Origin of the sequence: Acinetobacter sp. UC24323 (assembly GCF_024151445.1) — a bacterium.
GTDB classification, from domain to species: domain Bacteria; phylum Pseudomonadota; class Gammaproteobacteria; order Pseudomonadales; family Moraxellaceae; genus Acinetobacter; species Acinetobacter baumannii.
The window spans coordinates 1-57,671 of record NZ_JAHIBY010000015.1 but is presented as its reverse complement, the minus strand read 5'-3'; the positions used below and the strand labels follow the sequence as shown (position 1 = coordinate 57,671).

General features: G+C 37.8%; 54 protein-coding genes and 1 pseudogene (1 of these 55 running past the window's edge). 40 read left to right on the top strand and 15 right to left on the bottom strand.

What is annotated here, in order from left to right; all coding sequences use genetic code 11:
- A protein-coding gene (locus KNQ97_RS17220) for an HAD family hydrolase (protein ID WP_253612513.1) crosses the window boundary here: on the bottom strand, positions 1-31 show its beginning. It extends 671 nt beyond the left edge of the window; 31 of the gene's 702 nt are visible here — the first part of the coding sequence; the start codon lies at positions 29-31; its stop codon lies off the left edge, out of view.
- Complete coding sequence (gene ubiG, locus KNQ97_RS17215) at positions 28-741, bottom strand: bifunctional 2-polyprenyl-6-hydroxyphenol methylase/3-demethylubiquinol 3-O-methyltransferase UbiG (protein WP_253612512.1); 714 nt, start codon at positions 739-741, stop codon at positions 28-30. Before ubiG ends, KNQ97_RS17220 begins: the two co-directional genes overlap by 4 nt.
- Positions 742-920: 179 nt before the next feature.
- On the opposite strand from ubiG, the gene KNQ97_RS17210 reads away from it, so the two are divergent.
- A complete protein-coding gene (locus KNQ97_RS17210; RefSeq protein ID WP_000737567.1) occupies positions 921-1,538 on the top strand; it encodes a thiol:disulfide interchange protein DsbA/DsbL in 618 nt (205 codons plus the stop codon).
- Positions 1,539-1,615: 77 nt separating this feature from the next.
- Here the strand turns inward: KNQ97_RS17210 and KNQ97_RS17205 are convergent, their stop codons facing one another.
- Positions 1,616-2,263: a TetR/AcrR family transcriptional regulator gene (locus tag KNQ97_RS17205; protein ID WP_001047027.1), complete on the bottom strand. Its 648-nt coding sequence runs from the start codon at positions 2,261-2,263 to the stop codon at positions 1,616-1,618.
- A gap of 136 nt (positions 2,264-2,399) precedes the next feature.
- Positions 2,400-3,038, bottom strand: a complete 639-nt coding sequence (locus tag KNQ97_RS17200; RefSeq protein WP_000027529.1) for a TetR family transcriptional regulator — start codon at positions 3,036-3,038, stop codon at positions 2,400-2,402.
- Positions 3,039-3,211: 173 nt separating this feature from the next.
- Between KNQ97_RS17200 and KNQ97_RS17195 the strand changes: the two genes are divergently transcribed.
- From KNQ97_RS17195 to KNQ97_RS17175, 6 genes are all read left to right on the top strand, one after another.
- On the top strand, positions 3,212-4,237 hold the full coding sequence (locus KNQ97_RS17195; RefSeq protein ID WP_031963958.1) for a ferredoxin reductase: 1,026 nt from the start codon (positions 3,212-3,214) through the stop codon (positions 4,235-4,237).
- Between the two features lie 30 nt (positions 4,238-4,267).
- Positions 4,268-5,410, top strand: a complete 1,143-nt coding sequence (locus KNQ97_RS17190) for an acyl-CoA desaturase (RefSeq protein WP_119027209.1) — start codon at positions 4,268-4,270, stop codon at positions 5,408-5,410.
- Between the two features lie 158 nt (positions 5,411-5,568).
- The gene (gene rph / locus KNQ97_RS17185) at positions 5,569-6,285 is read left to right on the top strand and encodes a ribonuclease PH (protein WP_001217232.1); all 717 of its coding nucleotides are present in this window, start codon (positions 5,569-5,571) and stop codon (positions 6,283-6,285) included.
- Between the two features lie 133 nt (positions 6,286-6,418).
- Entirely contained in the window at positions 6,419-6,553 is a 135-nt protein-coding gene (locus KNQ97_RS19235) for a hypothetical protein (protein ID WP_254974790.1), read from the top strand.
- A 21-nt stretch (positions 6,554-6,574) separates the two neighbouring features.
- Positions 6,575-8,743: a phosphocholine-specific phospholipase C gene (locus tag KNQ97_RS17180; RefSeq protein WP_253612511.1), complete on the top strand. Its 2,169-nt coding sequence runs from the start codon at positions 6,575-6,577 to the stop codon at positions 8,741-8,743.
- 377 nt (positions 8,744-9,120) lie between these two features.
- A complete protein-coding gene (locus tag KNQ97_RS17175; protein WP_000938939.1) occupies positions 9,121-9,288 on the top strand; it encodes a hypothetical protein in 168 nt (55 codons plus the stop codon).
- Here the strand turns inward: KNQ97_RS17175 and nadC are convergent.
- Positions 9,285-10,130: a carboxylating nicotinate-nucleotide diphosphorylase gene (gene nadC / locus KNQ97_RS17170; protein WP_000026927.1), complete on the bottom strand. Its 846-nt coding sequence runs from the start codon at positions 10,128-10,130 to the stop codon at positions 9,285-9,287. The genes KNQ97_RS17175 and nadC overlap by 4 nt on opposite strands.
- 171 nt (positions 10,131-10,301) lie before the next feature.
- On the opposite strand from nadC, the gene ampD reads away from it, so the two are divergent.
- Both ampD and murJ read left to right on the top strand, forming a co-directional pair.
- Positions 10,302-10,871: a 1,6-anhydro-N-acetylmuramyl-L-alanine amidase AmpD gene (ampD, locus tag KNQ97_RS17165; protein WP_000810005.1), complete on the top strand. Its 570-nt coding sequence runs from the start codon at positions 10,302-10,304 to the stop codon at positions 10,869-10,871.
- Between the two features lie 72 nt (positions 10,872-10,943).
- The gene (murJ, locus tag KNQ97_RS17160) at positions 10,944-12,494 is read left to right on the top strand and encodes a murein biosynthesis integral membrane protein MurJ (RefSeq protein WP_169538965.1); all 1,551 of its coding nucleotides are present in this window, start codon (positions 10,944-10,946) and stop codon (positions 12,492-12,494) included.
- A gap of 44 nt (positions 12,495-12,538) precedes the next feature.
- On the opposite strand, the gene KNQ97_RS17155 is transcribed toward murJ, so the two are convergent.
- From KNQ97_RS17155 to KNQ97_RS17135, 5 genes are all read right to left on the bottom strand, one after another.
- The gene (locus KNQ97_RS17155; protein WP_000724218.1) at positions 12,539-13,234 is read right to left on the bottom strand and encodes an FKBP-type peptidyl-prolyl cis-trans isomerase; all 696 of its coding nucleotides are present in this window, start codon (positions 13,232-13,234) and stop codon (positions 12,539-12,541) included.
- A 49-nt stretch (positions 13,235-13,283) separates the two neighbouring features.
- A complete protein-coding gene (locus KNQ97_RS17150) occupies positions 13,284-14,006 on the bottom strand; it encodes an FKBP-type peptidyl-prolyl cis-trans isomerase (RefSeq protein ID WP_000030394.1) in 723 nt (240 codons plus the stop codon).
- A 191-nt stretch (positions 14,007-14,197) separates the two neighbouring features.
- Entirely contained in the window at positions 14,198-16,393 is a 2,196-nt protein-coding gene (locus tag KNQ97_RS17145) for a polysaccharide biosynthesis tyrosine autokinase (protein WP_253612510.1), read from the bottom strand.
- 21 nt (positions 16,394-16,414) lie between these two features.
- Positions 16,415-16,843 (bottom strand): low molecular weight protein-tyrosine-phosphatase, encoded by a 429-nt coding sequence (locus tag KNQ97_RS17140; RefSeq protein WP_002123349.1) that lies wholly within the window; start codon positions 16,841-16,843, stop codon positions 16,415-16,417.
- Between the two features lies 1 nt (position 16,844).
- Positions 16,845-17,987 carry a polysaccharide biosynthesis/export family protein gene (locus tag KNQ97_RS17135; RefSeq protein WP_216117734.1) on the bottom strand — a complete coding sequence of 381 codons (1,143 nt, stop codon included), beginning with the start codon at positions 17,985-17,987 and terminating at the stop codon, positions 16,845-16,847.
- 162 nt (positions 17,988-18,149) lie between these two features.
- Here KNQ97_RS17135 and tviB point away from each other — a divergent pair, with 162 nt between their 5' ends.
- From tviB to KNQ97_RS17045, 18 genes are all read left to right on the top strand, one after another.
- On the top strand, positions 18,150-19,427 hold the full coding sequence (gene tviB, locus KNQ97_RS17130) for a Vi polysaccharide biosynthesis UDP-N-acetylglucosamine C-6 dehydrogenase TviB (RefSeq protein ID WP_032061779.1): 1,278 nt from the start codon (positions 18,150-18,152) through the stop codon (positions 19,425-19,427).
- Positions 19,428-19,456: 29 nt separating this feature from the next.
- Positions 19,457-20,515, top strand: coding sequence for a dTDP-glucose 4,6-dehydratase (gene rfbB / locus KNQ97_RS17125; protein WP_038808683.1), 1,059 nt, complete (start codon positions 19,457-19,459; stop codon positions 20,513-20,515).
- Complete coding sequence (gene rfbA, locus KNQ97_RS17120) at positions 20,515-21,387, top strand: glucose-1-phosphate thymidylyltransferase RfbA (protein WP_039249217.1); 873 nt, start codon at positions 20,515-20,517, stop codon at positions 21,385-21,387. The genes rfbB and rfbA overlap by 1 nt, the downstream gene beginning before the upstream one ends.
- A gap of 1 nt (position 21,388) precedes the next feature.
- The gene (locus tag KNQ97_RS17115; RefSeq protein ID WP_079400927.1) at positions 21,389-22,243 is read left to right on the top strand and encodes a WxcM-like domain-containing protein; all 855 of its coding nucleotides are present in this window, start codon (positions 21,389-21,391) and stop codon (positions 22,241-22,243) included.
- A complete protein-coding gene (locus KNQ97_RS17110; protein ID WP_046879562.1) occupies positions 22,243-23,358 on the top strand; it encodes a DegT/DnrJ/EryC1/StrS aminotransferase family protein in 1,116 nt (371 codons plus the stop codon). Before KNQ97_RS17115 ends, KNQ97_RS17110 begins: the two co-directional genes overlap by 1 nt.
- Position 23,359: 1 nt before the next feature.
- Complete coding sequence (locus KNQ97_RS17105) at positions 23,360-24,619, top strand: O-antigen translocase (protein WP_253612509.1); 1,260 nt, start codon at positions 23,360-23,362, stop codon at positions 24,617-24,619.
- A complete protein-coding gene (locus tag KNQ97_RS17100) occupies positions 24,616-25,455 on the top strand; it encodes a glycosyltransferase (RefSeq protein WP_253612508.1) in 840 nt (279 codons plus the stop codon). The genes KNQ97_RS17105 and KNQ97_RS17100 overlap by 4 nt, the downstream gene beginning before the upstream one ends.
- 4 nt (positions 25,456-25,459) lie before the next feature.
- Positions 25,460-26,554 (top strand): glycosyltransferase, encoded by a 1,095-nt coding sequence (locus KNQ97_RS17095; RefSeq protein ID WP_032061772.1) that lies wholly within the window; start codon positions 25,460-25,462, stop codon positions 26,552-26,554.
- Positions 26,544-27,638 carry an O-antigen ligase family protein gene (locus KNQ97_RS17090; protein ID WP_228130653.1) on the top strand — a complete coding sequence of 365 codons (1,095 nt, stop codon included), beginning with the start codon at positions 26,544-26,546 and terminating at the stop codon, positions 27,636-27,638. The genes KNQ97_RS17095 and KNQ97_RS17090 overlap by 11 nt, the downstream gene beginning before the upstream one ends.
- The gene (locus KNQ97_RS17085; RefSeq protein ID WP_032061770.1) at positions 27,628-28,569 is read left to right on the top strand and encodes a glycosyltransferase family 2 protein; all 942 of its coding nucleotides are present in this window, start codon (positions 27,628-27,630) and stop codon (positions 28,567-28,569) included. The genes KNQ97_RS17090 and KNQ97_RS17085 overlap by 11 nt, the downstream gene beginning before the upstream one ends.
- Positions 28,570-28,574: 5 nt before the next feature.
- The gene (locus KNQ97_RS17080) at positions 28,575-29,609 is read left to right on the top strand and encodes a glycosyltransferase family 4 protein (RefSeq protein ID WP_000865875.1); all 1,035 of its coding nucleotides are present in this window, start codon (positions 28,575-28,577) and stop codon (positions 29,607-29,609) included.
- Between the two features lie 6 nt (positions 29,610-29,615).
- Positions 29,616-30,443: a glycosyltransferase gene (locus KNQ97_RS17075; protein WP_000493221.1), complete on the top strand. Its 828-nt coding sequence runs from the start codon at positions 29,616-29,618 to the stop codon at positions 30,441-30,443.
- A gap of 12 nt (positions 30,444-30,455) precedes the next feature.
- Positions 30,456-31,076 (top strand): sugar transferase, encoded by a 621-nt coding sequence (locus KNQ97_RS17070; protein WP_004735659.1) that lies wholly within the window; start codon positions 30,456-30,458, stop codon positions 31,074-31,076.
- A gap of 24 nt (positions 31,077-31,100) precedes the next feature.
- Positions 31,101-31,976: a UTP--glucose-1-phosphate uridylyltransferase GalU gene (gene galU / locus KNQ97_RS17065; RefSeq protein ID WP_046879570.1), complete on the top strand. Its 876-nt coding sequence runs from the start codon at positions 31,101-31,103 to the stop codon at positions 31,974-31,976.
- A 115-nt stretch (positions 31,977-32,091) separates the two neighbouring features.
- On the top strand, positions 32,092-33,354 hold the full coding sequence (locus tag KNQ97_RS17060; protein ID WP_000686132.1) for a nucleotide sugar dehydrogenase: 1,263 nt from the start codon (positions 32,092-32,094) through the stop codon (positions 33,352-33,354).
- The gene (gene pgi / locus KNQ97_RS17055) at positions 33,351-35,021 is read left to right on the top strand and encodes a glucose-6-phosphate isomerase (RefSeq protein WP_253612507.1); all 1,671 of its coding nucleotides are present in this window, start codon (positions 33,351-33,353) and stop codon (positions 35,019-35,021) included. The genes KNQ97_RS17060 and pgi overlap by 4 nt, the downstream gene beginning before the upstream one ends.
- Complete coding sequence (galE, locus tag KNQ97_RS17050; protein WP_001062909.1) at positions 35,014-36,033, top strand: UDP-glucose 4-epimerase GalE; 1,020 nt, start codon at positions 35,014-35,016, stop codon at positions 36,031-36,033. Before pgi ends, galE begins: the two co-directional genes overlap by 8 nt.
- Before the next feature lie 315 nt (positions 36,034-36,348).
- Positions 36,349-38,010: an LTA synthase family protein gene (locus KNQ97_RS17045; protein ID WP_253612515.1), complete on the top strand. Its 1,662-nt coding sequence runs from the start codon at positions 36,349-36,351 to the stop codon at positions 38,008-38,010.
- Positions 38,011-38,036: 26 nt separating this feature from the next.
- Here KNQ97_RS17045 and KNQ97_RS17040 read toward each other — a convergent pair whose 3' ends face one another.
- Positions 38,037-39,407 carry a phosphomannomutase CpsG gene (locus KNQ97_RS17040; protein ID WP_253612506.1) on the bottom strand — a complete coding sequence of 457 codons (1,371 nt, stop codon included), beginning with the start codon at positions 39,405-39,407 and terminating at the stop codon, positions 38,037-38,039.
- A gap of 374 nt (positions 39,408-39,781) precedes the next feature.
- Between KNQ97_RS17040 and lldP the strand changes: the two genes are divergently transcribed.
- The 4 genes from lldP (at position 39,782) to dld (ending at position 45,402) form a co-directional block, all read left to right on the top strand.
- Positions 39,782-41,449: an L-lactate permease gene (gene lldP, locus KNQ97_RS17035; protein ID WP_170324393.1), complete on the top strand. Its 1,668-nt coding sequence runs from the start codon at positions 39,782-39,784 to the stop codon at positions 41,447-41,449.
- Positions 41,450-41,468: 19 nt separating this feature from the next.
- Positions 41,469-42,221 carry a transcriptional regulator LldR gene (lldR, locus tag KNQ97_RS17030; protein WP_001222772.1) on the top strand — a complete coding sequence of 251 codons (753 nt, stop codon included), beginning with the start codon at positions 41,469-41,471 and terminating at the stop codon, positions 42,219-42,221.
- Positions 42,218-43,369: an FMN-dependent L-lactate dehydrogenase LldD gene (lldD, locus tag KNQ97_RS17025; protein ID WP_000587286.1), complete on the top strand. Its 1,152-nt coding sequence runs from the start codon at positions 42,218-42,220 to the stop codon at positions 43,367-43,369. Before lldR ends, lldD begins: the two co-directional genes overlap by 4 nt.
- A 326-nt stretch (positions 43,370-43,695) precedes the next feature.
- Positions 43,696-45,402, top strand: a complete 1,707-nt coding sequence (dld, locus tag KNQ97_RS17020) for a D-lactate dehydrogenase (protein ID WP_001193015.1) — start codon at positions 43,696-43,698, stop codon at positions 45,400-45,402.
- Positions 45,403-45,450: 48 nt separating this feature from the next.
- Here the strand turns inward: dld and KNQ97_RS17015 are convergent, their stop codons facing one another.
- Together KNQ97_RS17015 and KNQ97_RS17010 are read right to left on the bottom strand one after the other, a co-directional pair.
- Complete coding sequence (locus KNQ97_RS17015) at positions 45,451-46,665, bottom strand: amino acid aminotransferase (RefSeq protein WP_000486246.1); 1,215 nt, start codon at positions 46,663-46,665, stop codon at positions 45,451-45,453.
- 335 nt (positions 46,666-47,000) lie between these two features.
- Positions 47,001-47,135, bottom strand: a pseudogene (locus KNQ97_RS17010) (hypothetical protein).
- A 45-nt stretch (positions 47,136-47,180) separates the two neighbouring features.
- Between KNQ97_RS17010 and KNQ97_RS17005 the strand changes: the two are divergent.
- The 9 genes from KNQ97_RS17005 to KNQ97_RS16965 all read left to right on the top strand — a co-directional run bounded on the left by KNQ97_RS17005 (position 47,181) and on the right by KNQ97_RS16965 (position 56,159).
- The gene (locus KNQ97_RS17005; protein WP_001153625.1) at positions 47,181-47,891 is read left to right on the top strand and encodes a GntR family transcriptional regulator; all 711 of its coding nucleotides are present in this window, start codon (positions 47,181-47,183) and stop codon (positions 47,889-47,891) included.
- Complete coding sequence (gene prpB, locus KNQ97_RS17000; RefSeq protein ID WP_001118924.1) at positions 47,884-48,768, top strand: methylisocitrate lyase; 885 nt, start codon at positions 47,884-47,886, stop codon at positions 48,766-48,768. The genes KNQ97_RS17005 and prpB overlap by 8 nt, the downstream gene beginning before the upstream one ends.
- Before the next feature lie 255 nt (positions 48,769-49,023).
- Complete coding sequence (gene prpC, locus KNQ97_RS16995; RefSeq protein WP_000097514.1) at positions 49,024-50,181, top strand: 2-methylcitrate synthase; 1,158 nt, start codon at positions 49,024-49,026, stop codon at positions 50,179-50,181.
- A complete protein-coding gene (acnD, locus tag KNQ97_RS16990) occupies positions 50,181-52,787 on the top strand; it encodes a Fe/S-dependent 2-methylisocitrate dehydratase AcnD (protein WP_001093602.1) in 2,607 nt (868 codons plus the stop codon). The genes prpC and acnD overlap by 1 nt, the downstream gene beginning before the upstream one ends.
- A 64-nt stretch (positions 52,788-52,851) precedes the next feature.
- Positions 52,852-53,733 carry a hypothetical protein gene (locus KNQ97_RS16985; RefSeq protein WP_249667245.1) on the top strand — a complete coding sequence of 294 codons (882 nt, stop codon included), beginning with the start codon at positions 52,852-52,854 and terminating at the stop codon, positions 53,731-53,733.
- Between the two features lie 362 nt (positions 53,734-54,095).
- Positions 54,096-54,230 (top strand): zinc ribbon-containing protein, encoded by a 135-nt coding sequence (locus KNQ97_RS16980; RefSeq protein ID WP_001983336.1) that lies wholly within the window; start codon positions 54,096-54,098, stop codon positions 54,228-54,230.
- Positions 54,231-54,353: 123 nt separating this feature from the next.
- Positions 54,354-54,929 (top strand): DUF4126 domain-containing protein, encoded by a 576-nt coding sequence (locus KNQ97_RS16975; RefSeq protein ID WP_032001036.1) that lies wholly within the window; start codon positions 54,354-54,356, stop codon positions 54,927-54,929.
- A gap of 57 nt (positions 54,930-54,986) precedes the next feature.
- Positions 54,987-55,412, top strand: coding sequence for a hypothetical protein (locus KNQ97_RS16970; RefSeq protein ID WP_253612505.1), 426 nt, complete (start codon positions 54,987-54,989; stop codon positions 55,410-55,412).
- A gap of 246 nt (positions 55,413-55,658) precedes the next feature.
- On the top strand, positions 55,659-56,159 hold the full coding sequence (locus KNQ97_RS16965; protein ID WP_001065613.1) for an NUDIX hydrolase: 501 nt from the start codon (positions 55,659-55,661) through the stop codon (positions 56,157-56,159).
- A gap of 229 nt (positions 56,160-56,388) precedes the next feature.
- Here the strand turns inward: KNQ97_RS16965 and KNQ97_RS16960 are convergent, their stop codons facing one another.
- Positions 56,389-56,733, bottom strand: coding sequence for a hypothetical protein (locus KNQ97_RS16960; RefSeq protein WP_253612504.1), 345 nt, complete (start codon positions 56,731-56,733; stop codon positions 56,389-56,391).
- Between the two features lie 192 nt (positions 56,734-56,925).
- Positions 56,926-57,210 (bottom strand): hypothetical protein, encoded by a 285-nt coding sequence (locus KNQ97_RS16955; protein WP_253612503.1) that lies wholly within the window; start codon positions 57,208-57,210, stop codon positions 56,926-56,928.
- Positions 57,211-57,671 lie beyond the last annotated feature (461 nt).

Sequence of the window (57,671 nt, the reverse complement as noted above, 5' to 3'; positions counted from 1 at the left end):
CGTCTAAATCAAATAAAACAGCTTTCATCATGCACCTGTCTTTATTGTGTGAACCATATAGTTAACATCAACATTTGGTGCTAACCAATAACGCTTCGTAATTGGGTTGTAGTGCAAGCCTGTCATTTCTTTTAAAGTTAAGCCTGCATTACGAATGTCATGTGCCATTTCAGATGGGCGAATAAACTTGTGATAATCATGCGTACCTTTTGGCAGCATGCGTAGTACATATTCAGCACCAATAATGGCGAATAAATAGGATTTCGGGTTACGGTTGATGGTCGAGAAGAACACATGGCCACCGGGTTTAACCAAAGTCTGACATGCTTTTACAATGGATGCCGAGTCTGGAACGTGTTCCATCATTTCCATGCAAGTGACCACATCATATTGGCCTGCTTGTTCTTGCGCTAATTCTTCAACTGGAATTTGACGATATTCAATATTTTGAACATTTTCTTGTTGAGCATGCAAACGGCCTACGGCTAAAGGCGCTTCACCCATATCAATGCCCAGTACATCCCCTCCACGACGTGCCATGCTTTCAGCCAAAATACCGCCGCCACAGCCGACATCAAGTACTTTTTTACCGGCAAGGCCACCTGCACGTTCATCAATCCAGTTTAAACGTAAAGGATTGATTTGATGAAGTGGGCGAAATTCAGAATGTTGATCCCACCATTTGGCAGCAAGTGCTTCAAATTTTGCGATTTCTTGTAAATCAACATTCAATTGCGACATGGTGTCACCTCTAAACTTGGGTTATCTTTTTGATGTAGTTCGCCGTTAGTGTAGCGATTATTGGGAAAAAAGCGATAAACCCAATAAAAAACTTCACAGAAGCAAAACGAATTTAGCATATTTGTTTTATATTTAGGGCATAAGCTAATGCATAACAACTTAGAGGAAAAGCTGTAACAATGAAAAAATTGGTTTTGGGTGGTTTGAGTGCAGCAATTATGGCCGTATCGGGTAGTGCAATGGCAGCAGATTTTGTTGCTGGTAAAGACTACACCGTAATCGCCAATCCAGGCAAAGTGGAAGTACCGGGGAAAATCGAAGTTCGTGAGTTCTTTTGGTATGGCTGTCCGCACTGTTTTAAACTTGAACCACATATGCAAACGTGGTTAAAACAAATTCCTAGTGATGTACGTTTTGTGCGTACACCAGCAGCCATGAACAAAGTATGGGAACAAGGGGCACGTACTTACTATACATCTGAGGCATTAGGTGTACGTAAGCGTACGCATTTACCATTATTCCATGCCATTCAGGTGAATGGTCAGCAGATTTTTGACCAGGCTTCTGCGGCTAAATTCTTTACTCGTTACGGTGTGCCTGAACAAAAATTTAATAGCACTTACAACTCATTTGCTGTAACTGCAAAAGTTGCCGAGTCAAATAAACTTGCTCAACAGTACCAATTAACAGGTGTTCCAGCAGTAGTCGTTAATGGTAAGTATGTTGTACAGGGTGAAGATGGTAAAGTTACTCAAGTCCTTAATTACTTAATTGAAAAAGAACGTAAGGCAAAATAATAGTTTATTGCTTTAAAAAGGGCTTCATAAGAAGCCCTTTTTTATAAAATTTATTTCATAATCACGAAATAATTCAATTAATTTTGAGAATTCTCGTCTTCAATTTGAAAATTGAGCGCATCAAAATTGGTGGTTTGGGTGGGTAGTGATAATGCTTGGTTAATATATAAATTAATTAATTTTTGGCGAGAACCAATCGAGCGCTGATAATAAGTCGAGTTTAAAAGCAACGATGCACCGTAAGTGAGTGACCAGATATAAGATAAATAGTCACGAATCGACATATCATAATTTAATGATTTTAAATAACTTTCTGTAATGTCTTTAATCGCTAGAATACGTTGTTGACGAACTTCATAAAGCTCTTCAAAAAGATGCTTCAACTTAGACTCTGTCATCGTCAGATTTTCTTCAAGTTGATGCAATAAAATCGTTTTTCCCGGTGTGAGCAAATGGTGGAGCATGTACCGTGGTGCATACTCTTTAAAATCAGTATTATATTTTTGAGAAATTTCTAAAATTTGTTTTTCATTTTGAATAATCAATTCAAGCAGAAGTTCATTTTTACTTCTAAAGTGCTTATAAAGCGTACCTTTTGCAATATCTAGCTCGGCCACTAATTCATCTAGAGTAATTTCCTGATTGTTTTCTAGTAACAATTTTTCTGCAACGCTTAGAATTTTTTCTTTGCGCATCAAAAACTGTGTATGACGATCAAGATTCATAGGTATTCCCACACCAGTTTGGCCTAACGAATAGTTTACTTCCTGTAAAAAGAAAAAGACTTTTCTCGAAATTTTCGCCTTTTTCTTTCACTCTTTACGTATTAACACATAACCTGTTTTTTGTCATTTGCCAGTTTTACCGTTCCCAGTTAGCAATGCCTCTAAACAGTAAGCGAACTTGTGTAGACGCATTTTCAATAAACGCGGTTTGTTGCTGTTTAAGTTGCTCACCTTGATATTGTTTGGCGAGGTTGAGCCACGTCATTGCCCATGTAAATGACATATTGGTCAAAATGGTAGATAAGACATTTAAGTCTTGAGGATTTTGAATATGTTTAAAATTTTCGAGTTTAGTCAGATCTGTTGTGAGATCTTCAATCAAAAATTCAATTTCTCTAGCAATGGCTGCACGGACCGTTTCTGAACCACCCCAACGTTCAGCAATCATAAATTGCCACTGTTTAGGGCTATGGTTCACTGCCTGTACAAATAGTTCAATACTCGTTTGGGTTTTTGCAGACTTGTGCTGTAAATAACTCTGGCCGAGTTGATGTAAAACGCTTTTTAAATGTAGGGCAACTTGGTCAACCAACTCTTTCCCGAGTTCATCCATGTCTTGAAAATGACGATAGAACGCTGTTGGCACTAAACCCACTTCACGTGCAACTTCACGCAAACTGATACTACTGAACGAACGCCCAGACGTGCTCAGATGCAAGGCTGCATCGAGAAGTGCCTGACGACTTTGCTGTTTTCGTTCATCCCGTATCGACATTAAAAAAACCTATTTAAACCGTGAGCCAAAGTCTAACAAAAAAGAGCAAACTTTCATAAAAAAAATAGTGAACAAGTGTTGACTGAGTGAACACTTATAAATATAGTGTACATATGTTCACTATACGAACATGTGTTCACTCAAATAAATAGCCAGAAACAAAAGAGGAACGTATGAACGCAACACTTAACTATCAACCACATTGGGTTCGAGAAGATTTCGTTGATTTTGTTTTGCAGAAAATTAACGCGACTTGGGCTTGGAAAAGGGTACTTGCAGAAGTTACCGCTGTTCAGCCGCTTCATACCGATATGGTACTGATCAAGCTTAAACCAAATCGTAATTTTAATTTCGATCAGGTTCGAGCGGGACAAAGCATTCTATTGACGTTGCTTATCGATGGCGTTTACCAACAACGTAGCTATTCGATTATTGAAGTAACCACTCAAGGTGAAATCGCTTTAGGTATTAAAGTACAAGGCTTGGTGTCTCGTGCAGCTCAACTATTACATGTGGGCGAGTGTGTTGAAATTTCACAGCCACAAGGTGATTTCACTTTGCATCAAGGCCAGCAGCCTGCAATTTTAATTGCTTCAGGAAGTGGTATTACTGCAATTTATTCACTCTTGCAGCAAGCTTTGAAACAGCAGCTTGAACAAATTCATGTCATTTATTTTAATCGTGCAGAAATTTTTCATGCCGAATTAAAAGCTTTGGCAGAACAGCACCCACAGCTTCAATATCATTTTTTTAATACCACTGAGCAAAAGCAGCATTTAACTGAAAGCTTACTGCAAAAGCTGGTTCCAGATTTTGCGCAGACTGCGACCTATATATGTGGACACCACGGCATGATGCAGCAGACGAATGAAATTTATGCGCAAAAAGGTGCTCAGTCTCAGCTTCACCAAGAATATTTCCAACCACTTCAAGTGACTGGTACACATGCAGCACAGCCTGTTATTTTCCGCCGTGCTCAACACGAGTTTTTAGCTGAAACGAATTTACTGAGCAGTGCAGAGCAGGCGGGACTACGCCCGCAACATGGCTGCCGTATGGGTGTTTGTAATAAATGCAGTTGTACCAAAGTGAGCGGAGTTACTCAAAACCTGTTAACAGGTGAAATTGAAGACCAACCGAACCGTCCAATTAAACTATGCGTGAGCCAGGCATTAAGCCCAGTCACAATTGATCTATAAAAAGAATTACAGAGGATTAACCCTATGAATATGGCATTAAAAGTTTCTATGGCTTCTAAATCTGCTCATTTAACCCCTGAGCAAATTGAAGAATTTGGCCGCCGTGTTGAACAGATTCGCCAAGACGTGATGCAAAGTCTTGGTGAGCAAGATGCAAAATATATCTACAAAGTCCGTAACTTTGTTCGCTATACCGAAATCGCATCACGTGGCATGTTGATGTTTGGTGGCTGGATTCCACCTGTCTGGTTATTGGGTACAGGTATACTAGGTATTTCTAAAATTGTAGAAAACATGGAACTTGGTCATAACGTTATGCACGGTCAGTTTGACTGGTTAAATGAACCAAGTCTGAATGGTAATACCTATGATTGGGATACCATTGCCTCTGGTGATGACTGGCGTGAAACACACAACTATGTACACCACACCTATACCAATATTGTCGGTAAAGACCACGATGTCGGATATGGTATTTTGCGAGTAAGTGATCAACAGAAGTGGGAATCTCGTCACCTATTTAATATTCCTCTGGCTCTACAGTTAATGTTTTTCTTTGAATGGTATGTAGGTGTACAAAATCTACATCTTGAAGATGCGTTGGTTTATAAAACTAAGAGTTGGAAACAGGTTTGGAAAGATTCTGCTAAAGTCCGTAAAAAAGCAACGCGCCAAGTTTTAAAGGATTATGTGTTTTTCCCTGTGATCTCTGGTCCTATGTTTTTACCGGTTTTTGCAGGCAATGTAGTTGCGAATATTATTCGTAACTTGTGGTCATCTGCTGTGATTTTTAATGGTCACTTTACTGAAGATGCAGAAACGTTTGAGCCGGATAATACCGACACTGAAACTAAGGCAGAGTGGTATTTACGTCAGATTCGTGGTTCAAGTAATTTTAGTGGTACAGAATGGCTTCATTTTATGAGTGGTAATTTAAGCCATCAAATCGAACACCATTTATTTCCAGATATGCCTGCCAACCGCTATAAAGAAGTAGCACCGAAAATTAAGGCACTCTGTGCAGAATACGGCATTAACTACAATGAAGCTAATTTCATGCGTCAGTTCTGGAGTGTATGGGTGCGTTTAGCAAAATGCTCATTACCAAACCACACCACTGCAAAAGTGATGCAGACATTAGAAAAATTAAAAGCAAAATTCAAATTTGCCTAATAGATAGACCAATAAATAGCTCCTAAAAAGGGGCTATTTTTATTTTTAAGTCATGAAAAGTGCAGACTTACATTTGAAAGTAGGGAATAAACTCAACCTGTCAAAATCCTTTGCTATACTATGCCCAAGTTTGTATTTAAGAGAATTTAGGAAGGATTATGCGTATTGACCAACGTGCATTAGACCAATTACGTGAAGTGAAAATTACACGAAACTACACCCGTTATGCTGAAGGTTCTGTGCTGGTCGAATTTGGTCACACCAAAGTCCTTTGTACTGCAAGCATTGATAACTCAGTGCCACGCTTTCTAAAAGGCCAAGGTCAAGGCTGGGTAACAGCAGAATATGGCATGTTACCGCGCTCAACACACTCACGTTGTGATCGTGAAGCTGCTCGTGGCAAACAAACTGGTCGTACTCAAGAAATCCAACGCCTGATTGGTCGTAGCTTACGTGCGATGGTTGATTTGAAAAAGCTTGGTGAAAATACCATTACCATCGACTGTGATGTCATTCAGGCAGATGGCGGTACACGTACTGCTTCAATCACTGGTGCTGCTGTAGCATTGGTTGATGCGATGAATGTTCTACTTGCACAGAAAAAAATTAAGCAAGATCCGCTTAAAGGCTTAGTTGCTGCAATTTCTGTAGGTATGTATCAAGATGAAGTATTACTTGATCTTTGCTATGAAGAAGACTCGAACTGTCAAACTGACTTAAATGTCGTGATGACACAAGCAGGCGAGTTTATTGAAATTCAAGGTACAGCGGAAGACAAACCGTTTACCCGTGCTCAAAGCAATGCCATGTTAGAAATGGCTGAAAAAGGAATTGCCGAGCTTATTAAAAAGCAACAAGAAGCTTTAGGCTGGTAAGTTTAAGTTTTCTAAAAAACGCATCTTCGGATGCGTTTTTTTATACCTTCATCAAATCGACATAAAAACATCACTTGCCTGTCACCTTTTCGCTTTATTAGTAGTTCGCATTTAAACCGTTTGGAAAAAACCAATGCGAAAACTTTCAATTTTATTAATTACATCTTTAGCACTCATGCTCAGTGCTTGTAACGATGATAATGACTCAGATAATTCATCGCCAACAACACCGCCTACCAGTAATTGCAAAATGCACTGTGCACCATAATAAGAACTCAGGATAGAACTAATGAATCGTCGCGAATTTCTTTTAAATTCTACAAAAACAATGTTTGGGACAGCTGCTCTAGCGAGTTTCCCGCTGAGTATTCAAAAAGCGTTAGCAATTGACGCCAAAGTTGAAAGTGGAACTATTCAAGATGTTAAACACATTGTGATTTTGACTCAGGAAAACCGTTCATTTGATAATTATTTTGGAACACTCAAAGGTGTACGTGGCTTCGGTGACCGTTTTACCATTCCTATGACAGAAGGCCGAAAGGTTTGGGAACAATATGATGCGAATAAAAAGAAAGTATTGCCATACCATTTAGATAGCCGCTTAGGAAATGCTCAGCGTGTTTCGGGTACACCTCACTCATGGTCTGATGGACAAGCAGCTTGGGACAACGGTCGTATGAGTGATTGGGTGGCATATAAAAAACCGCAGTCGATGGGCTATTATAAAAAGCAAGAAGTTGAATATCAATTTGCCTTAGCGAATGCTTTTACGATTTGTGATGCCTACCACTGTGCCATGCATGCAGGAACTAACCCGAACCGTAAATTTATCTGGACGGGAACCAATGGCCCTACAGGTGCAGGTGTTGCGAGTGTGGTCAACGAATTTGATGGGATTGGACCATCAACAGAAGGTTATGAATGGACGACATATCCTGAGCGTTTACTGCAGGCTGGCGTGACATGGAAAGTTTATCAAAATATGCCAGATAACTTTACCGATAACCCTTTAGCTGGTTTCAAGCAATATCGCCGTGCAAATGAGCAATCTGGTCAACCTGTCAGTAACGACACACTAACGTGTCCAGCATATGATGAAAAGATTGATGCGACTCAACCACTTTACAAAGGTATTGCCAATACCATGCCGGACGGTGGTTTTTTAGGAACTTTTAAAGCTGATATTGCGCAGGGTAAATTACCGCAAGTGAGTTGGTTAGTTGCTCCGGCAACTTACAGTGAACATCCAGGGCCATCTAGTCCTGTACAAGGCGCTTGGTATATTCAGGAAGTATTAAATGCATTAACTGAAAACCCTCAAGTGTGGAGCCAAACCGTTTTATTGGTGAACTTCGATGAAAATGACGGTTTCTTTGACCATGTTCCTTCACCAAGTGCACCTTCTAAAGATATAAACGGTGTTGTATATGGAAAAACCACTTTAACGGACCAACAAGTGTCTTATGAGTACTTTAACCATCCAGCAGTAGCGACTTCAAAATCTCAACCTAAGCCAGATGGTCGAGTGTATGGTCCGGGTGTACGCGTTCCAATGTATGTGATTTCGCCGTGGAGCCGTGGAGGATGGGTAAATTCTCAAGTCTTTGATCATACTTCTATTTTACAATTCTTAGAAAAACGTTTTGGTGTGCAAGAACCTAACATTAGCCCATACCGCCGTGCTGTATGTGGTGATTTAACAACGGCATTTAATTTTAAAACACCGAATCTTTTGCCTGTTGCTGAACTAGATGGGAAGAAAACAAAAGCCGAAGCCGATGCGATTCGTGTCGCTCAAGAACTATTGCCGCAAGTTTCTGTTCCGAGCCAGCAACAATTTCCTCAGCAGGAAATAGGAATTCGACCTTCGCGTGCTTTACCTTATATTTTGCACACTAGTGCCAAAGTCGATGCCACTCAAAAAACGGTTAAGCTGATGTTCTCCAATACGGGTAAACAGGCAGCCGTTTTCCATGTCTATAACCGATTAGATCTTACGGCAATTCCACGCCGTTATATGGTTGAGGCGGGCAAACAGCTTGATGACGTGTGGAATACTATCAATGGACAGTATGATTTATGGGTACTTGGACCAAATGGTTTTCACCGTGCGTTTAAAGGTAATTTAAGTCAAGCTAATCAGACTCAAGCATTACCGGAAATTAGAGTATGTGTAGAAGAATGTGATGCGAATTTATATTTAAAAGTGCGTCATGATGGTAATAAGTCAGTCAAGCTCAACGTCAAAGCTAATGCTTATCTACCAAACAAGACATGGGCGATAGAAACCAATAGTTCTGAAAAAGAACTGGTTTGGGATATGTCTGAATTTGGTGGTTGGTATGATTTTACAGTGACATTAGCGGACGATGCGACGTTTAGTCGCCGTTTTGCAGGGCGTATAGAAACTCAAGAAGATTCAATTTCTGATCCATATATGGGTTATTTAGAGTCTTAAGTTATATAGTCTGAATTGGAATTGTTATTTAAAGCCGATTTAGATGACTTTGATAAAAAAGCACGGCCTTATATCATATGAAATTCAAATAGATGTTGTATAGGCTTCCTCACTTTTGAAAGGTCAAAAGTGACAAAAACCTCTGTTTCTCTGATGTTACCTCCATGTAACACAGAGAAACGGTAACATCCATGTCACCTGTCACGATAGTAAATAAAGGGAATAGGGTGTTTATATAAAATACTATGTGGGAAGATGCTGTCGTATAGATGAATAATAAAAATAAAGACTTACCTTTTGTAACAGAATCTCCTAAGCCTAGTCATATTTATCTTTTACCTTGAAACCCTGAATTTTTAAAGTAATGGGGAAAATTTATGCTACAAGGTTTTATTGTATTATTAGCAGTAGTTACATTTGTTTTAATGGCTGCCGATCCACGGGATAGTGGGGCACAAGCGACTCAGTCAGCATGGCAAAAAACACAAGCGGCAGACATGACCAAGTCGCAAAAAAATACCAATAATGATGCTGATTTTATTTAGGCATTAAAACGCATTGATAAATCAACGGCTTTGACATCTTTAGTCAACACGCCCATAGAAATATAGTCGACACCAGTAGTCGCTACTTCGCGTAAGTTTTCAATAGTGATATTGCCCGAAGCTTCGAGTTTACAGCGACCCGCCACGTGTTTTACAGCATCAATCATTTGTTGTTGGCTAAAGTTGTCGAGCATGACAATGTCTGCACCTGCTTCAAGCGCTTGGTTTAGCTCATCCCAAGTTTCAACTTCGACTTCAACAGGTTTACCCGGCGCAATTTGATGTGCTTTTGCTATCGCTTGGGCAATACCGCCCGCTGCCATAATATGATTTTCTTTAATTAAGAATGCATCAAATAAACCGAGGCGGTGATTTTGTCCGCCGCCGACGGTTACGGCATATTTTTGTGCAATACGTAAGCCCGGTAAAGTTTTACGTGTATCGAGAAGTTTTGTATTTAAACCTTCAAGATGTTGAACATATTCAGCAGTTTTTGTAGCCACAGCTGATAATGTTTGAATAAAGTTTAAAGCAGGGCGCTCTACAGTCAGTAAGCTACGTGCAGAACCAGCAAGCTTTAAAAAGGCTTCATTTGCAGCAACACGATCACCTTCTTGTTTTAACCAAGTCACCTGTACAGTGTTGTCATACGCTGAGATGAGCGCATTCACCCAAGGCTGTCCAGCTAAAACCATATCTTCACGGCTAATGATAGTTGCGGTAGCCTGTTCATCTTCAGGTGTGAGCATGGCGGTAATGTCACCGTCCCCAATATCTTCTTGTAATGCTTGTTGAATATTGATTTGAATTGACTGTTCAAGCAAAGACTGAGGTATGCTCATACGGTTTCCATTTTGTCGATGACCCTAAAACTTGCGATATATTAGCACCGTCGACTTTAAAAATAAGCTGTTTTATCAGATTAATCGCGATAAACAATCATGCTGACTACTCTGAAAAGCAATTAACTGTTTTAAACTAAAACAATTGGCAAGCAATTTATTGGCATCTCAATGAAGCAAATCACACCGTATGAAGTTATAGATGGACAATTAAAAGGGGCGAGACAAGTACCTTCTCCAAATTTTAACCAGCGTCCCGCTGGTACCGAAATACAAATGATTGTGGTTCATAATATTAGCTTGCCGCCTTCTCAGTTTGGGGGAGGCTATATTGAACAGTTTTTCCAGAATAAATTAGATTGGTCCGTTCATCCCTATTTTCAGACTATTGAAGGTATGCAAGTCTCTACACACCTGTTAATTTTACGAACAGGTGAAGTCCTACAGTTTGTTAACTTTAATGATCGTGCATGGCATGCAGGGCGTTCAAGCTACTTAGCCAAAGTTGAATGCAATGATTATTCAATTGGTATTGAGCTTGAAGGAAGTGATGATTTACCTTTTGAAGACGTACAATATGAAGTGCTAACTGACGTTGTTACTGCTATTCGTCAGGCCTATCCTGAAATTAAAAACCATATTGCAGGGCATTCAGATATTGCACCGGGCCGAAAAACCGATCCGGGACCTTATTTTAAATGGCAGCACTTTAGGCAGTTGTTAGCACAGAAAAAAACTTGAGTTCATTCATCATTTCACAACGAAAAGATTTTCTAGTTTCATTACAATAGCGACTTTCGAATATAGCTGTAGGTGAGTACGATGGCATTATGGCGATCGACTTTTATTGTCAGTGCGATGACGATGTTGTCACGGGTATTGGGCTTAGTACGAGATGTCGTATTGCTCAACGTGTTTGGTGCGGGTAAAGATTTCGATACCTTCGTTGTGGCTTTTCGTATTCCCAACTTCTTTCGACGGTTGTTTGCCGAAGGGGCTTTTTCACAGGCTTTTATTCCGGTATTGACCGAATATAAAACAGGTCGTGCGCATGCAGAAGTGCAGATCTTAATTAGTCGAGTATTTGGCTGTTTGCTGACAGTCATGACTTTACTGACTTTCGTGGCTATGGTTTTAGCACCTGCGATCATCTATATGTATGCGCCAGGCTTCCATAATGACCCTGAAAAGTTTGATTTAGCGGTCAGTATGTTCCGTCTGACCATTCCCTATTTAATGTTTATGTCGCTTACGGCTTTTGCCAGTAGCATCTTAAACAGTTATGGCTCGTTTGCCTCGCCAGCTTTTTCGCCTGTTTTACTGAACGTAGCAATGATTGCAGGGGCTTGGTGGCTTACACCGTATATGGCTGAGCCAATCAAAGCTTTAGGTTGGTCGGTTGTGGCGGCTGGTATTTTACAGTTAGCTATACAAATTCCTGAGTTATGGCGTAAAAACTTACTGATCCCACCGAAAGTTGATTTTAAACATGAAGGTGTAGAACGAATTTTAAAATTAATGCTTCCAGCATTATTTGGTGTATCTGTGACTCAGATTAACCTATTGCTAAATACGATTTGGGCATCTTTCATGCAAGATGGTTCAGTGTCTTGGCTCTACAGTGCCGAACGTATGACTGAGCTACCTTTAGGATTAATTGGTGTTGCGATTGGTACAGTGATTTTGCCTTCACTGTCAGCACGTCATGCTGAACAAGACCAAGCGAAATTTCGTAGCATGATCGATTGGGCAGCAAAAGTGATTGTGTTGGTTGGTTTGCCAGCAAGTATTGCTTTATTTATGCTTTCAACACCGATTATTCAAGCATTATTCCAGCGTGGTGAGTTTGATTTACGCGATACACAAATGACAGCACTCGCATTGCAGTGTATGAGCGCTGGTGTAATTTCCTTCATGTTAATTAAAGTATTTGCACCAGGTTTCTATGCGCAGCAAGATACAAAAACACCAGTGCGTGTGGGTTTAATGTCGGTTGCAGCTAATGCGATTTTAAACGTTGTATTCATTGGATTCTTTAAACTAATCAATTGGCATGCAGAGCATATGGCGCTTGCTTTAGCCTCCTCTGGTTCAGCTTTAGTAAATGCAGGTTTGCTCTATTTTTATCTGCATAAGCGTAATATTTTCCGATTTGGTGCACATTGGAAAAAACTGGCACTTCAATATGGCTTGGCCAACCTTGCGATGATTGCAGCGCTTTGGTTCGGGCTAAATTGGTATAACGGTGAACTCTCTCAATGGATTCGTGTTGCAGAGGTAGTAGGTTTATGCGTTGTAGGTGTAATCGCTTACTTAATTGGCTTATTACTGACAGGCTTTAGACCGAGAGATTTAAAACACTAAAATAAAAAGCGATCAATTTAGATCGCTTTTTTTATCTTCGAAAATTATTTTGGCAAAACTTGTAGCAACTCAATATCAAAAATTAAAGTGCTATTTGGACCGATACTATCCCCAGCGCCAACTTCGCCATAAGCAAGTTTTGCTGGAATGAAGAAACGGGTTTTACCGCCTTCTTTCATAGTTTGTAAGCCTTCAGTCCATCCGGCGATCACTTGATTTAACTGGAAATCAACAGGGTGATTACGTGCAATTGAGCTATCAAATACAGTTCCGTCGAGTAAACGTCCTTCATAGTTTACTTTTACACGAGAGGTGGCTTTAGGTGTTTTACCAGAGCCTTCTTTTAATACCTGATATTGCAGACCTGATTTAGTCGTAATCACACCAGATTTTTTAGCATTTTCTGCCAGAAAAGCTGCACCAGCCTGAGCGTTTTGTTGACCTTGTTTTTGAAATTCGACTAGCTGTTTAGCTTCTAATGTTTTTTTATAATCATTAATTGCTTTCGCCATTTCTTCATCAGTTAGGCGTGCTGTCTTATTTTGAGCACCTTCTTGTAAACCTTGGTAAAAAATATCAAGATTTAAATCTGTTAACGCATCAGTATTATTACGGCCCATTAAATAACCATAACTATAACTAAACTGATCTTTTGCCGGGCTTTTATTTGTTATCGGTGCAGCAGCAAAAACAGATAAACTCATTGTTGACGCTGCAATAACCAAACTGATTTTTTTCATGTCATTTTCCAAAAAAACAGGAGAGTATAACGACTCTCCTGGATTGTTATTATTTCACTGAAATGAGTTCTACATCAAAAATCAGTGTACTGTTTGCTGGAATTCCAGGAAGCTCTTGTGGGCCATATGCAAGATTTGATGGTATAAAGAAAGTCGCTTTTCCACCTTCTTTCATGAGTTGAAGACCTTCAGTCCAACCCGGAATGACCTGGTTAAGTGGGAATTCTACTGGTTGACCACGCTTATAAGAACTATCGAAAACCTGTCCATTAATTAAGCGACCTTCATAATGTACTTTAACAATAGACTGAGCAGTTGGCTGTTTACCAGTACCTTCTTTAGTAATGATATATTGCAAACCTGATGCAGTGGTTTTTACGTCAGCTTTCGTTTTGTTTTCTGCAAGGAACTGTGCATCTGCAGAGTCAGCAGCCGTACCTGCTTGCTCAGGTTTGTCTTGATGCTGCATTTTTTGTTGTAACTCTTTTTCATAAGCAGCAACGGCAGCTTTTAAATCTTCTTGAGTATAAGCACTAGGCTGCTTATTGCGCGCATCATGGATCCCTTGAACAAATGCTTTCGTATCCAGTTCAGGAGGAGTTTGTTGAGCAACTTCATACCCAAGAACATAACTGATTTTTTGAATTGGAGAAGCATTTTTGTCTGCTTTACGTCCGACTTCTGTGGTCGGATGTTGAGTTGCATAATATACAGGTACAAGTGCAGCACCGCCTAAAACTACAGCGACAGCAATGGGTAAGGCTTTACTCATAAAAGGTTCCAAAAATAATCATTTGAGTCTAAAAGGCTGCTTCGATCTTAGCATGCTTCGACTTAAGCATAGAATGCTTAACAAAAAAAACGAGTGGTTTTTTACATATTTTAGTTAGTTTTAATGTGGCAAAACTTAAAAAGCAAATAAAAAAACCGGATCATTTGATCCGGTTTTATGAAGAGTTTTAATTAGTCTTCTTTTTGTGCCTTATAGGCATAAGCATAGTTATAACCATACCCACCCCCACTAGAGCGTTGAATATCGTTAAGGATAAAGCCATTCACCTTAACACCTGCTTGTTCAAAACGGTTAACGGTTAATTCAAGCTCTTTAATATGTGACTTAGCATAACGGGCAACGATCAAGTTTACACCAGTGTACTGAGAAATAATAATACCATCGGTTACCGCAAGCACTGGTGGAGTATCAATAATGATATGGTCATATTGAGTCTGGAACTTTTCTAGTAAGTCTTTGAACTGCGTAGAGCTCAACATTTCTGACGGATTGGTTGGGCTCTTACCACGGGTAATCACATCAAGATTAGCTACCTGAGTTTTATGTAATACTTGTGACAAATCAGCCTGCCCACTTAAAAGTTCTGATAAACCAGGCTTCACATCAACATCGAAATATTTATGCATATAACCACGGCGCATATCGGCATCGATCAATAGTACTCGTTTATTGCTTTGTGCAAAGATAGTCGCTAAGTTAGTTGAAATAAATGATTTACCGACTTCTGGTGATGGGCCAGCAATCATAATAATATTATTTTTTGCTGAGGTTAAGGCGAAATGGATAGCCGTACGAATACTACGTAAGCTCTCAATTGCAATATCATCATTACTTTTAACTGCCAGAATAGGAATACTCTTTTTCTTTTTCAATATACTCATACGAGTTTCTTGAATAGGAGAACGAGGTACCGTTGCATAAACTGGAAGATCTAATTCATTTTCAATTTGAGTAGAATCATTAACCCCACTACGCATCATATTGCGTAGTAATGCAATTAATACACCAATAAAACCACCAGCAAAAATAGAAAGTATTAGAACAATCAATCTTTTAGGTTTAACTGGCTTAACTGGTTCTACGGCAGTATCGATAATGCGGACATTACCGATTTCCCCTGCATTGGCAATCTTAAGCTGTTGATAAGAATTAAGTAATGAGGTGTATAGCTCCGTGTTAACTTTCACATCACGATAAAGCTGTAGGTATAAACGTTGTGTTTCAGGAAGCTGTGTTAACCGGTTGTTGAGATCAGCAATCTTTTTATTAATCTCTGCAATTTGAGCATTAATTTGCATAATTAATGGATGATCATTGGTATATTTAGCAGAAAGTTCAGCTTGTTTTTGTTGTAACTCGATTTTAAGCTTTTCTAAATCAATATTTTGCTTGAGTAATAGTTCAGACTCAGCATTAACATCAACTGTTTTATACTTTTCACGGAATTGATTAAATTTTATCTCAGAATCTTCCAGCTGTTTTCTAAGTTCTGGCAACTGCTTTTCAAGGAAAGTTAAAGTTTGTTTAGACTCTAGAGATTTTCGCTCAATATTTTGTTCATGATAGACAGATAGAACATTATTAAGTACTTGAGTGATGTGTTCTGGATCTTGGCCTAGATAATTTAAACCAATAACGCCAGTCACTTTACCTTTTTCAGCAACACTATAAATATTATTAAAATTTTTAACAGCTGTTGGTAGAGCGAGCTTAGTTAAAGTGTAGCTTTGTTCTTTCAAATTACCTTGAGCATTAATTTGTATCTGCCAAAGGCCCCTATCTGTGTTTAGTATATTTTTCTTGTTTAGCAGGCCATTAAATACAACTTGATCTTTGTACATTAAAGTGAATTGATTTGTACCTTTAAACTCTAATTTTAAAGGTTTATCAAAATAATATTCAGGTACTTTAAATTCTCGTATAATCAAATTATTATTTTGATTACTGTAAAGTACAGATTCATGATGATATTCAATTTTACTCTTATCTTGTGAAATTAACTTATCAATCAATCCTAATTGATTATCTTTGATGTTAATATCAAGATTAAGATTCTGGATGACTTGCCCTAAAACCATACGAGATTTTAAAATCTCTATTTCTGGATCAGCTGGTGATTTTTGAGATAGACCTCCACTGACTTTAGAAAGGTCTCCAAGCAAAGCAGCAGAGGCAGCGCCTTTACTATCTTCCACTTGTACCATTGCATCTACAGAATAAGTATCTGGTGTTATCCGTAAATATAACAAAGCACAAATTAAAGTTAAGACTACGCAGCATGCTATGATTTTCCACTGTGCAATCAAAGAAAAGAATAACTCTTTTAAATCGATGCTATCTTCGCTGGTTTTAGAGTTTTGGTTCATAAATTTACAACTAATATACAATTATAATTGAGTGCGCCAATCTTGCACATAGCTTTGAATATTACGGCAAGTCTGATCAAAAAAAGCTTGGTCATGCTGATAAGGATCAGGTATATTTTGCCCTTGCCAATGGCCAAGTCTAAAAATTTTACCCTTAGCAAATGGCCAAGTTTGTTCAATATGCTTTTGTTGATTATTGCTCATGACCAAAATTAAATCATTTTGTTTGATTAATTCGGCACTGAGCTGACGAGCAATATGGGGACGTATATCAATACTCAGCTGATCCATGCAATAAATAGCCTTATCATCTGCAGCATGGCCTACTAGAGCCGAAATACCAGCAGATGAGATATTTAATGTAGGATGTTGAGCCTTTAAAAAGTACTCTGCCATAGGACTGCGGCAAATATTCCCCACACAGACTACTAAAATATTTTGTAACTGCATGCTAGTTTTTACCCAATTGATCAAAGGTATAAAGTGCACTTGAGAACGGTACAATCTGGTTCATGATACGCTGCCAGCGTGTCAAGCCAGTTGCATCAATATACACAATATCATTTTTTTGCATTTGGAATTGATTTGATAATGCAAGGTTGCCAATACTACTTAAATTAAGCTGATAAATAGTTGATTTTTTTGTTTGTAAATCTGTGCGCATAACATAAATACGGGCTGCACTTGCTGAGTATGGGTTAACTCCTTCACTTTCACCCAATACATCACTTAAAGTCATACCTTGATCTCGTAATGGAATTGCTGAGCTTTTATTAGACTCACCCATAACATAGAGTTTTTGGTTTTGTTTGGTATTTACGTAAATTGTATCATTGGGTTGTACTAGTAACTTGTGTAATGAGTAACCTTGCTTTTCAAGAGCAACAACATTTAAGTTATAAACTTCGCCATTACGAATAAGCTGAATATCAGTATTGTCACCAGATTCTTGATTTACACCACCTGCCATACTGAGGGCTGTATAAATACTGATAGGTTGATCATCTAAGGTATATTGACCACTTTTCATAACCTGACCATTAACAAAGTAGCGTTTTGCCTGATAAGACAAGACTCGAACTACAACGTCAGGTGTTTTTAAATATTTAGCAAATTGATTACGTAAATATTTATTGGTCTCAGCAAGTGTTTTTCCGGCAATATGAACTTGGCCTACAAGTGGTAATTGAACATTTCCAGCAGAGTCAATTGGATAACCAAATGCTTTAATATCACTTGAAGCCCCTTGAATAGGAGGAGTAATTTCAGGATATGCCCAAAGTTGAATGGATAAGACATCTCCTGGACTTAAGCGATATTGATAAAAGGGAGTATTAAACAGAGCACTTACATTTCCCTGCGGACGCAAAGATTCAGAACTGATTTTTGGAATATTGTTTTGGGTGAGTTGAACAACAGAAACTTCTGCTCCTTGAGCTGTTTTAAAAGTTCCCTGTTCAGGTAAGTCATAAGTTTGTAAGCCTGAGGTGACTGCACATCCTGTAAACGAAAGTGAAATGGCTAAAAATAATAATGTGCTCTGATGCTTCACATTCAAACCCTTTATTGTTTGTAATCCAATGATACTTTGCATGAAGATATTGGATTGTAGTCTATAATTAACCCAAATCATACTTTATTTGCTGAGCAGTGATTGTATATTTCGAGAAAATTTTGTTTAAAGTCTGCTATATTAACGTAGTAGGTCGTATCCATGATGTTTCCCCATTTAAAATTAAATGGTTAGGTTTTATATATGTTTCAACTCGAGCAACTAAAAATAGCAATCATCGGTTTAGGGTATGTTGGATTACCTTTGGCAGTTGAATTTGGTAAACATAAACCTACAATTGGATTTGATATAAATACAGATCGTATACAAGAACTAAAAAGTGGTCATGACCATACCTTAGAAGTAACTTCTGACGAACTAAAACACGTACATCAGCTTTCATATACGGCAGATATTGAAGACTTAAAAACAGCAAACTTCTTTATTGTTACCGTGCCAACACCAATAGATGATTTTAAGCAGCCTGATCTTACTCCCCTTGTAAAAGCATCTCAAAGTATTGCTAAAGTTCTAAAAAAGGGCGATATCGTTGTTTATGAGTCAACGGTTTACCCTGGTGCTACAGAAGAGGTATGTATACCTGAATTAGAAAAACATTCGGGTTTAAATTTTAATAAAGATTTCTTTGTTGGTTATAGTCCGGAACGTATTAATCCTGGTGATAAACAGCGACGTGTAACCAATATTTTAAAAATTACATCGGGTTCCACTCCTGATGTCGCTGATTATATTGATCAGGTTTATAATTTAATTATTGAAGTAGGGACGCATAAAGCACCAACTATCAAAGTTGCTGAGGCTGCTAAAGTCATTGAAAATACACAAAGAGATGTGAATATTGCATTAATCAATGAATTGGCTCTGATTTTTAATAAAATGGGTATCGATACAGAAGATGTACTCAAGGCCGCAGGTACAAAATGGAATTTTTTAAACTTTAGACCAGGTTTGGTAGGTGGTCACTGTATTGGTGTTGATCCGTATTATTTAACGCATAAAGCAGAGTCAATTGGTTTACATCCAGAAATTATTTTGGCAGCTCGTCGTTTAAATGATCGTATGGGTGAATATGTTGCAACCCAATTGATCAAAGAAATGGTAAAGCAACGCATACAAGTAGTTGGTGCTCGCATATTAATTTTAGGTTTGAGCTTTAAAGAAAACTGCCCTGATATCCGTAACACCAAAATCGTAGATATGGTGAAAGCACTAAAGGAATACGATTTAGATCTTGATATTTACGATCCTTGGGTGGATAGTGCCGAAGTTGAGGGCGAGTATGGTTTAGCTCCAGTTACGGAATTAAAGCAAGATCACTATGATGCAATAGTTATTGCTGTCGCTCATGATCAGTTTAAAGCAATGTCGAGCCAAGAGCTCATTGCTTTAGGTAAAGAGAAACATGTTTTATATGATTTAAAATATGTTTTGGATAAAGAACAAAGTGATATTCGACTGTAAAAATTACTAGTTACTAGCATAGGAATTTTATGAAAATTTTAGTCACTGGCGGTGCAGGTTTTATTGGTTCTGCTGTCATTAGAAATATTATAAAAAATACTCAAGATGAAGTATTAAATATAGATAAATTAACATATGCCGGTAATTTAGAATCATTGTCTGAAATTGATACGGACCCACGATATCAATTTGCACAAGTTGATATCTGTGATAGTGAGCGTTTAACAGAATTTTTTAAAATTTTCCAACCGGATGCTGTGATGCATCTAGCAGCCGAGTCACATGTTGATCGTTCTATTGATGGTCCCGCTGAGTTTATTACAACAAATATTGTGGGTACTTATACATTGTTAGAGGTTGCACGTAAGTACTGGCTACAATTAAATGAAGAAAAGAAAGCCTCTTTTAAATTTCATCATATTTCAACAGATGAGGTTTATGGCGATTTAGAAGGTACAACAGATTTATTCACTGAAACGACATCTTATGCGCCAAGTTCGCCGTATTCAGCAAGTAAAGCAAGTTCTGATCATTTAGTACGTGCTTGGCATAGAACATATGGTTTACCAACTGTAGTAACGAATTGTTCAAACAATTACGGTCCATACCACTTTCCAGAAAAGCTCATTCCATTGGTGATCTTAAATGCGCTGGATGGTAAGGCTTTACCGATTTATGGTAAAGGTGACCAAATTCGTGATTGGTTGTATGTCGAAGATCATGCCAAAGCTTTATATAAGGTCGTGACTGAAGGTAAAGTTGGAGAAACTTATAATATCGGTGGTCATAATGAAAAACAAAATATAGAAGTTGTGAAAACAATTTGTAAAATTTTAGATGAATTAAAACCACAAAATAATCATCAACCTTATGAGACATTAATCACTTTCGTAAAAGATCGTCCAGGACATGATTTACGTTATGCAATTGATGCCTCAAAAATTGCAAAAGATTTGGGCTGGAAGCCTGAGGAAACATTTGAAACAGGTATTAGAAAGACCGTTGAGTGGTATTTAAATAATTTAGAGTGGTGCCGCCGGGTACAAGATGGCAGTTACCAAAGAGAAAGATTAGGTGTAAGTGCATAATGAGTACAAAAGGTATAATTTTAGCAGGTGGTTCTGGGACACGTTTGTATCCGATCACAAAAGGCGTTTCAAAACAACTGTTACCAATTTACGATAAGCCAATGGTTTACTATCCATTGTCAGTGTTGATGTTGGCTGGTATTCGTGAAGTTCTTATTATTAGTACGCCAGACGATATAGATGGCTTTAAGCGATTATTGGGTGATGGCTCACAATTCGGTGTTGAATTAAGTTATGCGATTCAACCAAGTCCGGATGGTTTAGCTCAAGCATTTATTATTGGCGAAGAGTTTATTGGTGAAAGTAATGTCTGTTTAGTACTTGGCGACAACATTTTCTATGGTCAAGGTTTTACACCAATGCTACGCCAAGCCGTGGCCCGTCAAAAGGGTGCAACCGTATTTGGTTATCAAGTCAAAGACCCTGAACGTTTTGGTGTTGTTGAGTTTGATGAGGAAAAACGAGCTGTTTCATTAGAAGAAAAGCCAAAACATCCAAAATCGAATTTTGCGGTTACGGGACTTTATTTTTACGATAATGATGTAGTGAAAATTGCAAAACAAGTAAAACCATCAGATCGTGGTGAACTTGAAATTACGACAGTGAACCAGATGTATCTAGACCGTGGTGATCTCAATGTTGAGCTACTTGGACGTGGTTTTGCTTGGTTAGATACAGGAACACATGCAAGCTTACTTGAAGCAGCACAGTTTGTTGAAACTATTGAAAAACGTCAAGGTTATAAAGTAGCTTGTCTTGAAGAAATTGCACTTCATAATGGTTGGTTGACGAAAGCTCAAGTGTTAGAAATCGGCCAAAGCATGAGTAAGAATGATTATGGTCAATATTTGATTTCTTTGGTAACTGAATAAAATGAGCCTTGTAAAATTAATTGACTTGCCGAATTTTGGTGATGAACGAGGTGGTTTAGTTGCGATTGAATCTAATCAGTCAATTCCTTTTGATGTGAAACGTTTGTATTACATCTTTAATACGTCGCAAAAACCGCGAGGCTTTCATGCTCATATTGATTTAAAACAAGTTGCAATATGTTTGAAAGGTAGCTGTAGATTTATTCTGGATAATGGTTCTACTAAAGAAGAAGTTGTTTTAGATAACCCAATCCAGGGTTTGGTTATTGAAGGATTGATCTGGCGTGAAATGCATGACTTTTCAGAAGATTGTGTATTACTAGTTTTAGCAAGTGAACACTTTACAGAGCAAGATTATATTCGAAATTATGATGAGTTTCTGCGTGTAGTAAATCAGCCTTATATTCATCCATTATCCGATGTTAAATCTAAAAATATTGGTCAAAAAACAAAAGTTTGGCAATATAGTGTGATTTTCCCACAAGCGGTTATTGGAGAAAATTGTAATATTTGTGCCCATACTATGATTGAAAATGATGTACAAATTGGTAATAACGTCACAATTAAATCAGGTGTATATGTATGGGATGGGATTACATTAGAAGATAACGTTTTTGTTGGTCCTAGCGTTACTTTTACAAATGATAAGGCTCCCCGTTCAAAGCAATATCCCGATGAGTTTCTAAAAACTATAGTTGAACAAGGTGCAAGTATTGGTGGTAATGCTACCATTTTACCTGGTATAAGAATTGGTCGAAATGCATTGGTTGGTGCAGGCGCAGTAGTAACTAAAGATGTTCCAGAAAATGCAATTGTAGTAGGAAATCCTGCAATTATTAAAGGCTATGTGAAATAATGATTCCTTTCTTAGATTTAAAAAGTATAAATAGTCAATATCGTGCAGAACTCATTGAGGCTTGCACTCGTGTTATAGACTCTGGCTGGTACATAGGCGGAAATGAGCTAGCTCAATTTGAACAAAACTTTGCGGAATATTGTGGAGTAAAATTTGCAATTGGAGTTGCAAATGGCTTAGATGCCTTGATTCTTACGCTTCGAGCATGGAAAGAGTTGGGGAAACTAAATGATGGTGATGAAGTAATCGTCCCATCAAATACATACATTGCGAGTATTTTAGCAATCACTGCAAATAACCTAACTCCAGTTTTAGTTGAACCGGATATTAATACTTATAATATCGATCCAAGCAAGATTGAAGCTGTAATTACTCCAAAAACGAAAGTAATCTTACCTGTTCATCTATATGGACAATTGGCAGAAATGCCTGTAATCATGGCAATTGCTAATAAATATAATTTACTTGTTTTGGAAGACTCTGCTCAATCTCATAGTGCTGAAATTAATGGAATAAAAGCTGGAAACTGGGGAGATGCTTCGGGTTTCAGTTTCTATCCTGGTAAAAATTTAGGCGCATTAGGGGATGCTGGTGCTGTAACCACTAATAATGAAGAACTTGCACAAATGTTACGTGCTCTTCGTAATTATGGTTCTCATGAAAAATATAAAAATTTAGTACCTGGTGTAAATAGTCGTCTTGATGAAATTCAAGCTGCCATGCTAGATATTAAATTAAAATATTTAGATCAAGAAATAACTCATCGCCGTAAAATTGCGCAATTATATTTGCAGCATATAGTAAATCCTTTAATTACATTACCATTAGCTGAGAAAAATGCTGAAGAGTATCAGCAACATGTTTGGCATTTATTTGTGATCCGTACTGAGCATCGTGAAGCTTTACAAAAGTATTTGGCTGAACAAGGCGTTCAAACTTTAATTCATTATCCTATCCCCCCTCACAAGCAACAGGCTTATAAAGAATGGAATGATTTAAGTTATCCTGTATCTGAGCAGATTCATGCTGAAGTGATGAGTTTACCTATTGGTCCTACACTAAGCGTGGAAGAGGCTGAGAAAGTAATTCAGATTTGTAATAATTTTAAAGTCTAAAATGAATTTACTAAAAACAAGTGTACTAAATGGCGTGGCTGTTTTAATTAAAACGGCCACGATGTTTATTTTAAACAAGATTTTAGCTATTTATGTTGGTCCAGCTGGTTATGCGGCTATTGGCCAGTTCCAAAATTTTATACAAATGGTGACCACCTTTGCTGGTAGTGCAATTAATACTGCAGTTATTAAATATACGGCAGAGTATTATGAAGATGAATCCAAACAACGAAATATATGGAAAACAGCAGGAAGTATTGTCTTAATTTTTAGCTTAATTTTTTCATTAATTATTCTAATTTTTCAAAAACAACTTTCACTCTATATTTTTCATACTGATCTTTATAAAACGGTTTTTGTTTGGTTTGCTGTATTTCTGACATTTTTTACTTTTAATGCACTTTTTTTAGCTATTTTAAATGGAAAAAAAGAAGTTTTAAGATTAGTTATTGCCAATATTGTAGGCAGTATTTTTTCTTTAGCTGTCACAAGCCTTTTAGCAATAAAATATAATTTATATGGCGCTCTGGTTGCTCTTTCAATTTATCAATCATTAGCTTTTTTAGTGACTCTTTTTTTATGTTATAAATCAGAATGGTTTAAGTTGACTTATCTGTTTGGAAAAATAGATAAAACTGTAGCCAAAAATTTTGCTGCTTTTGCTTTAATGGCCTTGGTCAGTGCAATATGTGTTCCGCTTTCTCAAATGGTTATTCGAAGTTACTTAACCTATGAATATGGTCTAACATATGCAGGATACTGGGAAGCCATGATCCGTTTAAGTGCAGCATATCTTATGTTAATCACAACAACCTTAGGCGTATATTATTTACCTCGACTTTCTGAGCTATCAGAAATTAAGGAGATAAAGGCAGAAGTTTACACTGGTTATAAGTTCATATTTCCATTAGCTGCCTTAGGTGGTCTGACTGTGTATATCCTGAGAGACTGGATTATAGCTATTTTATTTACCAAAACATTTTTACCTATGCGTGATTTGTTTCTTTGGCAGATGATAGGTGACTCTTTAAAAATTGGTAGCTGGATACTTGCATATCTAATGTTGAGTAAAGCTATGACGAAATTATTTATAACTACTGAGATTATATTTGCAATTACTTCAATATTATTAACTTATATCTGTACTCAGCTTTTTGGTTTTGAAGGTGTATCTATTGCTCATCTGATTAACTATGGAATTTACTGGCTTATAATGAGTATTTGTGTTTTTAAAAGTTTAAAAGAAAAGGGTACGATATGAGTAGTGTGCAGCAACCTTTAGTATCAATTGTTATACCTTGTTATAACCATGAAAATTTTGTACAGCATTGTATACAAAGTGTAATAGATCAAAGCTATGAAAATATAGAGCTGATTATTATTGATGATGGTTCGAAAGATAACTCTGTTTCAAAAATAAAAGAAATGCTAGATAAGTGTAAAGAACGTTTTACTGATTTTGAATTTAGGTATAGACCGAATAAAGGTTTAACATCAACACTGAATGAAGCATTAGAGTGGTGCCAAGGCGAATATTTTTCTGTAATTGCATCAGATGATTTAATGAAAGAAAACAAGACAGAAAAGCAGGTGTTTTTTTTAAATGAAAATCAGCATGTTGCAGCAGTTTTTGGTGGTATTGAATTAATAAATGATGAAAATAAAATTGTAGATATAAGAGTTCACCCTGATAAAACATATACTTTTAAAGAAATAATTTTAAATAAGCATGACCTTCCTGCTTCTACACAAATGGCTAGATTAAATTTGATTAAGGATATTGGGGGTTACAACACAGATTATAAAATTGAAGATTGGTATATGTTATTAAAAATGGCTGAAAAAGAATTTGATATAGTTTATATGAAAGAAGTTTTTTGTTCTTATCGATTTCATGAAAATAATTTTTCGAAAAATATGGAAATTATGGGCAAAGAAATGAAAAAAATTATATCAGAATATAAAGATAATATTTTTTATAGAGAGGCTTTAAAAATTATATATAAGCAAGAATTTAATTATTTTAAAAATAAGAAAAATTATATTAAAGCATTTAGCATTTTATTTAAATTCATTATTGTATCTGTAAATAGGTAAAGTGATGAAGATTTTAATTATAGTGCCTGATCTATCATTTGGGGGAGTAACCAGTATTGTCAGTAATCTGGTTAAGGGCTTAAAAGATAATTTTAAAGCAGAAGTTCGTGTTGTTACATTATTTCCTAAAAATGAAATAAATATAAATGATATAGATGTCATTCATTTAAATATCTCTTCTATTAGTGATATTTTAAAAGGGCTACTTTTGCTGAAGAATATCATAAAAGAGTATAAACCAGATGTCGTTCATAGTCATACCTTATATCCACATTTGCTTGTAGATTTTTTGAGCCTATTTTATAAAAAAAATTATAAGCTTATTAATAGCGAACATGGTACGTATAACTCTACATTAAAATTCTATAAAAGAATGAATTTTTTTAGAATCCTCAACCCTCAAGCTGAACTGGTTACAAATGTAAGTGTAGCTAGTTGTGAGAGCTATATTAATTCACATATTGTAAAAAGAGAGAAAATAAAACCTATTTATAATGGTATTGATATTGAAAAATATTATTTTTCTCAAAGTGTTAGAGATAAAATTAGAAAAAATCTCAATATTGATGAAAAAATAAAAGTCATTGGATATGTTGGAAGATTATCTACAGAAAAGAATGTCAAAAATTTGATTGAGGCAATTTTACGAATTCATTTAATTGATTTTAAATTAATTATTATTGGCGATGGGCCGGAACGTGAGAATTTAGAAAGATTGGTATCTGAAAAGCAATTAAATGATAAAGTTTCTTTTCTCGGTGCTCTATCCAATGCACATGAATATTATTCCGCATTTGATATGCTTGCTCTTTCAAGTAATACAGAGGGGTTGCCTACAGTTATTCTTGAGGCTATTTCATCAAACTGTCTTGTTGTTTCAACAGACTGTGGTGGTGTGAGAGAAATGTTACCAGAAAATTATGAATTTTTAGCGAAACCCAATTGTCCCGAAGAACTTTCTTTAATTATCGATAAAATGTTAAAGATAGAACCCGTGTTAGCAAATCAAATTAAGGAAAATTGTTTTCAAAAGGTGAAGAATTACTTCTCAATTGAAGCTATGTGTCAGAATTGGTGGGTAATTTATAATGAAGCTTAAATTAAATATAAGAGACGCCTATATTGGTTTTATTTTTTTCTCAACAATATTTTTTATTAAATATATACTAATTAAGCCTGTATATATAGTATTATTTTTACTGATCTTATTTGGTTATACTTATAAAAGGTACTATTTAAATATTGCATATTTAATAGTAAGCATGCTTTTTGTTTTTTTTCTTATATTACATTTAATTTTTTTGAAATCAGATCCCGGTGTTGTTCTCAATGCTATTTTATCTATTTTTTCTTTTCCAATTATTTTTTATTATATCAAAAAAGTTAATTTAAATCAGGCTAAAATTTTCTTAAATTTATCTATTTTTTATTTTTTTATAGAAATGGTATGGAGAATTACTCATCCTATCTATGAGTTAAATGATATTAGCTTAGTTTCTGATACAGGGGAAGGCTGGTTTTATCCTTATAAAATTAATAGTTTTATTTTTACAGATTCAAATTATATTGCTCTTCATTTATTCTGTCTAATATTTATTTCATTACTTTTTAAGTTGCGTCTCCAGTTTTTTTGGTTGAGCTTTCTGATGCTTTTGACTTTCTCACGTTCTGGAATTTTAGGTGCATTATTAGTCACATTTTATTTCTTGTTTGAATACTCTAAGTTTAGAAAAATTCTTAAACCAGTATTTATTTTGTCTATGTTGGCTGTATTTAGTTATATCGTTGCAAATATTTCTATGCTTACAGATGGAAGTTTTTTAAGTAAATTTTATATTTATGAATCTGCTATAAATTATGCGAACTCAAATTTTAAATTTATGGATTATTTGTTTGGCGTGGGTTTGTCACATACTTTTGATCTTATTAATATTGGTGCGCATAGTATTTGGGTCATTTTACTTTTTGAAACTGGAATTCTAGGATTAATTATATATTTTATATATTTTAGTGTTTTTTATTCTAATTTTTTTTGCAAAAGCAAAAAAACTAGACAAAATCTTACTTTTTTTATCATCATATTTCTTATGATGGGCTTTTCTTTGGGACTTTATTTGTTCCCAATTATGATTTTAACTATCGCTTGTATATTGGCTTTGAGTGGGAAAAAACATGCAATCTAATTTTCCTTTAATTAGTGTACTTATTCCAGTTTACAATGTAGAGGCTTTTGTTAATGAAGCTGTTCTTTCAATTTGTAATCAGACATATAAAAATCTTGAGATAATTGTAGTTGATGACTGTTCCACTGATAATACATATAATTTAGTTGCTAATTTGGCCAGTATTGATTCAAGAATCAAACTTTATAAAAATAGTAAAAATTCAAAAATAGTAAAAACATTAAATTTTGCATTAGAACAAGCAACTGGAGACTTTGTCGCTAGAATGGATGGTGATGACATTAGTGCTCCAGAAAGATTGGAAAAACAATTAGATTTTTTAATAAAAAATCCGCAATACTTTTTAGTTGGTAGCCATGTAAATACTATAGATTCTAATAATAATGTTATTGGCAGACAAGAAATGCCTATTAAAGATGAAATAATTAATAAGACAATTAAGTATGCTTCTCCAGTTCTTCATATTTGGTTAGCTAAACGTGAAGTTTATAATCAACTGAATGGCTATCGAGAGATTCCTGGTGCTGAAGATTATGATTTTTTATTAAGAATGCATTCCTTAGGCTTACTTTTTACTAATTTGAATAGTTTTGAATATTCTGTACGTATTCGTGATGGAAATACGACATCTACAATTGGTTTTAATCAAAGATTAATGTCAAATTACGTAGTTGATCTTTATAAAATGAGAGTAATCACAGGTCAAGATAATTTCAGCTCACTTAATGTACAAGAGTATTTAAAAAAGTATTCTGGATATAAAGAAAATTTTGATAAATCAAATATACTTTTGCAAAAAGCTTTTATGGCTAAAGGACATAAAAAGTTTTTTAAAATGTTTATATTTTTAATTATGTCGGTTTGTAAGTCTAGATTTCAAACTCAATATTTATATAAACGAATAATTTCTAAATTACTTTTAAAGGGATAATTTTCATGAAAGTTCTTTTTATAATTAACTCTTTAAAAAATAAATCTGGTTCTGAGCGTGTGGCTATTGAGTTAGCGAACAAGATGGCGGTAAGTCCTGATTATGATATTACTCTTTTAAATAGAGAGTCGGTTAAAAATTATACCGCTTATCCAACTGCTGAGAATGTAGATGTTATAGCTTTGACTGGTAACTTATTTCAGTTTTACAAAAAACTCAAGATGCATATTTCTGCTTCTGCTTACGATATAGTAATTGTCCATAATATGGGGAAACTGTCACTTTTATGTGCTTTTATCCCAAATGTAACGAAATTGGTTTCCCTAGAACATGTTTCTTTTGTCAGCCGGCCTCAAAAAATACAAATTTTGAGCAAATTACTATATCGAAAAATTGATCAAGTGGTAACACTGACCCAAAATGATAAAGTGCAATTTGATAAGTTTCATTCAAATGTTTTAGTCATTCCTAATTTTTCTCCTTTTCCTATCGCTTCTCAACCGCAAAATAATAATAAACAAATTGTAACGATTGGTCGTTTAACTGATCAGAAAAACTATATCCATTTACTTCAAGCTTGGGAGAAAATATATCAATCTATTCCTGATTGGCAACTCAATATCTATGGCGAAGGTGAGCACAAAGAGATGCTACAAAATTATATCAGCCAGCGCTTTCTTAAAAATGTGAGTTTGAAGGGTAGTACTTCAAATGTAAAAGAAGTTTATGAACGATCTAGTTTTTTTGTAATGTCATCTAAATATGAAGGTCTCCCAATGGTGTTAATAGAAGCTCAGAGCTTTGGTTTACCTATTGTTTCATATAATTGTCCATATGGCCCAAGTGATGTCATTCAAGAAAATCAAAATGGTTTATTAGTGGAAGATCAAAATATTGATAAATTGGCAGAAGCCATTTTAAAACTAGCCTCATCTCCAAATTTATTAGATCGTTTTTCACAAGAATCTTTATTAAATGCTAAAAAATATCAACCTGAACAAATTTTAAAAATTTGGAATGAAAAAATCTTGCAAGGATAAAGTTTTATGTTTTCTGTATTAAGCTCTATTTATCACAAAGAGCATCCATCACACTTTAATGCTTGTATGGAAAGTATTTGGGATAAGCAAACTTTAAAGCCTACAGAAATTATTTTAGTTGAGGATGGACCTCTAACACCTGAACTTGATAAGGTGATTGCACAGTGGCAAGAAAAACTCGGCAATATTTTACATGTTAAGAAGCTTGAGAAAAATGTAGGTACAGGTAAGGCAAAAAATATTGGTTTGCAAGAATGTACATATGACATTGTATGTATTGTAGATACAGATGATATTTATGTATCGGAGAGATTCGAGAAGCAAATTGATTTTTTAAAAAACAATCCCGATGTTTCAATTATAGGTGGACAAATTCTCGAATTTGTAGAAGATATTCATACACCTACAGGGATGCGGAAAGTTCCTTTATCAAATGAAGAATTAAAAAATTACGCTAAGAAGCAAAGTCCTTTTAACAATATGAGTATTACGTATCGAAAATCACATATTCTTGAAGTAGGAGGCTACCAGCATCATTTATGGATGGAGGACTATAATCTCTTTTTAAGAGTAATTGCTAAAGGCTATAAAATTCAAAACTTAGCTGATGTTTTGGTCTATGCAAGAATTGATAATGGTATGCATGGCCGTCGTAAAGGTTTCCAATATATTAAAAGTGAAAAACAGTTACTAGATTTAAAAAAACAACTAAAGTTACAAAATCCTGTATATGCTAATATGCTGTTTCTGATACGGTCTGCCTTTAGACTGTTGCCAGCAAATATGCTAGGTAAAATTTATAATACCTTTCTTCGTAAAGATATTAAAAAATGAGTGAATGAAAATATGAAACGCTTAGTAGACATAGTCATTTCTTTAATAGCTCTAACCGTACTGTCGCCAATATTTCTGATAGTTGCTTATAAGGTCCGTAAAAATTTAGGTTCACCAATATTCTTTTATCAAGAAAGACCTGGAAAGGACGGAAAATTATTTAAAATGATTAAGTTTCGTTCGATGAAGGATGCCTTTGATGCGCAGGGGAATCCATTGCCAGATGAGGCGCGTATTACTCCATTTGGGCAGAAATTACGTTCTACTAGCTTAGATGAAATGCCACAGCTTATTAATGTTTTAAAAGGTGATATGAGTGTGGTAGGTCCTCGTCCAATGTTAAAAGACTTTGTTGCTTTATATTCTCCAGAACAAGCACGTCGCTTAGAAGTCCGTCCTGGAATGACTGGTTTAGCTCAGGTCAGTGGACGTAATGAACTGGATTATGAAGAACGGTTTAAATGTGACGTTTGGTATGTAGACAATCATAGTGTTTGGGTTGATTTTAAAATCATGTTTAAAACAGTTAAAGTGATGTTAAGACGCGAAGGTATTAATGCACCAGGACATGTAGGACCATCTCTATTTAAAGGTAATGACGTCCAAGAAAATGTCGACTCATCTGTAAAGTAAATTTTATATCTTGAAATATTTCTTATGATCAAAAAAGCAGTTTTACCAGTAGCCGGTTTAGGTACACGTTTTCTACCGGCAAGTAAGTCTATTCCAAAGGAAATGGTAACGGTCGTTGATCGTCCTGCAATTGAATATGTAGTACGCGAGGCGGTAGAGGCTGGAATTGAACAAATTATTTTAGTGACTCATTCATCGAAAGCATCAATTGAAAATTATTTTGATCGTAACTTTGAGTTGGAAACCACCCTAGAACAAAAGAAAAAATTCGATTTACTTGCAGAGATTACTCAAATTGTGCCTGAGCATGTGAGTGTAGTAAGTATAAGACAACCTCGGCCTTTAGGCTTAGGGCATGCTGTTTTATGTGCAAAGAGTGTTGTCGGTCAAGATGATTTTGCTGTGCTATTACCAGATGTATTAGTGAAAGATAGCTCTGGACAAAATGATCTATCTCGTATGATTTCTCGCTATAACTCAAGCCAAGCTGCTCAAATCATGGTTGAAGCAGTACCAGACCATTTAGTAGATCAATATGGGATTGTGGATGTAAAACATAGCCCAAATGAAGGTGAAAGTATTGCTATGCAGGGTATTGTTGAAAAGCCCGCAGTAGGCTCTGCACCATCAAACTTATCGGTGGTTGGCCGCTATGTGTTACCTGCCAAGATTATGCAATTACTTGAGAACACGCCGAAAGGTGCGGGTAATGAAATTCAGTTAACTGATGCAATTGCAATGCTTCAAGAAACAGATACTGTTGAAGCTTATCGTATGCAAGGTCAAACGTTTGATTGTGGTAGTAAGATTGGCTATTTAAAAGCTGTACTACACTATGGAGTTGAACACCCTAAGTTAGGAAATGATTTTAAACAGTTAATTCAGGAGCTTAAATTATAAAATTTTGTAGCTTTGCTTAACTATTTGTAAAAACGAATAAATATATGAACAGAGCAATATATTCTCTTCTTGGAGAGGGAAGAGAATTTTATAGAATATTAAAATCAGGTGTACAATGAAAATCGCGGTATTTGGAACCACCTTACATGCTGGTGTAATGGCAGCATTATTAGCTGAATATGGCAATCAGATCTATTGGTGTACAAGTGTCACCTGTGAAGAAAACATTTCTATACTTTCTTATCAAGATCAAGAAGTTAATCATTATTTAAATAAACAGAGAAAAGCAGGTTTTTTAAAAGAAAGTCCTTTTTCTGAAATTCCTTTAGATATTGAAGTTTATTTATTTTGTTTTAGCCCAACACAAATCGAGCTTGCTTTAAAAACAGTTGAAAAGTTGAGTGAGCGCCCGATAGTTCATCCACGTTTAATGATCAATGGCTCTACTTTTGGTCTACATGGTACGAATCAATTAAAACAACATTTGCCAAAAGATGAGTGGGTTTATTTTCCTGATGTGATTCAAGAAGGAAATGCGATTAATAGCGTGCTGAACGTAAAACATGTAATTGTTGGTGTTGAATCGAGTTATGCTCAGGACACTATGCAAGAGCTGTTACGTCCTTTTTTCCGTTTTAGCTATCAATATTTATTTATGCCAATTTTAGATGCTGAATTTACAAAGCTCAGCATTTCGGGAATGTTGGCAACCCGTATTAGCTACATGAATGATTTGGCGATGGTGGCCGAAAAACTCGGTATTGATATTGCTAATGTAAAACATGGTATTGCTGCAGATACACGTATTGGTGCAGCCTATTTGTCGGCAGGTGTTGGATTTGGTGGTGAAAACTTTTCACATGATATTTTAACGCTTTCGAGTACTGTATCTGGAACAGGGGCTAAAAGTCAGTTGCTAGAGCAAGTGTGGGCGATTAATGAGCAACAAAAAGAAATTTTATTCCGTAAATTATGGAATTATTATCACTGTGATTTGAGCGGTAAAACTGTTGCGATCTGGGGGGCTTCATTTAAGGAAAACACCTCTAGTACTCATAACTCACCTATTCATATTTTGTTAGCTGCATTATGGGCACAAGGGGTAAAAGTGCGTTTGCATGACCCGCAAGCCTTAGATGAGATTGCAACAACTTATGGAGATCGCGAAGATCTAGTTTTATGTGCTGATCAATATGAAGCCGTACAGGGTGCCCATGCTTTATGCTTAGTGACGGCATGGAAACAATATTGGAGCCCTGATTTTAAACAGTTGCAACAATTAATGCAGCATCCTCTTATTTTGGATGGGCGTAATATTTACGATCCGGCATATGTGAAAGCAAAAGGTTTCGCTTATGAAGGAGTAGGTCGATTATGAATAAATCTATCGAGAAGTTTCCTAAAGAGTTAGTCTCGCCTATAGCACAGCTTCATTCCTTGGTTGAGAAGAATTCAAAATTACATATCAAAGAATTATTTACAGCCGAGCAAGACCGCTTTCAAAACTATTCGGTAAAGTTCGATCAATTGGTTTTTGATTATAGTAAACACCGTATAACTAAAAGTGTTTTAGAACAATTGTTTGCTTTAGCAAAGACGAAACAATTAACTCACTGGATTGAGCGCTTATTTTCCCAAGACAAAGTCAACTGTACTGAGCAGCGTGCAGCTATGCACTGGGCCTTACGTTTACCATTGGAATATTCTAAATTTCCCGAACTCACAAAACAGGTTCATACTCAATTACAGCGTATGTACGCTTTGGTTGAAAAAATCCATGCTGGGCAATACCGCGGTGCTACGGGTGAAGTGATTCAGGATGTAGTTAATATTGGTGTAGGTGGTTCCGATTTAGGACCTCAAATGGTGACCCATGCACTATGCGATTTTAAAGTAAAAACTGCCAAACCACTTAATGTACACTTTGTTTCGACTATGGATGGTAGCCAGTTATCAGACTTACTCCATCAACTGCGTCCGGAAACGACTTTATTTATTATTTCTTCAAAGTCATTTGGCACTATTGATACTTTATCCAATGCACAAACAGTTCGTCAGTGGCTTGAAAAAGCGTTAGGAAAACATGAACGCGTTGTAAAAAGTCATTTTATTGGTGTTTCTACAAAAGCTGATAAAATGACCGAATGGGGAATTGCTCCTGAAAACCAGTTGCTGCTTTGGGAGTGGGTAGGTGGACGTTATTCTCTTTGGTCGTGTATTGGTTTACCTATTGCATTGTCAGTTGGGATTGATGGGTTTCAGCAGCTTTTAGCTGGTGCACATGCTGTCGATGAACACTTTCAAAATACAAGCTTTGAGCAAAATATACCGGTTCTCATGGCATTATTAGGGGTCTGGAATAATAATTTTTTAAATATACAGACCCATGCTGTATTACCTTATGATGGCCGTTTAAAATATTTTGCAGCCTATTTGCAGCAGCTTGAAATGGAATCTAATGGTAAGTCAGTACAACGTGATGGACAAAAAGTTGAATTAGACACTTGCCCAATTGTATGGGGTGAGGTTGGCCCAAATGCTCAGCATGCATTTTACCAGTTACTCCATCAAGGAACTCAGGCAGTAACTTGTGATTTTATTGCTCCTATAAGACGTTATAATGCAGATCATTTTACTTATGTAGAAAATGCTGAAGCATTAGTTGAGCAACATCATCTTGCACTTTCAAACTGTTTGGCGCAATCACGTTTATTGGCTTTTGGTAATGAAGCTTTGGATTCAGCTGAACTAAAGAATTTACCAATTTATAAACAATATGAAGGTAATCAGCCGAGTTCGACATTACTTTTAAAAGAACTAAATCCATATAGTTTAGGGATGTTAATTGCTTTATATGAACATAAGGTATTTGTTCAGTCGGTAATTTGGAATATTAATCCGTTTGATCAATGGGGTGTTGAAAAAGGTAAGCAGATTGCTGATCAGTTACTTCCAATTTTAAATGGTGCTCAAAATGATCTTTCAACACTTGATGCTTCAACACGTGGTTTGATTAAAATTTTATTAGGAAAAGTCGATGGCTAAAATTTTAGTTACAGGTGGTGCAGGTTATATTGGTTCACACACTTGTGTAGAGCTTTTAGAAGCAGGCCATGAAGTTATTGTATTTGATAATCTTTCAAATAGCTCAAAAGAATCTTTAAATAGAGTTCAAGAGATTACTCAAAAAAGTTTAACTTTTGTGGAGGGTGATATTCGGAATTTTGACGAGCTTGATCGAGTGTTTCAAGAGCATACAATTGATGCGGTTATTCATTTTGCAGGTTTAAAAGCAGTGGGTGAAAGCCAGGAAAAACCGCTTATTTATTTTGATAATAATATTGCAGGGAGTATTCAACTGGTGAAGTCAATGGAGAAAGCTGGTGTTTATACATTAGTATTTAGCTCTTCTGCGACAGTATATGATGAAGCAAATACCTCTCCTTTAAATGAAGAAATGCCAACAGGTATGCCAAGTAATAACTATGGATATACAAAACTAATTGTTGAGCAATTATTACAAAAACTTTCAGTAGCTGACTCTAAATGGTCTATTGCTTTACTACGTTATTTTAACCCAGTAGGTGCACATAAGAGTGGGCGTATTGGTGAAGACCCGCAAGGTATCCCAAATAATTTAATGCCTTATGTGACTCAAGTTGCTGTTGGTCGTCGTGAAAAATTATCCATTTATGGTAATGATTACGATACAGTAGATGGTACAGGTGTGCGAGATTATATCCATGTTGTTGACTTGGCGAATGCACATTTATGCGCTTTAAATAACCGTCTACAGGCGCAAGGTTGCCGTGCATGGAATATTGGTACAGGTAATGGTTCATCTGTTTTACAAGTAAAAAATACCTTTGAACAAGTGAATGGCGTACCTGTTGCTTTTGAGTTCGCTCCACGTAGAGCAGGGGATGTTGCGACTTCTTTTGCTGACAATGCTCGTGCAGTTGCTGAGTTGGACTGGAAACCTCAATACGGTTTAGAAGATATGCTTAAGGATAGCTGGAATTGGCAAAAGCAGAATCCGGCGGGTTATAAGAGCTAATTATTTAAATTTTCTAAATTCAAATATATAGCAGTTGTTGGTCAATAGAACGCGTGTTTTCTAAAGAGACAGCAGTTGTAGCGGTTATTTTCATGCTAGTATTCGCCACAATTCCGTTAGCCTCTTTTTGCAGTCATGGTTTTTCTACGTCAACAACTGTTATTCATCTTTATTGCCTTTTTATCTACCTGTGTAGGTATATATGTTGCATGGGACATGAATTTAACTGGGCATAAGTTTTATACCTATTTGATTTCAGAAAAGGCTATTTTTTCAATTCTTTTTAACTACGCGGTAATTCAACTATTTTTTATTGTGGTTGGTCGTAAATATGCTGCAATTTTTTTAAGCCAATTATTCGTTATATTTTTAAATTTTATTAATAAAAAGAAGCAACAGTATTTATTTAGCAATTTAAGTCCTGAAGATATTTTTTTACTTCCAGAAGCAATGAAAGCCACTCCTTGGCACTTACAACTTATCTTTTTTACTCTTATTATTTTCTTTCTTATCATACTTTTAATTGCTCTACGTAAAGAAAGTAAAGCCACTTTTCATACCTATGTCCCTAATATCATTATCTTTGGACTAATCAGTAGTGGTTTAATTTACTTAAATTTTATTAGGAACCCTACAGGCGCTTGTTTTTCTGAAAGAAAACCTATGATTTGTGCTAGCTTGCAGGAATTTCCAAATACCAGAAATGATTGGGTTGGTGACTACCGGAAGATACAAGATTATGGATTTGTGACTTTTTACGTTTCTAAAGTATTGGATAATGTAACCAGCGTATTGTTACCTAGTCGCAAAGTATCTGAATCAGCGATACAACAAATTTTGCACCAACATCATATTTTACATCCGTTAGAGAATAAAACTCCTCAATATCCAAATATTATTGTAGTAATGGAGGAGTCTTTTTGGGATTCACACAAATTAGATAATGAGCTTCCGAAAGATTTATTGTCTTTTGTTCAACAAAATCAAGTATCTAATTTATTGTCGCCTACTTTTGGCGGAGGTACTGCGAATGTAGAATTTGAAGTGCTTACGAGTCTGAATACGACTTTTTTCCCAAATGAATTGTTATATGTCTCTAAACTAAAAAAACCAATTTATGCTTTACCTTATTATTTAAAATCAATTGGTTATCAAACAGTTGCAATGCATAATAACTACAGTTATTACTATAATCGTAATAAGGTATATCCAGAGTTAGGATTTGAGAAATTTATATCACTTGAAAATATGATCGCCCAAAAAGATCGGAGTAACATATTTAATCAAGGGGGCTGGGCCACAGATGATCTTATTTTTGATTCGATTAAGTCTACTTTAAAAGAAAATGAGCAGCAGCCAAAGTTTATTTATGCGATTACTGTCGAAAATCATCCAATGTATAATGATGATCGCTTTGGTAAACAAAATTATAAATTTAATAAAGAGTTGTCTGAAACTGAAAAACAAAAACTAAGTACTTATACTGCTGGAACTGTGCGTGCTAACCAAAAGTTAAAAGAACTCGCTGAATATTTAAAGACAATAGATCGACCAACAATTTTAGTGGCTTTTGGTGATCATTTACCGAATCTCCAAGAAGTTTATGATAGCTATGGTTTTTTTAAAGATGATCCCGAGCGAACTAATCTAAAAAATTACCAGACTCCGTTTGTAGTGTGGAGCAATTATAAATTAGATAAGAAGCCTTTGAAGCAACCTTATCTTGCTGCAAGTTTCGTTGCTCCAAAATTATTAAAGTTAGTAGGACTACCGTTGTCAGATTACTATCAATTTGTTGATGATGTTTCAAGTTGTTATAGCGCCATTCATCAAAAATTTATTAATGAAAATCCAACGTGTAATTTTGATAAAAAAGTATTGTTAAAAGATTATGAAAATCTAAATAAGGATGTTTTAGATGGGCATAATCATACTTATAAGATTATGCAAAATACTCAAATAGAGATGGAAAAGTAATTTCCATCTCTATTATATAGGAATTATTAAGACTGAATTAAGCCCGTCAACTCATCTACATAATGTTGCATTGGCTGAGCTTGGCGGTCTGCACGGCTTTCAATGTTGAGACGTAGTAAAGGCTCGGTGTTTGAAGCACGGACATTAAAACGCCATGCGCCAAAGTCGAGGCTTACACCATCGGTACGGTCAATTTGTGGATTTTGATCGGCATAGAAGTCGAAAATCTTTTGAATCGTAGTTTGCGTATCGGCTACTTTAAAGTTGATTTCACCACTACAAGGGAACTTGGCAATCATATTTTCAACGAGTGTTGAGAGAGATTGTCCTGTTTCAGAGAGTAGAGCAATGGTGAGTAACCAAGGAATCATACCGCTGTCACAGTAAGCAAAATCACGGAAATAGTGATGGGCACTCATTTCACCGCCGTATACTGCATTGTGTTCACGCATAACATCTTTAATAAATGCATGCCCCGATTTTGACTGTACAGCAACACCTTTATATTCGTCGACGATATCAAATGTGTTCCACACTAAACGTGGGTCATGCACAATTTTTTCGCCTGACTGTTTGATTAAGAAAGCTTGAGCCAATAGGCCGACAATATAGTAGCCCTCAATGAATTGACCTTTTTCATCGAACAAGAAACAGCGGTCAAAGTCGCCGTCCCATGCAATACCTATATCTGCTTTATGCTCAAGAACAGCATTTCGGGTACTGTCACGGTTTTCAATTAAAATTGGGTTAGGAATTCCATTTGGGAACGTACCATCTGCTTCATGATGAATTTTAATAAATTCAACAGGTACGTTAAGCGCTTTAAATTTTTCTTCAATGGCATCAATCACATGACCAGCTGCACCATTACCCGCGTTTACCACTAACTTTAATGGACGGATTTTTGCAGGTTCAATATAAGTCAGTAGATGGTCAACGAACTCAGGCAAAATGTTATAGCTTTGCGTTGTACCTTTTTGGCTAACTTCTTCAAAGTTATTGGTCTCTGCTAAAGCCTGAATTTCTTTTAAACCAGTATCGGCACTAATTGGACGAGCATTTTCTCGAACCAATTTCATACCGTTATAGTCCATTGGATTATGACTCGCAGTTACTTCTATACCACCTTGTACGTCTAAATGAAAAGCGGCAAAGTACACTTCTTCAGTACCCGTCATGCCTAAATCAAGCACATTCACACCCGCATCATTTAAACCGCGGATGGTCGCTTGTTTTAAAGCCTCACTGCTTAGACGAATATCACAACCTACAACCACAGTTTTTGGTTTATAGATTTGTCCGTAAGCGCGGCCAATTTTATAGGCGATTTCTTCATTCAATTCGGTGCCGAGTTTGCCTCGGATATCATAAGCTTTAAAACACGTTAAAGTAGTCATTATTCAATTCAATACATGTGGTTTGAGTTGTGTGCACATTATACATAGATCATCAAATTGGTACGTTTATAGTTTTTATATTCAAATTTTGCACTTCATTTCTGTAGGTCTTATTTAAGTTTATAAGGAAGCTTTTTTACGACTTTAGTCGAATAAAAAAAATTATAGATGAGAAATGGCTTGATTTTTCTTGGCTATATTGGTCATACCAATTGTGGTAATTATTTAATCATTGATCTTGCCAATAACTGTGTTTATGATGCGCATTGTGGTTTAAGGAAAAACATTTGCACTTAAATTTTAATTGGTCATACCAATTTGTGTTGAATGTTGAAATTTTAAGGTACAAAAATTCGCCTCGGCATTTCAAGGAGATGACAATGCTCAATATGTGGCAACAACTTTATGACCCTTTAAATAATATTTGGCTGTCTAGTGCGGTTGCATTAATCCCGATTATTTTCTTCTTTTTGGCCTTAGCTGTTTTTCGTTTAAAAGGCAGTATCGCGGGTACGGGCACAGTTATTATTGCATTACTGATTGCGCTATTTTTCTATCAAATGCCGGGTCAAATGGCCTTTGCGTCAATCATTTACGGTTTCTTCTACGGTCTATGGCCAATTTCATGGATCATTATCGGGGCAGTTTTTCTATACAAGATTTCGGTAAAAACAGGCCAGTTTGAAGTTATCCGCTCAAGCATTCTATCTATTACCGAAGACCAACGTCTGCAAATGTTACTCGTTGGTTTCGCATTTGGTACTTTCCTTGAAGGAGCTGCAGGCTTTGGTGCTCCTGTCGCAATTACCGCAGCACTACTTGTCGGCTTAGGGTTTAAGCCACTTTACGCTGCTGGTTTATGTTTGATCGTAAATACAGCACCAGTTGCATTCGGTGCAATGGGTATTCCAATTATTGTGGCGGGGCAGGTTTCCGGTGTAGACACTATGGAAATTAGCCAGATGGTGGGTCGTCAGTTGCCATTTTTAACCATTATTGTGCTGTTCTGGATTATGGCAATTATGGATGGCTGGCGTGGTGTTAAGGAAACTTGGCCTGCGGTATTGGTCGGTGGTGGTGCTTTTGCGATTGCTCAGTATCTCACCTCTAACTTTATTGGCCCTGAGTTACCAGACATTACCGCAGCAATTGCTTCATTGGTCAGTCTGACGTTGTTATTCCGTGTTTGGAAACCAAAACATATTTTCCGTTTTGAACCTGAAGCGGGTCAGACTTTGACTCAGCAACCTACAACAGTTCAACGTTATAGCATTGGGAAAATTGCAAAGGCATGGTCTCCATTTGCTATTTTAACGGTAATGGTCACCATCTGGAGCGTTAAGCCATTTAAAGCATTATTTGCAAAAGATGGCGCTCTTGAACACTGGATTTTTAAACTTGAAGTGCCGTATTTACACAAATTGGTCGAGAAAATGCCACCGATTGTGTCCGAGATGAAACCATACGAAGCGATTTATAAGTTTGACTGGTTCTCTGCAACAGGTACTGCAATTTTTATTGCTGCGATCATCACAGTTATTTTCTTAAAAATGAAACCAAGTGAGGCAGTAACAACCTTCGGTGAGACGCTCAATGAGTTAAAAACACCGATTTACTCGATTGGTATGGTGTTGGCATTTGCTTTTATTGCGAACTATTCAGGTTTATCTGCAACTTTGGCTCTGGCTCTATCGCATACGGGTCATGCGTTTACTTTCTTCTCGCCATTTTTGGGTTGGCTTGGTGTGTTCCTTACTGGTTCAGACACTTCTTCAAATGCTTTATTCTCGGCATTACAAGCAACCACCGCTCAGCAAATTGGTATTCCGGAAGTGTTATTGGTCGCTGCGAATACCAGTGGTGGTGTGACAGGTAAAATGATTTCGCCACAGTCGATTGCGATTGCTTGTGCCGCAGTAGGCTTAGTTGGAAAAGAGTCTGACTTGTTCCGTTTCACGGTAAAACATAGCATCATATTCACTGTCTTTGTTGGCATCATTATCACGGTTCAGGCATATCTGGTTCCGTGGATGATTCCATAACTCCAGTGAAGGAAACGCGATGAGAATCTCCGATCAAGTGGTCATGAAATTGCAGGCATTAATTGAAGAGCGTCACATGAAAAAAGGTGATCGTTTGCCTGCCGAGCGCCAGCTTGCAACTAGCTTAGGGGTTTCTCGTCCGTCTTTGCGTGAAGCAATTCAACAGCTCAATAGTCAAGGTGTACTGATTAGCCGCCGTGGCGATGGAACTTATATTCAGCAATTACCTGAACAATGGCCACAGCAACTGATTGTGAATCCAATCAGTAACCTGATTGAAGAAGATCCGTTATACCGTTTTGATGTGCAAGAGGCGCGTTTGGTGCTCGAAGGGGGGACGGCATGGTATGCCGCGTTACGTTCGACCCCAGAAGATCGCGCCAAAATTCATCATTATTTTAATGAAATTAGTCGCCATCAAAATGCGGGTGACTCAGCACAGGCTGCGGTCGCGGATGCTGAATTCCACTTAGCGATTGCTGAAGCATCTCACAATGTGGTGCTGATTCAAATGATGCGAAGTCTATTTGATTTGCTGCAATACAACGTCTTGTTAGGGCGTAAGAAAGTTTATAACGACCCCGTAAATGGTGACTTGCTCAGCGAGCAGCATTTTCAGGTGATGGATGCTATTGATCGTAAAGATCCCGAGGCCGCACGCCAAGCTGTCTGCGGTCATATTGAATTTGTGATTAATCATGTGCGTTCTCTGGATGAAGACGAAGCTCGCCAGAAACGTGCAAACCGTTTAAATAGAGTTGATTCAAAATGATTATTTCTTCTGGCAATGATTATCGTGCTGCGGCACAACGTCGCTTACCCCCCTTTTTATTTCACTATATTGATGGTGGAGCGTATGCGGAATATACCTTAAAGCGTAACGTACAAGATTTGTCAGAAATTGCATTGCGTCAGCGTGTGCTGAATGACATGTCCGCGTTGAGTTTAGAGACAAAACTGTTTAATGAAACGCTGTCGATGCCAGTTGCCTTGGCACCTGTAGGTTTAACAGGTATGTATGCACGCCGTGGTGAAGTGCAAGCCGCAATGGCAGCCGATAAAAAGGGTATTCCATTTACGCTTTCAACGGTTTCTGTTTGTCCGATTGAAGAAGTTGCACCTGCAATTAACCGTCCAATGTGGTTTCAGCTTTATGTATTACGTGACCGTGGTTTTATGCGTAATGCTTTGGAACGTGCAAAAGCGGCGGGTTGTTCAACACTGGTGTTTACCGTAGATATGCCTGTGCCGGGTGCACGTTATCGTGATGCCCATTCGGGTATGAGTGGGCCAAATGCTGCGATGCGCCGTTATATGCAGTCAGTGTTTCATCCGCACTGGTCATGGAACGTTGGCTTAATGGGACGTCCGCATGACCTCGGGAATATCTCTAAATATTTAGGTAAACCGACTGGGCTTGAAGACTATATTGGCTGGTTAGGCTCGAACTTTGACCCATCCATTTCATGGAAGGACCTTGAGTGGATTCGTGAGTTTTGGGATGGCCCAATGGTGATTAAAGGTATTTTAGATCCTGAAGATGCCAAAGATGCTGTGCGTTTTGGTGCAGATGGGATTGTAGTGTCGAATCACGGCGGTCGTCAGTTAGATGGCGTGATGTCATCTGCTCGTGCATTACCTGCAATTGCCGACGCAGTTAAAGGTGATTTGGCGATTTTGGCTGACTCAGGCATTCGTAATGGTTTAGATGTGGTGCGTATGTTGGCGCTCGGTGCCGATACGGTTTTACTTGGCCGTGCGTTTGTTTATGCCTTGGCAGCAGCAGGTGGACAAGGTGTGTCGAACTTACTTGATTTAATTGATAAGGAAATGCGTGTTGCGATGACCTTAACGGGTGCTAAGTCGATTTCGGATATTAATACGGATTGTTTAGTACAGGCGATTAAACAAGGACTTTAAAACATAGTAAGTGAAGCAGTAAGCACAGCCTCAAAATTTGGTGATTTGCTGATGTTTTACGTATAGGCATTTGTCACTTTTGAAAGGTCAAAAGTAACCAAAAAACCTTTTGTTGAGCAAACCGTACTTCCTTGTACGGTTGCTCAACAGGCGGCATCCCTGCCGCCAATGCGTCGCCAATTTGCATTAAATCTAATACCTAGAGATTAGCTGCTGGTGCTAAGCGTCAATGAGCTGCTTACATCGAAGTTTTCCCTGTAAGACTACGTCGTGTTGCTCTAAATTTAAAAAAACTATGTGGTATGGATGACCAAAAGGAAACCATCATGCAAACATTTTCCCCTCAAGCAGTGATCGAACATTTACAGAATATTGTAGGGCGTTCTTATGTTTTGACCGATGATCAAAGTACGCGTCAGTACCGTCAAGGTCGTCGTTTTGGTGAGGGGAAAGTGCTTGCAGTGGTTGTACCAGGGACCTTGCTAGAGCAATGGCAAGTGTTGCAGGCTGCAATTGAGGCAGACTGTATTGTGATTATGCAGGCGGCCAATACGGGATTGACCGGTGGTTCAACTCCGTATGGCGATGACTATGATCGTCCTGTTTTGGTGATGAGTACCCGCCGTTTAAAGGGTATTCAAGTCATCCATGACGGCAAGCAAGTCATTTGTTTACCGGGTGCGACCTTAGATAATTTAGAGCAAATTTTAAAAGGCTATAATCGTGAACCACATTCGGTGATTGGTTCATCTTGTATTGGTGCATCGGTACTTGGTGGTGTGTGTAATAACTCTGGTGGTGCACTGGTACGCCGTGGTCCTGCGTATACGGAACTGGCATTATATGCTCAGGTCAATGCTGCTGGTCAATTAGAGCTGGTGAATCATTTAGGCGTAAATTTGGGCTCGACACCCGAAGAAATTTTGACTCGTTTAGAGAAGCAGCAATACCAAGCCGTAGATATTTTAGATGACAACGAAAAGCAGGCATCGGACCATCGCTATGCGCACGACGTGACTCAGGTCGATGAAGATACGCCTGCTCGTTTTAATGCAGACCCGTCACGTTTGTTTGAAGCCTCGGGTTCGGCAGGTAAGGTCTGTGTGTTTGCTGTACGCCTTGATACCTATGAAAAAGTAGAGAGCAGTGTTTTTTATATTGGTAGTAATGATGCCGATGATTTAACGGCTATTCGTCGCTACTTACTGACCTCACTGCCAAGCTTGCCAATTGCGGGCGAATATATTCACCGTGATGCTTATTTGATTGGTGAAAAGTACGGAAAAGACACCTTCTTATTTATTGAAAAGTTTGGTACAGCCAATGTTCCAAAAGCTTTCGCGATGAAAGACAAAGTCGATGGCTTTTTAGAAAAATTTAAAATTAAAGGTTTAACAGACCAGATTTTACAGGCGATTACCTTCTTTTTACCGAGTCATTTGCCTAAGCGTATGACCGAATATCGAGATCGTTATGAGCACCATTTAGTGTTACGTGTTGAAAATAATTCAAAAGCTCAGACCGAGCAGTTTTTAAAAGAATATTTTGCAGTGCATCAGTCAGGCAACTATTTCGTATGTAGTGAAGAGGAAGGTCGAAAGGCGTTCTTACACCGTTTTGCGATTGCAGGGGCGGCAATTCGTTATCGTGATACGCACCGTAGTGAAGTTGAAGATATTGTAGCGCTTGATATTGCGCTACGCCGTAATGACCGTGAATGGGTAGAGCAATTACCAGCCGAGATGGAAAAGAAAATCATCCATAAACTCTATTATGGGCATTTCTTTTGTCATGTTTTCCATCAGGACTATATTCTTAAAAAGGGTAATGATCCGTTAGAAATGGAACATCAAATGTGGAAATTACTCGATGCGCGCCGTGCTGAATATCCGGCAGAGCATAATGTTGGGCATCTTTACATTGCCAAACCTGCATTAGCCAATTTCTATCAAAAACTCGACCCAACCAATAGCTTTAATGTGGGTATTGGCCATACCTCAAAACTGAAATATTGGGGTAAGGCTAAATCGTAATATCGAGACATAAAAAAAGGCGCCGAAGCGCCTTTTTTAATAGATGATTTATGCTGCTTCTACTGATTTAGCAAGCACTTCAGCCATCGCTTTAGCAACAGTGTAAACATTGTTCATGTTTAAACCTGCTACACAAATACGGCCACTACGTACTAAGTAGATTGCATATTCTTCACGCAAGATATCTACTTGCTCAGCAGTTAGACCTGTGTAGCTAAACATACCTTTTTGGTTTACAAGGTAGCTAAAGTCACGGTCTGGTAATGCTTTAGTGAGTTCGTCTTTCAAGATGCTACGCATTTTGATAATACGCTCACGCATCTCTTTCACTTCACCTTGCCATTGTTGGTTAAGTTCAGCGTCATTTAACACTTCATCAACTAGCCAAGCACCTGTTGTAGGAGGGCTAGAGTAAATACGGCGTACAGTCGCTTTTAACTGACCGAATGTGCACTGAGCAGCTTCTGCATCGTCACATACGAAAGTTAAGCCACCAACGCGTTCGCCATATAAAGAGAAGATTTTAGAGAACGAGTTGCTCACGATGAAGTTTAGACCCGCTTGGTCTAAGGCACGGATTGCATACGCATCTTCTTCCATACCGTCACCAAAACCTTGGTAAGCGATGTCTAGGAATGGAATAAGGTTACGATCTTTTAATACTGCAATCACTTGGTCCCATTGCGCTGGGTTTAAGTCAGCACCCGTTGGGTTATGGCAGCATGGGTGTAACAACACAATGCTTTGCTCAGGCAAAGTTTTAAGTGTAGACAACATACCGTCAAAATCTACACCACGCGTTTCTGCATCGAAATATGGGTAGAAATGAGTTTTGATGCCAGCGCCATTGAAAATCGCAACGTGGTTATCCCAAGTTGGTTGGCTTACCCAAACGTCTGAATTTGGGAAATAAGTTTTTAAGAAATCTGCACCAACTTTCAATGCACCTGAACCACCAAGCGTTTGGATGGTTACAGCACGGCCAGCTTTAACTGCTGGGCTGTTTGCACCAAATAAAAGTGCTTGAATTGCTTCACGGTAAGGTTTGAAGCCTTCCATTGGCAAATAAAGTTTGGTTTTACCGTTCTTAGGCTCAATACGCTTTTGCGCCTCGATAATGGTCTCTAACTGAGGAACAATGCTGTCTTCGTTATAATAAAGACCAATACTCAAGTTTACTTTTTCAGAACGAGTATCAGCATTGAACTGTTCCATTAAAGAGAGAATTGGATCGCCTGCGTATGGGGGGATATGTTGAAACATCAAAAAAGTCCTTTCATTCAACAATATGCATAGTGCTGGGTTTTTTCTGTCTCGAAAAATACGCTACAACTATGTCGATGCTCAATAATGTATCAATAAAGCTACCGTGAAGCACCTGATAATTTCACTAATATCGATATTTTCTGGATGAAAATGATAAAAAGATTTAAAAGAAATTACGGTAAATAGAAACTAATTTCTAACTTATGCTTTCATTGAAGCAGATTGTCTACAATCTTGCTGTAATACATTGGTTGTAGACTAAAGTTTGAAACAAAAGATTAGAGGCCGAAAAGCAACTAAAAAAGTGCCATAAATCTATAGGTAAATTAATATTAAGTAACTGTTTTATATATATTAATTGGAAAGTGGTTTAATTGTTTAAATATAAGGTGATATAAGCGGTCAGGCTATAAAAATTGACCTGATGCGTTCTGAAAAGTGTCAACAATCACCTTGATTTTTTTCATTCATCCCGCTATAAAACTCATAATTGATTAAAAATTGTCGACAATATGCAAGATTTGACCTTCGCACCAGAGCCATTACAAAGTCAGGGAAGAACACTGACCGAGCATGTATTTAAGCAAATACAGACGGCGATTGTTTTGGGTCAAATTCCGGCAGGCAGCAAGATTTCCGAGCCTGAACTGGCACGCACTTATGGTATTAGTCGTGGGCCTTTGCGCGAAGCGATTCATCGCCTTGAAGGGCAACGTTTGGTTGAGCGTACTGCACATGTGGGTGCGCGCGTGGTTTCGCTTTCACTGCAACAGTTTAAAGAGCTTTACCAGATTCGTGCGTCTTTAGAAGGTTTGGCTTGCAAACTTGCGGCACAGCATATTGATAAAAAGCAAATTTTGGCGCTACGTGATGTTTTGCGTATGCATGCCGAAGATGAAAACTTTAAAGCAGGTAAAGGATATTACTTGCAAGAAGGGCAGGACGATTTTCACTACTGCATTATCAAAAGTAGTGGCAATAAAACCCTAGAAAAAATGCTATGTGATGAGCTTTATCATCTCATCCGTATGTACCGAATTCAGTTTTCAAACACACCCGATCGACCGAGCAAAGCTTGGGACGAACATATCCGTATTTTAGATGCAATTGCAGAAGGCGATGGTGAACTTGCCGAGCTGCTCATGCATCGACATATCAATGCTTCTTACAAAATTATTGAGCAAACACTGCTACAAGCACAAGGAGAACATAACAATGGCTAAACAATCCGCAGGTCAGCTATTTCGCGATGCCGTAGCCCAAGAAAAGCCATTACAAGTGGTGGGAACCATCAATGCCAATCATGCACTTTTGGCAAAACGTGCAGGTTATAAAGCGATTTACTTATCAGGTGGTGGTGTAGCAGCTGGTTCTTTAGGCTTACCTGATTTAGGAATCAGTAACCTTGATGATGTGTTGACAGACGTACGCCGTATTACCGATGTATGTGATCTTCCATTATTAGTCGATGCTGACACAGGCTTTGGTGCTTCTGCATTTAACATTGCACGTACTACGAAATCACTCATTAAGTTTGGTGCTGCGGCAATGCACATTGAAGACCAAGTGGGTGCAAAACGTTGTGGTCACCGTCCGAACAAAGCCATTGTGACTCAAGAAGAAATGGTTGACCGTATTAAAGCTGCGGTTGATGCGCGTGGTGATGACAGCTTCGTGATTATGGCACGTACCGATGCGTTAGCGGTTGAAGGCTTACAAGCTGCCATTGACCGTGCGGGTGCCTACATTGAGGCAGGCGCAGACATGTTGTTCCCTGAAGCAATTACCGAGCTTGATATGTACAAGCAATTTGCTCAGAAGACAGGCGTACCAATTTTGGCAAACATTACCGAGTTTGGTTCTACACCATTGTTTACTACTGAAGAGTTAGCATCTGCCGATGTAAGCCTTGCGCTTTATCCGCTTTCTGCTTTCCGTGCCATGAACAAGGCAGCCGAAACTGTGTATGAAACCTTACGTAAAGAAGGTACACAAAAGAACGTGGTTGATATTATGCAAACGCGTAAAGAGTTATATGAACGCATTAACTACTACGCGTTTGAAGACTACTTAGACAACGCATTTGCTAAAAAGAAATAAGCTCTCTTTTAAAAGAAGGGGAAGCGATGGTCTTGGCTATCGTGAGGGCGGCATGGATGCCGCTACGTTGGACTGCGATATAGGGATATATCGTCAGACCAACAAGGATTTTTGCTTACTTTTCATCCGTGAAAAGTAAGGCGAACGGCAGGTTAATCCAAAAATTGGATGAGAACTCGGCAAGACGCTGTCGCGTTTTCACCAAAGTAAAAATTGAACAAACAACAAATTCTGGTTGATATAAAGGATGATTCTATGAGCTCAAATGAAACAACAACAGGCTTCAAACCAAAAAAATCAGTTGCACTTAGCGGACAAGTTGCAGGCAACACAGCACTATGTACCGTAGGACGTAGCGGTAACGACTTGCACTATCGTGGCTATGACATTCTTGACCTTGCGGCAGGTAGCGAGTTTGAAGAAGTTGCTCACTTGCTCGTACATGGCAAATTACCAAACAAAGCTGAACTCAAAGCTTATAAAGCAAAATTAAAAGCGCTTCGTGGTTTACCGGCAGCACTTAAAACTGCACTTGAGCAATTACCACCATCTGCACACCCAATGGATGTGATGCGTACTGGTGTTTCAGTTCTAGGTTGTTTAACTCCAGAACATGAAGACCACAATGAAGCGGGCGCAAAAGACATTGCTGACAAATTAATGGCAAGCTTAGGTTCAATGCTGCTTTATTGGTATCACTTCAGCAACAACGGTCGTCGCATTGAAGTTGAAACTGATGACGACTCAATTGCAGCGCATTTCTTGCACTTACTTCATGGTGAAAAACCATGTGAAGAGTGGATTCAAGCGATGCATACATCACTTATTTTGTATGCTGAGCATGAGTTCAATGCATCTACATTTACGTCACGCGTGGTTGCAGGTACAGGTTCTGACATGTACTCGGCAATTACAGGCGGTATTGGTGCACTTCGCGGACCTAAGCACGGTGGTGCAAACGAAGTTGCATTCGTGATTCAACAACGTTACGACAATCCAGACGAAGCAGAAGCTGACATCCGTAAACGTGTTGAAAATAAAGAAGTTGTAATCGGATTTGGTCACCCTGTATATACAGTTTCTGACCCACGTAATGAAGTGATCAAGAAAGTAGCGCATGACTTAGCAGAAGCGCAAGAGAATACCAAAATGTACCTCATCGCTGAGCGTTTGGAAGCAGTGATGAAAGAAGTGAAAAACATGTTCCCGAACCTCGACTGGTTCAGTGCGGTGAGCTATCACTTAATGGGTGTTCCAACTGCCATGTTTACACCGTTATTCGTAATTGCACGTACAGCAGGTTGGTCAGCACACGTAATTGAACAACGCCAAGACGGCAAAATCATTCGTCCAAGCGCGAACTACACAGGCCCTGAAAACCTTGAATTTAAACCATTGGCGGAGCGTGGTTAATGAACACAAAATACCGTAAACCGCTGGCAGGTACCCAGCTTGAATACTACGACGTGCGTCAAGCCGTTGAAGATATTCAGCCAGGCGCATACGAAAAACTGCCTTACACCTCTAAAGTACTCGCAGAGCAATTGGTACGCCGTGCCGATGCCGAGAACTTAACTGCTTATTTAACGCAGTTGATTGAACGCCGTCAGGACTTGGACTTTCCTTGGTACCCTGCACGTGTGGTGTGTCATGACATCTTGGGACAAACTGCATTGGTTGACCTTGCAGGTTTGCGTGACGCGATTGCTGAGAAGGGCGGTGACCCATCTAAAGTTAATCCAGTTGTACCAACACAGCTCATTGTCGACCACTCTTTAGCAGTGGAATATGGTGGTGCTGACCCAGACGCTTTTGCAAAAAACCGTGCTGTTGAAGATCGCCGTAACGAAGACCGTTTCCACTTCATTGAGTGGACCAAAACTGCATTTAAAAATGTCGATGTGATCCCTGCGGGGAACGGCATTATGCACCAGATTAACCTAGAGAAAATGTCTCCGGTGATTCAGGCGCGTGATGGCGTAGCATTCCCAGACACATGTGTCGGTACAGACTCACATACACCACATACAGACGCTTTGGGCGTAATTTCTGTGGGTGTAGGTGGTTTAGAAGCTGAAAACGTAATGTTGGGCCGTGCATCTTGGATGCGTCTGCCAGACATTATTGGTGTTGAGTTGGTTGGTCAACGTCAGGCAGGCATTACTGCAACAGATATCGTGTTGGCTCTCACTGAATTCTTGCGTAAAGAGCGTGTGGTTGGTGCTTACCTTGAGTTCTTTGGTGAAGGCGCTGACAGTATGTCTGTGGGCGACCGTGCCACCATTTCGAACATGACACCAGAATATGGTGCTACGGCTGCGATGTTCTACATCGACCAAAACACAATCGACTACTTACGCCTAACAGGCCGTGAAGATGCTCAAGTGGCATTGGTTGAACAGTACGCAAAAGAAATTGGCCTTTGGGCATCTGAAATGACCAAAGCAGAGTACCCACGTGTACTACGTTTTGATCTATCGACAGTCACACGTAATATTGCTGGTCCATCAAACCCGCATGCACGTGTTTCAACCAGTGACCTAAAAGAAAAAGGCATTGCGGGTGTAGTTGAAAACCGTTCTGATGGCTTAATGCCAGATGGCGCAATCATTATTGCTGCAATTACTTCATGTACCAACACCTCTAACCCACGTAACACCGTGGCGGCAGGTTTGTTGGCACGTAAAGCGAATGAACTTGGTTTGGTTCGTAAACCTTGGGTGAAATCATCATTTGCACCGGGTTCAAAAGCGGCTGCACTTTACCTTGAAGAAGCAGGTGTTCTAAAAGACTTAGAGAAACTTGGTTTTGGTATTGTGGCTTATGCTTGTACAACGTGTAACGGTATGTCTGGCGCGTTAGATCCAGCTATTCAGCAAGAAATTATTGACCGTGACTTGTACGCAACCGCAGTACTCTCTGGTAACCGTAACTTCGATGGCCGTATCCATCCATATGCAAAACAAGCGTTCTTGGCATCTCCACCGCTTGTTGTGGCATATGCAATTGCTGGTACGATCCGTTTTGATATCGAAAAAGATGCGTTAGGTTATGACAAAGAAGGTAACCCGATTTACCTGAAAGACATCTGGCCATCTGACGCTGAAATTGATGCGTTAGTTAAGCAAGCCGTGAAGCCTGAACAGTTCCGTAAAGTCTACATTCCAATGTTTGACTTGGGCGAAGTTGAACAAGCGAAGAGCCCACTTTACGACTGGCGTCCGCAAAGTACTTACATCCGCCGTCCACCATATTGGGAAGGGGCGTTGGCTGCACCACGTACTTTGGCGAACATGCGTCCGCTTGCGATTTTGGGTGACAACATCACCACCGACCATTTGTCGCCTTCAAACGCGATTTTGATGGACTCGGCTGCGGGTGAATACCTTCACAAAATGGGCGTACCAGAAGAAGACTTTAACTCATACGCAACGCACCGTGGTGACCACTTGACTGCACAACGTGCAACATTTGCAAACCCGAAACTCTATAACGAAATGGTTCGCCGTTCAGACGGTACCATTAAGCAAGGTTCAAAAGCGCGTGTAGAGCCAGAAGGCGAAGTGATGCGCATGTGGGAAGCAATTGAAACCTACATGAACCGTAAGCAGCCGTTAATTATTATTGCGGGTGCTGATTATGGTCAGGGTTCAAGCCGTGACTGGGCTGCAAAAGGGGTACGCCTTGCAGGTGTTGAAGCGATTGTGGCAGAAGGTTTTGAGCGTATTCACCGTACTAACTTGGTGGGTATGGGCGTGTTACCGCTTGAGTTTAAACCGGGTGTAAACCGTAAGACTTTAAAACTAGATGGTACAGAGCTTTATAGCGTGATTGGTAATATTGCGCCGCGTTCGACTTTAACTTTAGTGATTGAACGTGCCACAGCGGATGGTAAAGAAGAGATTCTTGAAGTGCCTGTGACTTGCCGTTTAGATACAGAAGAAGAAGTTTCTGTATATGAAGCGGGCGGTGTATTACAGCGTTTTGCGCAAGACTTTTTAGAAGGCCAAGTGGCTTGATACTTTAGTTAAACATTATTGATATTGTTCAAAAAAAGCCCTATCTTGATGATGGGGTTTTTTTATGGTTTTAGTTTTAGTGGACAATAATACTCTTACAGCATTTGCAACAGTCCTATTGGCATTAATTGGAATTATTCAAATACTAGTTTTGATTGGCCAATTATATTTATTGCGTAGTCAAAAAAGAAATCAAGATATAGAAGTTTTAGAAGTATACCGGAAAAGATGGTTTGATTATCAAGTAAAATTTGGTTGTTTAGTATATTTAGGGAGAGATTTAGATGAATATTATCAAATACTTGATGCAGAAGAAATTATTAAATTAAATTCTAATCTTCTATCTTCAAGGAGAGAAAAACCTACTATATGGGCTAGAGATGCTGTGAGAGATGTATCGGCTCTAATGAGTGATATCTGTATTAGAATTTTACAAGGAAGTTTAACAATTCAGTCTGTTTATCCAATTTTAGGTACTACTATTCTTAGACATAGTCGTCCTTTAAGAATATTGCTTGAAAGTGACTATTATTATGATTTCGGAACAGATGATGCGATAATAAATAAAAACTTATTGTATAGACATAAACAAGTACGAGAAGAAGTACAAAATTGGTTTGTATATCATATTGGAACTCAAAGACGGTGTTTAATCTTAATTGATTTATTATGGGCTGAAGCTGCCAGATTACAGGATTTACCACCAGATGATTTAAAAGCCGCAGCTGATGCTAAGATCAATTCTGGGAAGAAAAATAGAATTAGAATAGAACAAGAACATTTCCTATTAAATTCTAGTATAAGTTATCTGAGAGCAAAGCGATTATCTAATTATTTAAAACATTCAGAGTACAAGAAATATTTTTGGAGTAAGGGGTTATCTAAAAAGAAACTTGAAAAACTTGATAAAGAATGGACAGAAAAACTTTTAGCAAGATATAACTAAAATTACATTTGTGAATCCCAAAAATCTAATTTTATAAATTGAGCATATAAAAAGCCCGACATCCTGTCGGGCTTTTTCGTATTTGGTTGCTAGATATGACTCCTGTCGTATCTCACGATCCTGATGCATGAACCTATTATTGTTGTTTTATGTTCCGGAACATCCTGTTCCTGTATGAGTTCATATTAGAAAAAAAGCAGAGGGTAGCCAATCCGCTAAATCCCTAAATCTGTGTAAGATAAATCGTACAAATAACATTTTTTGCATTTATGCCATCATCATCGGGCGAAATGGACAATTGACATTCACTTTAAGTGGGTTATATTCCTGTTTAATATATATACGATTATAGGAATGTAATCATGGTAACAGCTGGCGAAAAACCCGGAACAGGCTTCTATTTCTGTGCTCAGTGCGGACATAGAGTGTTTTTAGAAATTAATACCGACCCTTTACCACCTTGCACAAAATGCTACTGCACGCAATTTAAACGTTAAGAATGAAATAATATTTGCGTTCGCATTTAACAAAAAGCCCTGTCACCCGATGGGGCTTTTTGTTAATTTAAAAATAAGACTTACATAACAAGACCCGTGATGGGCATAAAGAAGGAAACCGTTATGGAAACGATATTGGGTTTATGTATTGGTGTGGGCCTGAGCGCTGCCTGCGGTTTTCGCGTGTTTGTGCCGCTACTGGTCATGAGCATCGCCACCATGATGGGATGGTTTGAGCCATCAAAAGGCTTTGAGTGGTTAGCTCTGCCATCGGTGTGTTTGGCTTTAGGCGTGGCAACGGTGTGTGAAGTTGCAGCTTACTATATCCCGTGGGTCGATAATGCCTTAGACACAGTCGCAACCCCTGCGGCGATGATCGCGGGTACGTTAGCGACAATGGCGGTTAGCAGTGGAGAAATGTCTCAGTTTGCCAGTTGGGCAGCAGCCATTATTGTCGGTGGTGGTACGGCAGGTGTGGTGCAAATGAGTACCGTTGCTGCACGTGGTGTTTCAACTGCGACCACGGGTGGTTTAGGGAACTTTATTGTGGCGACAGGGGAGTGGATTGGAGCAATCTTACTTTCAGTTTCAGCTATGCTGGTGCCTGCGCTTGTTGCAATAGTGGTGCTGATTGCGGTTATTTGGGTGGTGCGTTGGATTCGCCATAAAAAGCAAGAACAGGCGCATAGTCCTTTGTAACTAAGAAAATATATTAAATTCAGAGAATATCAGTACATTTGCAAAAGAATAATCAAAATGACTTTAAAAACACATATTGAATTTCGTTCAGATCATTTTCCCCGTGTTCCTAATGAAATTGGTCAAGAAGAACATATTTGGGGATACAGACTAGCTCAGTATTTATCAAATAGATTAATTGATTCTGGCTTTGATGTATCAGATTTTATAAAAGAAGACTGGGGATATTTGATCCCTTTCAAGAATGATGAATTTAAAGATATTTGGATTGGATGTAACCATTACGCGGAGTTTGATAATGGATTTTTAGTGTTTATAAATCCTTTTAATCCTATTGTTCGGAAAGGATTTTTTAAGAAAATAGATATATCCGATAAGATAAATCAAATTAGTCAGGCACTTGAGATGATCTTAATGAATGACCCTTTAATTTATGCTCAGCGTTGGTGGTTAGAAGAAGATAGGAAACTAATTACCAGATAATTTTAGACTATAAAAAAAGCCCGACATCCTGTCGGGCTTTCTTGTATTTGGTGATTAGATATGACTCCTGTCGTATCTCACGCTCCTGGTGCTTGAACGTATTATTGTTGTTTTATGTTCCGGAACATCCTGTTCCTGTATGACTTCATATTAGGAAAAAAGCAGAGTGTCGCCAATCCGCAAAATCCCTAAAAGTTTGTAGGATAAAACGTACATAGAGAAATGATTTAACTTTTCAAAGTGAATATGAATAATAGCCATCTTGTTGCTTTAAGAAAAAATCAAATGCGTATTAGAAAATCTTCAAGACTATTAGTCATTAATGAAAATCATCAAATCCTCTTATTTCAATTCACTCATACAAATGATGCCTTAGCTGGACAATCACATTGGGCAACCATAGGTGGAGGTCTTGAAGAAGGGGAAACCTTCGAACAAGCAGCTTGCCGAGAGCTTTATGAAGAGTTAGGTATAGTAAGGCAAAATGTAGGTACTCATGTGGCAACACGCAATTTTGAAATGATGCTACCTAGTGCAGAAGTTGTGATTTCTGATGAAAGGCTTTTTATTGTTTTTATTAAAAATGAAGAAGTGAATACAGCAAACTGGACTGAACAAGAAAAGTTTGTGATTAGTAAAAGCCGTTGGTGGACGTTTGATGAGCTAAGCCAAACAGATGAGATTGTGTATCCAAACAATATTCCTAATATTCTTGTAGATAGTTTGCCTGAAATTTTTAAATCCTAATATTTCCTAATATTCAGATATAAAAAAGCCCGACTTCCTGTCGGGCTTTTTCGTATTTGGTGATTAGATATGACTCCTGTCGTATCTCACGCTCCTGGTGCTTGAACATATTATTGTTGTTTTGTGTTCCGGAACATCCTGTTCCTGTATGACTTCATATTAGGAAAAAAGTAGGGCATCGCCAATCCGCAAAAACCTTAAAAGTTTGTAGGTTAAAACGTACAAGCTACTATTCATCTTGGGGTAAAGGCCAAAGAATATCTTTGTTTTGCTTGAATTTTTTGTACCAATATTGGCTTATCAGCGCTTTGTCATCTCTATCGAAATGATAAACGAATATATCTAAAGCTTCATTTAAGTCGAGGTCATAGCGAAACTTGGCAGTAGCTAAATGATCTTGTATTTCATATAACTGATTAAATACAGGCAAAGAATCTTCATAAGTTAATAATTGAATTTGTTGAAGAAGTTCTTTTATTTGATGCTCATACGCATCTAAAATTCTTGCCAGATCAATCCATGCATTTCTATATGTGATAAGTCTTTGCTCAAATTCATCCCATGTGTAATTCATTCTAATAAATGTTCAAAAGTTGAATGTAAGCACAGCATAACTTGATTGGTTATAAAATTGATCTGATTTTTCAATATGCTAGATCGGCAAATCAAAAAACTTAGGCCTCTGTGCCACAACAGACTTTAATTTTTTGCGCTGATTTAAAGTAATAAACCATTGCGACACAGAGATAAAGAGCTAAGCCAACGCTTAGCCCAGACTACTTTTGTCACATCGCTGCATGGTGCTTAAAAAAGTAGGGGCAAAGTCCTGTGGGAGAACAGGACTTTGCAAACTGACATGTTCTAGGCGCTGCATGAGTTTTGGGGAGTAGGTTTGTTCGAGTCGCTGGTAAATACATTCGCAACTGGTCTTGCTATGCCCACCCGACAGGCAAATTTTTTCAAACTCTTGCTGAGTGTGGAGGTTACAGCCTGAAATACCCAAGCTCACTAGAAAAAAACTTAAAGCCAAAAAAGGTTTATAAATTGTCATATTATTCTCATAATGATTTGTATCTATGAGTAGAATAAAAATATAATCTTTTTAAAAATTAAAATAATTTTTTAGGTAATAATTAATCCTCCTATGCATACAGGAAAATAAAATAATTAAAATTTTAAAATAAAAAATAATTTATAAATTTAAAAAATAGGACGTAAAAAACCAAATTTTAAATCAATAAAAAAGTTAAATAAGAGAGAAAATGAGTTTGAAAAGTGGCATAGTCAACTCCTTAAAAAATGGAGTTCTACCACCAGATTACCGCGAATTAATTTAGGGTGGTAGAACGAAAGGGGGTTGACAGACTGGACTCGTAGAACCAGCACGCGCGGGGCGTCCCCCTCCCGTCCTGAACTGCACCCCATAAGTTAGACTTTTTAAACTTATGAGGTGTGCCCTATGCCAATTCCGAAGCATTCAAAAGAGTTAAAATTAAAAGTCATTCAAGCTTA

Bases quoted from the DNA above. Each gene is read 5' to 3' on its own strand.
- ubiG (WP_253612512.1), bottom strand. From the start codon at position 741: ATGTCGCAATTGAATGTTGATTTACAAGAAATCGCAAAATTTGAAGCA.
- KNQ97_RS17210 (WP_000737567.1), top strand. From the start codon at position 921: ATGAAAAAATTGGTTTTGGGTGGTTTGAGTGCAGCAATTATGGCCGTA.
- KNQ97_RS17205 (WP_001047027.1), bottom strand. From the start codon at position 2,263: ATGAATCTTGATCGTCATACACAGTTTTTGATGCGCAAAGAAAAAATT.
- KNQ97_RS17200 (WP_000027529.1), bottom strand. From the start codon at position 3,038: ATGTCGATACGGGATGAACGAAAACAGCAAAGTCGTCAGGCACTTCTC.
- KNQ97_RS17195 (WP_031963958.1), top strand. From the start codon at position 3,212: ATGAACGCAACACTTAACTATCAACCACATTGGGTTCGAGAAGATTTC.
- KNQ97_RS17190 (WP_119027209.1), top strand. From the start codon at position 4,268: ATGGCATTAAAAGTTTCTATGGCTTCTAAATCTGCTCATTTAACCCCT.
- rph (WP_001217232.1), top strand. From the start codon at position 5,569: ATGCGTATTGACCAACGTGCATTAGACCAATTACGTGAAGTGAAAATT.
- KNQ97_RS19235 (WP_254974790.1), top strand. From the start codon at position 6,419: ATGCGAAAACTTTCAATTTTATTAATTACATCTTTAGCACTCATGCTC.
- KNQ97_RS17180 (WP_253612511.1), top strand. From the start codon at position 6,575: ATGAATCGTCGCGAATTTCTTTTAAATTCTACAAAAACAATGTTTGGG.
- KNQ97_RS17175 (WP_000938939.1), top strand. From the start codon at position 9,121: ATGCTACAAGGTTTTATTGTATTATTAGCAGTAGTTACATTTGTTTTA.
- nadC (WP_000026927.1), bottom strand. From the start codon at position 10,130: ATGAGCATACCTCAGTCTTTGCTTGAACAGTCAATTCAAATCAATATT.
- ampD (WP_000810005.1), top strand. From the start codon at position 10,302: ATGAAGCAAATCACACCGTATGAAGTTATAGATGGACAATTAAAAGGG.
- KNQ97_RS17155 (WP_000724218.1), bottom strand. From the start codon at position 13,234: ATGAAAAAAATCAGTTTGGTTATTGCAGCGTCAACAATGAGTTTATCT.
- KNQ97_RS17150 (WP_000030394.1), bottom strand. From the start codon at position 14,006: ATGAGTAAAGCCTTACCCATTGCTGTCGCTGTAGTTTTAGGCGGTGCT.
- KNQ97_RS17145 (WP_253612510.1), bottom strand. From the start codon at position 16,393: ATGAACCAAAACTCTAAAACCAGCGAAGATAGCATCGATTTAAAAGAG.
- KNQ97_RS17140 (WP_002123349.1), bottom strand. From the start codon at position 16,843: ATGCAGTTACAAAATATTTTAGTAGTCTGTGTGGGGAATATTTGCCGC.
- KNQ97_RS17135 (WP_216117734.1), bottom strand. From the start codon at position 17,987: ATGCAAAGTATCATTGGATTACAAACAATAAAGGGTTTGAATGTGAAG.
- tviB (WP_032061779.1), top strand. From the start codon at position 18,150: ATGTTTCAACTCGAGCAACTAAAAATAGCAATCATCGGTTTAGGGTAT.
- rfbB (WP_038808683.1), top strand. From the start codon at position 19,457: ATGAAAATTTTAGTCACTGGCGGTGCAGGTTTTATTGGTTCTGCTGTC.
- rfbA (WP_039249217.1), top strand. From the start codon at position 20,515: ATGAGTACAAAAGGTATAATTTTAGCAGGTGGTTCTGGGACACGTTTG.
- KNQ97_RS17115 (WP_079400927.1), top strand. From the start codon at position 21,389: ATGAGCCTTGTAAAATTAATTGACTTGCCGAATTTTGGTGATGAACGA.
- KNQ97_RS17110 (WP_046879562.1), top strand. From the start codon at position 22,243: ATGATTCCTTTCTTAGATTTAAAAAGTATAAATAGTCAATATCGTGCA.
- KNQ97_RS17105 (WP_253612509.1), top strand. From the start codon at position 23,360: ATGAATTTACTAAAAACAAGTGTACTAAATGGCGTGGCTGTTTTAATT.
- KNQ97_RS17100 (WP_253612508.1), top strand. From the start codon at position 24,616: ATGAGTAGTGTGCAGCAACCTTTAGTATCAATTGTTATACCTTGTTAT.
- KNQ97_RS17095 (WP_032061772.1), top strand. From the start codon at position 25,460: ATGAAGATTTTAATTATAGTGCCTGATCTATCATTTGGGGGAGTAACC.
- KNQ97_RS17090 (WP_228130653.1), top strand. From the start codon at position 26,544: ATGAAGCTTAAATTAAATATAAGAGACGCCTATATTGGTTTTATTTTT.
- KNQ97_RS17085 (WP_032061770.1), top strand. From the start codon at position 27,628: ATGCAATCTAATTTTCCTTTAATTAGTGTACTTATTCCAGTTTACAAT.
- KNQ97_RS17080 (WP_000865875.1), top strand. From the start codon at position 28,575: ATGAAAGTTCTTTTTATAATTAACTCTTTAAAAAATAAATCTGGTTCT.
- KNQ97_RS17075 (WP_000493221.1), top strand. From the start codon at position 29,616: ATGTTTTCTGTATTAAGCTCTATTTATCACAAAGAGCATCCATCACAC.
- KNQ97_RS17070 (WP_004735659.1), top strand. From the start codon at position 30,456: ATGAAACGCTTAGTAGACATAGTCATTTCTTTAATAGCTCTAACCGTA.
- galU (WP_046879570.1), top strand. From the start codon at position 31,101: ATGATCAAAAAAGCAGTTTTACCAGTAGCCGGTTTAGGTACACGTTTT.
- KNQ97_RS17060 (WP_000686132.1), top strand. From the start codon at position 32,092: ATGAAAATCGCGGTATTTGGAACCACCTTACATGCTGGTGTAATGGCA.
- pgi (WP_253612507.1), top strand. From the start codon at position 33,351: ATGAATAAATCTATCGAGAAGTTTCCTAAAGAGTTAGTCTCGCCTATA.
- galE (WP_001062909.1), top strand. From the start codon at position 35,014: ATGGCTAAAATTTTAGTTACAGGTGGTGCAGGTTATATTGGTTCACAC.
- KNQ97_RS17040 (WP_253612506.1), bottom strand. From the start codon at position 39,407: ATGACTACTTTAACGTGTTTTAAAGCTTATGATATCCGAGGCAAACTC.
- lldP (WP_170324393.1), top strand. From the start codon at position 39,782: ATGACAATGCTCAATATGTGGCAACAACTTTATGACCCTTTAAATAAT.
- lldR (WP_001222772.1), top strand. From the start codon at position 41,469: ATGAGAATCTCCGATCAAGTGGTCATGAAATTGCAGGCATTAATTGAA.
- lldD (WP_000587286.1), top strand. From the start codon at position 42,218: ATGATTATTTCTTCTGGCAATGATTATCGTGCTGCGGCACAACGTCGC.
- dld (WP_001193015.1), top strand. From the start codon at position 43,696: ATGCAAACATTTTCCCCTCAAGCAGTGATCGAACATTTACAGAATATT.
- KNQ97_RS17015 (WP_000486246.1), bottom strand. From the start codon at position 46,665: ATGTTTCAACATATCCCCCCATACGCAGGCGATCCAATTCTCTCTTTA.
- KNQ97_RS17005 (WP_001153625.1), top strand. From the start codon at position 47,181: ATGCAAGATTTGACCTTCGCACCAGAGCCATTACAAAGTCAGGGAAGA.
- prpB (WP_001118924.1), top strand. From the start codon at position 47,884: ATGGCTAAACAATCCGCAGGTCAGCTATTTCGCGATGCCGTAGCCCAA.
- prpC (WP_000097514.1), top strand. From the start codon at position 49,024: ATGAGCTCAAATGAAACAACAACAGGCTTCAAACCAAAAAAATCAGTT.
- acnD (WP_001093602.1), top strand. From the start codon at position 50,181: ATGAACACAAAATACCGTAAACCGCTGGCAGGTACCCAGCTTGAATAC.
- KNQ97_RS16985 (WP_249667245.1), top strand. From the start codon at position 52,852: ATGGTTTTAGTTTTAGTGGACAATAATACTCTTACAGCATTTGCAACA.
- KNQ97_RS16980 (WP_001983336.1), top strand. From the start codon at position 54,096: ATGGTAACAGCTGGCGAAAAACCCGGAACAGGCTTCTATTTCTGTGCT.
- KNQ97_RS16975 (WP_032001036.1), top strand. From the start codon at position 54,354: ATGGAAACGATATTGGGTTTATGTATTGGTGTGGGCCTGAGCGCTGCC.
- KNQ97_RS16970 (WP_253612505.1), top strand. From the start codon at position 54,987: ATGACTTTAAAAACACATATTGAATTTCGTTCAGATCATTTTCCCCGT.
- KNQ97_RS16965 (WP_001065613.1), top strand. From the start codon at position 55,659: ATGAATAATAGCCATCTTGTTGCTTTAAGAAAAAATCAAATGCGTATT.
- KNQ97_RS16960 (WP_253612504.1), bottom strand. From the start codon at position 56,733: ATGAATTACACATGGGATGAATTTGAGCAAAGACTTATCACATATAGA.
- KNQ97_RS16955 (WP_253612503.1), bottom strand. From the start codon at position 57,210: ATGACAATTTATAAACCTTTTTTGGCTTTAAGTTTTTTTCTAGTGAGC.